The 57,671-nt window shown below is 64.1% G+C and carries 48 protein-coding genes and 2 tRNA genes (1 of these 50 cut by a window edge); 35 read left to right on the top strand and 15 right to left on the bottom strand.

Translation table 11 applies throughout. The features are described 5' to 3' along the window. The 4 genes from eda to modB form a co-directional block, all read left to right on the top strand. Window positions 1-48 carry the 3' portion of a bifunctional 4-hydroxy-2-oxoglutarate aldolase/2-dehydro-3-deoxy-phosphogluconate aldolase gene (eda, locus tag BUA69_RS01805; protein ID WP_046134466.1) on the top strand. 588 nt of this gene lie to the left of the window's left edge, so the window shows 48 of its 636 coding nt (coding positions 589-636); the start codon falls outside the window, past its left edge; it ends in the stop codon at window positions 46-48. Between the two features lies 1 nt (window position 49). Next, window positions 50-409 carry a winged helix-turn-helix domain-containing protein gene (locus BUA69_RS01800; RefSeq protein ID WP_046134467.1) on the top strand — a complete coding sequence of 120 codons (360 nt, stop codon included), beginning with the start codon at window positions 50-52 and terminating at the stop codon, window positions 407-409. A gap of 75 nt (window positions 410-484) precedes the next feature. Then, window positions 485-1,216, top strand: coding sequence for a molybdate ABC transporter substrate-binding protein (gene modA / locus BUA69_RS01795; protein ID WP_046134468.1), 732 nt, complete (start codon window positions 485-487; stop codon window positions 1,214-1,216). A 7-nt stretch (window positions 1,217-1,223) separates the two neighbouring features. Next, the gene (gene modB, locus BUA69_RS01790) at window positions 1,224-1,913 is read left to right on the top strand and encodes a molybdate ABC transporter permease subunit (RefSeq protein ID WP_046134469.1); all 690 of its coding nucleotides are present in this window, start codon (window positions 1,224-1,226) and stop codon (window positions 1,911-1,913) included. Here modB and ligD read toward each other — a convergent pair. Then, entirely contained in the window at window positions 1,910-2,839 is a 930-nt protein-coding gene (gene ligD, locus BUA69_RS01785) for a non-homologous end-joining DNA ligase (protein ID WP_046134470.1), read from the bottom strand. The genes modB and ligD overlap by 4 nt on opposite strands. 136 nt (window positions 2,840-2,975) lie before the next feature. Between ligD and BUA69_RS01780 the strand changes: the two genes are divergently transcribed. From BUA69_RS01780 to BUA69_RS01770, 3 genes are all read left to right on the top strand, one after another. Further along, window positions 2,976-3,962 carry an SPFH domain-containing protein gene (locus tag BUA69_RS01780; RefSeq protein WP_046134471.1) on the top strand — a complete coding sequence of 329 codons (987 nt, stop codon included), beginning with the start codon at window positions 2,976-2,978 and terminating at the stop codon, window positions 3,960-3,962. Window positions 3,963-3,971: 9 nt separating this feature from the next. Then, window positions 3,972-4,448 (top strand): NfeD family protein, encoded by a 477-nt coding sequence (locus tag BUA69_RS01775; protein ID WP_046134472.1) that lies wholly within the window; start codon window positions 3,972-3,974, stop codon window positions 4,446-4,448. A gap of 157 nt (window positions 4,449-4,605) precedes the next feature. After that, window positions 4,606-5,841 carry an outer membrane beta-barrel protein gene (locus BUA69_RS01770; RefSeq protein ID WP_046134473.1) on the top strand — a complete coding sequence of 412 codons (1,236 nt, stop codon included), beginning with the start codon at window positions 4,606-4,608 and terminating at the stop codon, window positions 5,839-5,841. A gap of 41 nt (window positions 5,842-5,882) precedes the next feature. On the opposite strand, the gene galU is transcribed toward BUA69_RS01770, so the two are convergent. Next, on the bottom strand, window positions 5,883-6,767 hold the full coding sequence (gene galU, locus BUA69_RS01765) for a UTP--glucose-1-phosphate uridylyltransferase GalU (protein ID WP_046134474.1): 885 nt from the start codon (window positions 6,765-6,767) through the stop codon (window positions 5,883-5,885). Between the two features lie 100 nt (window positions 6,768-6,867). On the opposite strand from galU, the gene galE reads away from it, so the two are divergent. From galE to BUA69_RS01750, 3 genes are all read left to right on the top strand, one after another. After that, on the top strand, window positions 6,868-7,854 hold the full coding sequence (gene galE / locus BUA69_RS01760) for a UDP-glucose 4-epimerase GalE (RefSeq protein WP_046134475.1): 987 nt from the start codon (window positions 6,868-6,870) through the stop codon (window positions 7,852-7,854). A 1-nt stretch (window position 7,855) separates the two neighbouring features. Further along, window positions 7,856-9,064, top strand: a complete 1,209-nt coding sequence (locus BUA69_RS01755) for a lytic murein transglycosylase (RefSeq protein WP_052950429.1) — start codon at window positions 7,856-7,858, stop codon at window positions 9,062-9,064. A 72-nt stretch (window positions 9,065-9,136) separates the two neighbouring features. Next, on the top strand, window positions 9,137-10,300 hold the full coding sequence (locus tag BUA69_RS01750; protein WP_046134476.1) for an SGNH/GDSL hydrolase family protein: 1,164 nt from the start codon (window positions 9,137-9,139) through the stop codon (window positions 10,298-10,300). Window positions 10,301-10,480: 180 nt separating this feature from the next. Here the strand turns inward: BUA69_RS01750 and hpt are convergent, their stop codons facing one another. From hpt to BUA69_RS01725, 5 genes are all read right to left on the bottom strand, one after another. Then, window positions 10,481-11,017, bottom strand: coding sequence for a hypoxanthine phosphoribosyltransferase (gene hpt, locus BUA69_RS01745; protein ID WP_046134477.1), 537 nt, complete (start codon window positions 11,015-11,017; stop codon window positions 10,481-10,483). Window positions 11,018-11,202: 185 nt separating this feature from the next. Then, window positions 11,203-12,630, bottom strand: a complete 1,428-nt coding sequence (locus tag BUA69_RS01740) for a glutamate synthase subunit beta (protein ID WP_046136529.1) — start codon at window positions 12,628-12,630, stop codon at window positions 11,203-11,205. A gap of 165 nt (window positions 12,631-12,795) precedes the next feature. Further along, window positions 12,796-17,508, bottom strand: coding sequence for a glutamate synthase large subunit (gene gltB, locus BUA69_RS01735; RefSeq protein ID WP_046136528.1), 4,713 nt, complete (start codon window positions 17,506-17,508; stop codon window positions 12,796-12,798). A gap of 468 nt (window positions 17,509-17,976) precedes the next feature. After that, entirely contained in the window at window positions 17,977-18,450 is a 474-nt protein-coding gene (gene dps / locus BUA69_RS01730; protein ID WP_046136527.1) for a DNA starvation/stationary phase protection protein Dps, read from the bottom strand. A 183-nt stretch (window positions 18,451-18,633) separates the two neighbouring features. Beyond that, complete coding sequence (locus BUA69_RS01725) at window positions 18,634-19,089, bottom strand: Hsp20 family protein (protein WP_046136530.1); 456 nt, start codon at window positions 19,087-19,089, stop codon at window positions 18,634-18,636. Between the two features lie 560 nt (window positions 19,090-19,649). Here BUA69_RS01725 and BUA69_RS01715 point away from each other — a divergent pair. Next, window positions 19,650-20,624, top strand: coding sequence for an alpha/beta fold hydrolase (locus BUA69_RS01715; protein WP_046133339.1), 975 nt, complete (start codon window positions 19,650-19,652; stop codon window positions 20,622-20,624). Between the two features lie 124 nt (window positions 20,625-20,748). Here BUA69_RS01715 and BUA69_RS01710 read toward each other — a convergent pair whose 3' ends face one another. Together BUA69_RS01710 and BUA69_RS01705 are read right to left on the bottom strand one after the other, a co-directional pair. Further along, on the bottom strand, window positions 20,749-21,579 hold the full coding sequence (locus BUA69_RS01710) for an inositol monophosphatase family protein (protein WP_082093644.1): 831 nt from the start codon (window positions 21,577-21,579) through the stop codon (window positions 20,749-20,751). A gap of 324 nt (window positions 21,580-21,903) precedes the next feature. Continuing rightward, a complete protein-coding gene (locus tag BUA69_RS01705; RefSeq protein ID WP_046133337.1) occupies window positions 21,904-22,797 on the bottom strand; it encodes an N-formylglutamate amidohydrolase in 894 nt (297 codons plus the stop codon). Window positions 22,798-22,995: 198 nt separating this feature from the next. On the opposite strand from BUA69_RS01705, the gene cpdR reads away from it, so the two are divergent. The 3 genes from cpdR (at window position 22,996) to BUA69_RS01690 (ending at window position 23,638) form a co-directional block, all read left to right on the top strand. Beyond that, a complete protein-coding gene (gene cpdR / locus BUA69_RS01700) occupies window positions 22,996-23,355 on the top strand; it encodes a cell cycle two-component system response regulator CpdR (RefSeq protein ID WP_046133338.1) in 360 nt (119 codons plus the stop codon). A gap of 105 nt (window positions 23,356-23,460) precedes the next feature. Continuing rightward, window positions 23,461-23,535: transfer RNA gene (locus BUA69_RS01695), tRNA-Val, on the top strand. 28 nt (window positions 23,536-23,563) lie between these two features. After that, window positions 23,564-23,638, top strand: a tRNA-Val gene (locus BUA69_RS01690). Between the two features lie 500 nt (window positions 23,639-24,138). On the opposite strand, the gene BUA69_RS01685 is transcribed toward BUA69_RS01690, so the two are convergent. Beyond that, complete coding sequence (locus tag BUA69_RS01685) at window positions 24,139-24,753, bottom strand: pyridoxamine 5'-phosphate oxidase family protein (protein ID WP_072866439.1); 615 nt, start codon at window positions 24,751-24,753, stop codon at window positions 24,139-24,141. Between the two features lie 182 nt (window positions 24,754-24,935). Here BUA69_RS01685 and msrB point away from each other — a divergent pair, with 182 nt between their 5' ends. Both msrB and otnI read left to right on the top strand, forming a co-directional pair. Next, window positions 24,936-25,346, top strand: a complete 411-nt coding sequence (gene msrB / locus BUA69_RS01680; protein ID WP_046136341.1) for a peptide-methionine (R)-S-oxide reductase MsrB — start codon at window positions 24,936-24,938, stop codon at window positions 25,344-25,346. Then, a complete protein-coding gene (gene otnI / locus BUA69_RS01675) occupies window positions 25,343-26,113 on the top strand; it encodes a 2-oxo-tetronate isomerase (protein ID WP_342021117.1) in 771 nt (256 codons plus the stop codon). The genes msrB and otnI overlap by 4 nt, the downstream gene beginning before the upstream one ends. 350 nt (window positions 26,114-26,463) lie before the next feature. Here the strand turns inward: otnI and hrpB are convergent, their stop codons facing one another. Next, complete coding sequence (gene hrpB, locus BUA69_RS01670) at window positions 26,464-28,944, bottom strand: ATP-dependent helicase HrpB (protein WP_072866438.1); 2,481 nt, start codon at window positions 28,942-28,944, stop codon at window positions 26,464-26,466. 184 nt (window positions 28,945-29,128) lie between these two features. On the opposite strand from hrpB, the gene BUA69_RS01665 reads away from it, so the two are divergent. Continuing rightward, window positions 29,129-29,992, top strand: a complete 864-nt coding sequence (locus BUA69_RS01665) for an aldose 1-epimerase family protein (protein ID WP_072866452.1) — start codon at window positions 29,129-29,131, stop codon at window positions 29,990-29,992. A gap of 19 nt (window positions 29,993-30,011) precedes the next feature. Here BUA69_RS01665 and BUA69_RS01660 read toward each other — a convergent pair whose 3' ends face one another. Next, window positions 30,012-31,523: an ATP-binding protein gene (locus BUA69_RS01660; protein ID WP_046136300.1), complete on the bottom strand. Its 1,512-nt coding sequence runs from the start codon at window positions 31,521-31,523 to the stop codon at window positions 30,012-30,014. Between the two features lie 242 nt (window positions 31,524-31,765). On the opposite strand from BUA69_RS01660, the gene BUA69_RS01655 reads away from it, so the two are divergent. The 7 genes from BUA69_RS01655 (at window position 31,766) to BUA69_RS01625 (ending at window position 41,363) form a co-directional block, all read left to right on the top strand. Then, the gene (locus BUA69_RS01655) at window positions 31,766-33,073 is read left to right on the top strand and encodes a Gfo/Idh/MocA family protein (RefSeq protein WP_046136299.1); all 1,308 of its coding nucleotides are present in this window, start codon (window positions 31,766-31,768) and stop codon (window positions 33,071-33,073) included. 75 nt (window positions 33,074-33,148) lie between these two features. Continuing rightward, window positions 33,149-33,844, top strand: a complete 696-nt coding sequence (locus BUA69_RS01650; protein WP_052950683.1) for a GntR family transcriptional regulator — start codon at window positions 33,149-33,151, stop codon at window positions 33,842-33,844. A 291-nt stretch (window positions 33,845-34,135) separates the two neighbouring features. After that, window positions 34,136-35,110: an aldo/keto reductase gene (locus BUA69_RS01645; RefSeq protein ID WP_046136297.1), complete on the top strand. Its 975-nt coding sequence runs from the start codon at window positions 34,136-34,138 to the stop codon at window positions 35,108-35,110. Window positions 35,111-35,210: 100 nt separating this feature from the next. Further along, entirely contained in the window at window positions 35,211-38,120 is a 2,910-nt protein-coding gene (locus BUA69_RS01640; RefSeq protein ID WP_046136296.1) for an insulinase family protein, read from the top strand. 136 nt (window positions 38,121-38,256) lie between these two features. Further along, window positions 38,257-39,261 carry a ligase-associated DNA damage response exonuclease gene (locus tag BUA69_RS01635; protein WP_046136295.1) on the top strand — a complete coding sequence of 335 codons (1,005 nt, stop codon included), beginning with the start codon at window positions 38,257-38,259 and terminating at the stop codon, window positions 39,259-39,261. Next, window positions 39,258-40,835, top strand: coding sequence for a cisplatin damage response ATP-dependent DNA ligase (locus BUA69_RS01630; protein ID WP_046136294.1), 1,578 nt, complete (start codon window positions 39,258-39,260; stop codon window positions 40,833-40,835). The genes BUA69_RS01635 and BUA69_RS01630 overlap by 4 nt, the downstream gene beginning before the upstream one ends. A 237-nt stretch (window positions 40,836-41,072) precedes the next feature. Further along, entirely contained in the window at window positions 41,073-41,363 is a 291-nt protein-coding gene (locus tag BUA69_RS01625; protein WP_046136293.1) for a UvrB/UvrC motif-containing protein, read from the top strand. A gap of 146 nt (window positions 41,364-41,509) precedes the next feature. Here the strand turns inward: BUA69_RS01625 and BUA69_RS01620 are convergent, their stop codons facing one another. Both BUA69_RS01620 and BUA69_RS01615 read right to left on the bottom strand, forming a co-directional pair. Then, a complete protein-coding gene (locus tag BUA69_RS01620; RefSeq protein ID WP_046136292.1) occupies window positions 41,510-41,899 on the bottom strand; it encodes a MerR family DNA-binding protein in 390 nt (129 codons plus the stop codon). Further along, the gene (locus tag BUA69_RS01615; protein WP_046136291.1) at window positions 41,896-43,608 is read right to left on the bottom strand and encodes a long-chain-fatty-acid--CoA ligase; all 1,713 of its coding nucleotides are present in this window, start codon (window positions 43,606-43,608) and stop codon (window positions 41,896-41,898) included. Before BUA69_RS01615 ends, BUA69_RS01620 begins: the two co-directional genes overlap by 4 nt. A 367-nt stretch (window positions 43,609-43,975) precedes the next feature. Between BUA69_RS01615 and BUA69_RS01610 the strand changes: the two genes are divergently transcribed. The 11 genes from BUA69_RS01610 to BUA69_RS01560 all read left to right on the top strand — a co-directional run bounded on the left by BUA69_RS01610 (window position 43,976) and on the right by BUA69_RS01560 (window position 57,071). Then, window positions 43,976-46,444, top strand: a complete 2,469-nt coding sequence (locus BUA69_RS01610; RefSeq protein ID WP_046136290.1) for an acyl-CoA dehydrogenase — start codon at window positions 43,976-43,978, stop codon at window positions 46,442-46,444. A gap of 78 nt (window positions 46,445-46,522) precedes the next feature. Continuing rightward, the gene (locus BUA69_RS01605; protein WP_046136289.1) at window positions 46,523-48,484 is read left to right on the top strand and encodes a 3-hydroxyacyl-CoA dehydrogenase NAD-binding domain-containing protein; all 1,962 of its coding nucleotides are present in this window, start codon (window positions 46,523-46,525) and stop codon (window positions 48,482-48,484) included. A 247-nt stretch (window positions 48,485-48,731) separates the two neighbouring features. Beyond that, window positions 48,732-50,015, top strand: coding sequence for an acetyl-CoA C-acetyltransferase (locus tag BUA69_RS01600; RefSeq protein WP_046136517.1), 1,284 nt, complete (start codon window positions 48,732-48,734; stop codon window positions 50,013-50,015). Beyond that, complete coding sequence (locus BUA69_RS20880) at window positions 50,012-50,170, top strand: hypothetical protein (RefSeq protein ID WP_160300152.1); 159 nt, start codon at window positions 50,012-50,014, stop codon at window positions 50,168-50,170. Before BUA69_RS01600 ends, BUA69_RS20880 begins: the two co-directional genes overlap by 4 nt. A gap of 307 nt (window positions 50,171-50,477) precedes the next feature. Then, window positions 50,478-52,094, top strand: coding sequence for a peptide ABC transporter substrate-binding protein (locus BUA69_RS01595; protein WP_052950709.1), 1,617 nt, complete (start codon window positions 50,478-50,480; stop codon window positions 52,092-52,094). A 100-nt stretch (window positions 52,095-52,194) separates the two neighbouring features. Continuing rightward, window positions 52,195-53,118, top strand: a complete 924-nt coding sequence (locus BUA69_RS01590) for an ABC transporter permease (protein WP_046136518.1) — start codon at window positions 52,195-52,197, stop codon at window positions 53,116-53,118. Beyond that, window positions 53,118-54,038, top strand: a complete 921-nt coding sequence (locus BUA69_RS01585) for an ABC transporter permease (RefSeq protein WP_046136519.1) — start codon at window positions 53,118-53,120, stop codon at window positions 54,036-54,038. The genes BUA69_RS01590 and BUA69_RS01585 overlap by 1 nt, the downstream gene beginning before the upstream one ends. Before the next feature lie 2 nt (window positions 54,039-54,040). Beyond that, window positions 54,041-55,024 carry an ABC transporter ATP-binding protein gene (locus BUA69_RS01580; RefSeq protein ID WP_046136520.1) on the top strand — a complete coding sequence of 328 codons (984 nt, stop codon included), beginning with the start codon at window positions 54,041-54,043 and terminating at the stop codon, window positions 55,022-55,024. Then, entirely contained in the window at window positions 55,024-56,061 is a 1,038-nt protein-coding gene (locus BUA69_RS01575) for an ABC transporter ATP-binding protein (RefSeq protein ID WP_046136521.1), read from the top strand. The genes BUA69_RS01580 and BUA69_RS01575 overlap by 1 nt, the downstream gene beginning before the upstream one ends. A 396-nt stretch (window positions 56,062-56,457) precedes the next feature. Then, on the top strand, window positions 56,458-56,583 hold the full coding sequence (ykgO, locus tag BUA69_RS01565) for a type B 50S ribosomal protein L36 (RefSeq protein ID WP_046136523.1): 126 nt from the start codon (window positions 56,458-56,460) through the stop codon (window positions 56,581-56,583). A gap of 83 nt (window positions 56,584-56,666) precedes the next feature. After that, the gene (locus tag BUA69_RS01560; RefSeq protein WP_046136524.1) at window positions 56,667-57,071 is read left to right on the top strand and encodes a hypothetical protein; all 405 of its coding nucleotides are present in this window, start codon (window positions 56,667-56,669) and stop codon (window positions 57,069-57,071) included. 168 nt (window positions 57,072-57,239) lie between these two features. Here the strand turns inward: BUA69_RS01560 and BUA69_RS01555 are convergent. Then, the coding region (locus BUA69_RS01555) for a pyruvate kinase alpha/beta domain-containing protein (protein WP_280174290.1) at window positions 57,240-57,671 on the bottom strand (432 nt) is incomplete at its 5' end.

Here is a 57,671-nt window from a genome sequence, read left to right as displayed (position 1 = left end):
GCGCGCATCGAAGCGCTGGCCCGTGAAGCCGCAGCACTGCGCGGCTGACATGGCCAATGTCCCGCCCGACGGATTGTCCCATCTGCGGGTGACGCTCAGCGAAACGGCCTATCTCGGGCCCGGCCGGGCCGATTTGATGGAGCTGATCGACAAGACCGGCTCCATCTCCGCCGCCGGCAAGGCGATGGGCATGAGCTACAAGCGGGCCTGGAGCCTGGTGCAGGCCCTCAATGAGGGCTTCGGCCAGGCACTGGTCGAGACCAGCCGGGGCGGCTCGGCCCAAGGCGGGGCGCATCTGAGCGCAGCGGGGCAGGCGGTACTGGCCCATTACCGTGCCATGCAGAACAAGACCCGTACCGCCATCGCCGAGGACGTCGCGGCACTCCGCCGAATTATCGATATGTCGTGACGGAAATAACGCTTGCCGGATGACGCCTTGTTTGTCAGAACCGATGTGGCTTTGGATGCATATCGGAGATTTGCCATGGAACGTGCAGTGTTGGCCAGCGTGCTGCTTGGATTGCTGCTGGTGCAGCAGGCTCATGCCGGCAGCGCCAGCGTGGCGGTGGCCGCCAATTTCACCGCAGTCGCCGAAGAGCTGGCGCCGCTGTTCAAGGCCGAGACCGGCCATGACGTGACCTATAGCTTTGGCGCCACCGGCCAGCTTTATGCCCAGATCAGCCAGGGCGCGCCATTTGAGGTGTTCCTGGCGGCCGATGACGAGCGTCCGCCCAAGGCGGTCGCCGATGGTTTTGGCGTTGATGGCACCGTCTTCACCTATGCAATTGGCGCGCTGGCGCTTTACAGCACCGTGCTCGAGGTGACCGACGGCAAGGCCGCGCTTGAAGGCCCGTTCGACAAGATCGCCATCGCCGATCCGGCGACCGCGCCCTATGGCCGTGCCGCCGTCGAAGCGCTGGCGGCGATGGGCCTGCATGAGGCGATCACGCCCAAGCTGGTGACCGGCGAAAATATCTCGCAGACCCTGCAATTCGTCGAGAGCGGCAATGCCGAACTCGGTTTCGTCGCTGCCAGCCAGGTGATCGGCAAGGACAGCGTCTGGATCGTGCCGGCCGATCTCTATGAGCCCATCCGCCAGGATGCGGTGTTGCTCAGGACCGGTGCCGAAAACCCGGTCGCACTGTCCTATGTCGAATTCCTCAAGGGCGACAAAGCCCGGGCCGTGATCACAGCGGCCGGCTACGTCGTGGAGTAAGGCCGGCATGACGATGAGCGAACTCGGCGAGTTGTGGGCGCCAATCAGCCTGACGCTGACCCTGGCTTCGATAACCATGCTGATCCTGCTCGTCGTCGGCACGCCGATCGCCTGGTGGCTGGCGCGCAGCCGCTGGGCGGGCAAGGAAATGGTGGGCGCCATCGTGGCGCTGCCATTGGTCCTGCCGCCAACGGTGCTGGGCTTCTATCTGCTGCTGGCGCTCGGCCCCAATGGTCCGGGCGGCTGGCTCGCCGGGTTCTGGGGCGCGCGCACCCTGGCATTTTCGTTTCCGGGGCTGGTGATCGGCTCGATCATCTATTCCCTGCCCTTCATGGTGCAGCCGCTGCGCAATGGCTTCCAGGCGATTGGCGACGAACCGCTGGAAGCGGCGGCAAGCCTGGGCGCCAGCAATTGGCAGCGCTTCATCAGGGTGGCGCTGCCACTGGCACGGCCCGGCTATGTGACCGGCGCGGTGCTGAGCTTCGCCCATACGGTGGGTGAATTCGGCGTGGTGCTGATGATCGGCGGCAATATTCCGGGCCAGACCAAGGTGCTGTCGATTGCGATCTATGACTATGTCGAGCGGCTGCAATGGGAAAAGGCGCATGTGCTGGCGCTGGGCATGGTGATCTTTGCCTTTGTCGTCATCGCCGTCACCATGACCATTGACCGCCGTTCTTCGGTGCCGATCGGCTAGGTTTTCGGGCCATCGACGGCGCTCCACATCGCCTTGGTGATCGACTGGGTGGTGGAGAAGTAATCCCGCCACGGATTGGGCTTGCTGGCCCGGACGATGGCATCAGCCAGGCCGAACTGATTGGCGGATTTGACCTTGTGCAGCTCGTCCCAGGTGAGGGGAACCGCAACCGGCGCACCTGGGCGCGCGCGGGGCGACCAGGGGGCAATGGCGGTCGCGCCGCGTTCATTGCGCAGATAATCGATGAACAGCTTTCCCGCGCGCTTGGCCTTGGACATGGTGGCGGTGAAGCGTTCGGGCTCGCGATCGGCTAGGCGCTGCGCAAAGGTCTTGCAGAAGCCCTTGACCTCGGGCCATTCGGTGGTCGGCAGGAGCGGGGCAATGACGTGGATGCCCTTGCCGCCGGTGATCATCGGATAGCTTTCCAGCCCCCAGGCGCCCAGTTCCTTGCCGATATCGAGAGCGGCGGTCCGCACCTTGGCGAAGTCCAGGCCTTCATCGGGGTCGATATCGAAGACGACGCGTTCGGGCTTTTCGATATCGCCGATCCGCGAGCCCCAGAGATGCCATTCGAGCACGTTCATCTGGGTGCCGGCGATCAGCCCGGCGCGGTCATCGATATAGAAGTAGCTTTCGATGTCGCCATCCTTTTCGGCGATCCGCATGGTCTTCATATTGTCGGGAAAGCCGCCGGTATCGTGCTTCTGGAAAAAGCAGGGCGCGGCCTGGCCCTGCGGGCAGCGCAGCAGGCTGAGGGGGCGGTTGGCGATGACGGGCAGCATCTGCTCGGCGACAGCGGCGTAGTAGGCGACGAGCTCGGCCTTGGTGAGGCCCTGGCCGGGATAGACGACGCGGCTGGGACTGGTCAGATGCACGCCGGCGGCTTGGGCGGCGCTGATACCGGCGTCATCGCTGAGCGCGTCCATGGCAGCTCTCCTGCGGCGTGGAATCGCGTTGTTAACGTGGGCATAGCGGGCTTCGTTCCATCGGCAATGGATTGCGCGGCGTTCGCCGCATCCATAGACTCCAGCGCAATGTGAAGTCGTAGAATCGGGGATGGGAATGTTTGAGCAATTTGGTCTGGACGGGCTCAGCCTGACATTGATCGGCCTGGGCGTATTGGCGCTGCTGGTGCTGTTTGCCGGCGCCAAGACCATCCCGCAGGGCTATAACTTCACTGTCGAGCGCTTCGGCAAATATACCCGGACGCTCAAGCCTGGCCTCAACGTCATCGTGCCGTTCATCGATGGCATCGGCAAGAAGATCAACGTCATGGAGCAGGTGCTCGACGTACCCCACCAGGAAGTGATCACGCGCGATAACGCCTCGATCACCGCCAATGGCGTGACCTTTTACCAGATCCTCGATGCGGCGGCAGCGGCCTATGAAGTCTCCGATCTCGAACACGCCATCCTCAACCTGACCATGACCAATATCCGCACTGTCATGGGCTCGATGGACCTTGATGAGCTGCTGTCCAATCGCGACGAGATCAACCAGCGCCTGCTGCGCGTGGTCGATACCGCCGTGTCGCCCTGGGGCGTCAAGATTACCCGTATCGAGATCAAGGACATCGATCCGCCCAAGGATCTGGTGGATTCGATGGGCCGGCAGATGAAGGCGGAGCGCGAGAAGCGCGCCGCCATTCTGGAAGCCGAAGGCCGCCGTCAGTCAGCGATCCTGCAGGCCGAGGGTGCCAAGCAGGCGCAGGTGCTGGAAGCCGAGGGCCGCCGCGAAGCTGCGTTCCGTGACGCCGAGGCGCGTGAACGTTCGGCCGAGGCTGAGGCCAAGGCAACGCAGATGGTCAGCGACGCCATTTCCTCGGGCAATGTGCAGGCCATCAACTATTTCGTGGCCAATAATTATATCAAGGCTTTGGAAGCGATCGCGACCTCGCCCAACCAGAAGATCCTGATGCTGCCGGTGGAAGCCTCCAGCGTCATTGGTGCGATCGGCGGCATAGCCGAGATCGCCAAGGAGACTTTTGGTGGCGGGGCTCCGGCGCCAGCCCGCTCCAGCCGTCCGCCCGCTGCCGGTCCGCAGCAATAGGGAACACCGATGCAGGTTATTGAATTCATCGCCAGCTATGGCCCCTGGGCCTGGATCGTCGCTGGCATCATCCTGCTGGCGCTCGAACTGGTAGCGCCGGGTGGCTATCTGCTGTGGATGGGTGTCGCGGCTGTTATTACCGGGCTGTTTTCGTTGTTTCAGCCGCTGGATTGGCCGATCGAATGGCTGATCTTCGGCGTGTTGTCGCTGGTGACGATCACGGCCTGGGTTCGCTTCAACCGCAACCGGCCATCCCAGACCGATCGGCCTTATCTCAATCGCCGTGCCGACCGCTTTGTTGGCCACGAGGCCGAGTTGGAGCAGGCGATCCATGATGGTTTCGGCCGCATGGTGCTGGGCGATACGGTCTGGCGGGTTTCCGGCCCAGACCTCCCCGCCGGAAGGCGGGTGCGCGTCATCGGCCATGATGGCGCTGTGCTGCAGGTGGAGCCCATCGAGGGCTCGGCTTCGGAAAGACTTCGTTAACCATAAGCTGCAACGATGCGACAGGAGTCTTCGGCCCGTGCGCACGGGCCGGGCAGGCTCGTCCAGGTTATCCCAGGCGCATACGGAGCAGGTTTTGGCCGTGCGGTCTTGTCGGCATTATTTACAGCCCGCGCTGGTCCTGTTGTGCGCTGTCGCCATGGTTGCACCGGTCCTGGCTGACCCGCAGCTGGAGCCGGGCGATGGTTCGGGCACGGACAATCCTCGGCTGTTGCCGGGCCTCTATCCCGCTTCGCCACAAGATCTCGTCGCGCTGAGCAGTCCGCCCGATCTGCGCGAACCGTTTGATCCGCTGTTCAATGTCGATTGGTCGGTGGCGCTGCGCGGGGCCTATACCAAGAATACCGATGGCGAGCGCTTTGACGTGCTGCTGGTGCCCAGCGTATCGCTCGAGCAGGTCGGCAGCCGCATGCGCCTGCAATTGGATGGCGAAGCCGAAGTGGCGCAGCCGGTTAATGGCCAGATCAACGTTAGTGCCCTGCGGCTGGGTCTCGATGGCGGCTATCGGCTCGACCGTGAGACGACGCTGACCGGGCTGCTCGATCTCGCTCTGACGCAGGACATGCCCGGCGCGCCGGGTGTGGCCAGCACCGTGGCGGTGCCGCCCAAGACGCTTTCCGGTTCGGTGGAGCTTGGGGTGGAGCGCACGTTCGGGCTGTTCAATGTCGAAGTGACGGGTGCCGCCGGTCGCACCGCTTATGGCACGACCACACTCAATGACGGCACAGTGACCGACAATAGCGAGCGCAATCTGTGGTCGCTGGATAGTGGCCTGCGCGTTGGCTACCAGCTTACACCGGTGTTTGAGGTGTTCGGCCGGGCGGGTGTTGGTCGCGATATGTTCGATCAGCCCTCGACGAGCATGCTGGTGCGCATGGATGCCACCGAAACCAGCCTGCGCGGCGGTGTTTCGGCGAACTGGAGCGATGTGCTGACGGCCGAAGCGTCGGTTGGTGTTGGCCTGCGCCGGTTTGATGCGGCAAGCCTGGGCGAAGTGGTGTCGCAGCTCTATGACGCAAGCGTCACTTTTGCGCCCAGCCGGACCTGGGAATTTACTGCGGGGCTGACGACCAATATCGCGCCTCCGGGCCCCGATGCCGGCGGGACGGCGCGGCTGGAATATGTCGTGAATGGCCGGGCGACCTATCGGGTGAATTCTTGGCTGGCACTGCGCGCGCTGGCTGATTGGCGCAGCGCGACCTTTGCCGGTTCGGCCCAGACCGAGCGGGGCTATGGCTTCGGCTTTGGCGCCGATTACCTGGTCAATGCGCATACGGCGCTGACCGCCGACTATGGCTATAGCTATGCCGAGACGACGGCGTCGGGAATCCGCGACAGTCAGCGCGTGGCGGTCGGGATTACCATGTCGCGATAAAAGGCAGCCAGCACCACCTGCGGCGATGCTGGCGGCACTGGCTAGAACTGGACGCCCAGATCGAGCTTCTTGAGTTCGGCGATGAAGCCGTCGCGGATATCGGGACGGTCGAGCGCGTAGACGACGTTGGCGGTCAAAAAGCCGATCTTGGAGCCGCAATCGAACGACTGGCCCTCATATTTCACGCCGGTAAACGGCTGCATATGCATCAGCTTCTGCATGGCGTCGGTGATCTGGATTTCACCGCCGGCGCCCTTGGTCTGTTCAGCCAGAAGAGTGAAGACCTCAGGCTGCAGGATGTAGCGACCCGAAATGATCAGGTTGGACGGGGCTTCCTCGCGCTTGGGCTTTTCCACCATATTGGTGATGGCAAAGCCATTGTCGGGGCCCGAGCCACGGGCGATGACGCCATAGGACGAGACATCGGCGGGCGGGACTTCCTCGACGGCGATGATATTGCCGCCGGTTTCCTCATAGGCGTCCATCATCTGCTTGAGCACGCCGGGCTGGCCCTTGAACAGCATGTCGGGCAGCAGTAGCGCGAAGGGCTGGTTGCCGACGATATCGCGGGCGCACCAGACGGCGTGACCGAGGCCGAGCGGCTCCTGCTGGCGGGTAAAGCTGGTGCGGCCGGCCGAGGGCAGGTCCTTGCGCAATTCCTCGAGCGCGGCGGTCTTGCCGCGCAGTTCGAGCGTGGTTTCCAGCTCGAACTGGCGGTCGAAATGGTCTTCGATAACGCCCTTGTTGCGGCCGGTGACGAAGACGAAATGTTCGATTCCGGCCTCGCGGGCCTCATCGACGGCATATTGGATCAGTGGACGATCCACCACCGTCAACATTTCCTTGGGCAGGGCTTTGGTGGCGGGCAGGAATCTGGTTCCCAGGCCCGCTACCGGAAAGACCGCCGTCCTGACACGCTTGTGCACTCGCTAACTCCCAGTTCTCGGTTTGGCCGTAAATCTATCTCAACATCTGAACATTAACATCGCGGCAAAATAGCGTTTCACCGATTGGAGTTAACCCCAGATGGCGGTCTTGGTTACAGGCGGAGCCGGTTATATCGGCAGCCACATGGTGCTTAACCTCACGGATGCCGGCGAAACCGTGGTGGTGTTGGATAACCTCGTTACCGGTTTTGACTGGGCGATCAATGAGCGCGCCACGTTTGTCGAGGGCTCGGCCGCCGATATCGAACTGGTACAGCGGATCGTCCAGCAATACCACATTACCGAGATCGTGCATTTTGCCGGCTCGATCGTGGTTCCCGAGTCGGTCATCGACCCGCTCAAATACTATGGCAACAACACTGCGACGTCGCGCAACCTGATCGAGGCGGCCGTCAAAAGCGGGGTCAAGCACTTTGTTTTCTCTTCTACTGCAGCAGTTTACGGGATGACCGGGCTGGCACCCGTGGTCGAGGAGACACCGCTTCATCCGATGTCGCCCTATGGGCGGAGCAAGCTGATGACGGAGTGGATGCTTGCCGATGTGGCGGCGGCGCATCCGATTACCTTTGGCGTGCTGCGCTATTTCAACGTCGCCGGGGCCGATCCGCAGGGGCGTTCGGGGCAGTCGACGCCGATGGCGACGCATCTGATCAAGGTAGCGTGCCAGGCAGCGCTGGGGCAGCGTCCAAAGATGGATATCTTTGGCACCGATTACGAAACGCCCGACGGAACGTGCGTGCGCGACTACATCCATGTCACCGACCTGATCGCGGCACATGCCTTGTTGCTCAAGCACTTACGCGGTGGCGGGGCCAGCACGACGCTCAATTGCGCCTATGGGCAGGGCTATTCGGTGCGCCAGGTGGTGGAGACGGTCAAGGCGGTCTCGGGCGTGGATTTCCGCGTCGATGAAGGCCCGCGCCGGCCCGGCGATCCGGCCTCGATCACCGCAACGGGGGAGAAGGTGCGCAATCTTCTGGGCTGGGTGCCCCAGCATGACGAGCTCACTGAAATCGTCAAATCGGCCTATGACTGGGAGCGGCATCTGATGGTGCGGAACCGCTAGAATGCGGCTCAAACTTGCCAGCATGCTGGTTTTCTTGCTGGTTGTGCCGGTTGCGGCGCAGCCGGTGGAAAGCTTCGAGGCGTTCATCGCCAATTTCGCCGGCAAGGCGATCGCAGCCGGGGTGAGCCGGGAGACCTATCAGGCGGCAATGGTGGGGCTGACGCCCGATCCGCGCGTGCCCGACCTGGTGACGACGCAGCCCGAATTCACCACCCCGATCTGGGACTATATCGAGGGGCGCGTGACTGCCGGGCGGATCGAGCGCGGCAAGGCGGCAATGTCCCGCAATGGCGATTTGTTTACTGCCACCGGGCAGCGCTATGGGGTCGATCCATACCTCCTGGGCGCCATCTGGGGCATGGAAACCGATTACGGCGCGGTGCTGGGCAATAAGGGGCTGATCCGGCCGATCGTGCGCAGTCTGGCGACGCTGGTGCATCAACGCCGCTCGCGGCTGGTCGAGGATGAGGCGGATCTGATCGCGGCGTTGCAGCTGGTGCAGCGCGGGCCGCTCAATGCCCAGCAATTGGTTGGTTCCTGGGCCGGGGCAATCGGGCATTTGCAGGTCAATCCGAGCAATGTGGTGGCCCATGGCACCGATGGCGACGGCGATGGGCGGGTGGACCTGCACAATTCGCTGGCCGATGCGTTGGCGACCAGCGCCAAGTTCCTGCGATCATTGGGCTATCAGCCGGGTGTCGATTGGGGCTTCGAGGTCTCGGTGCCGGCAGGGTTCGATTATCTGCTGGCGGATCGTGCGCAGATGCGGCCGATATCGTTCTTTGCCGAGCAGGGCATTGCGCGGGTCAGCGGGCGCCCGTTTGCCGATGCAAACCTTGGGGTCTTTCTCTATGTGCCGGCAGGCAAGGATGGCCCCAAATTCCTGATGACGCAGAACTATCTGGTGCTCAAGGGCTATAATTTCTCCGACAGCTACGCTCTCTCGGTGGCGCATATGACCGACCGGCTCAAGGGCGGCGGGGCGTTCAAGGATGACTGGCCGCGGGGCACGGCGCTGCCCAATCTGGCGCAGCGGCAGGCCATCCAGCAGGCGCTCAAGCAGCTGGGCTTCTATGACGGGGCGGTGGATGGCCGGATCGGGCCGATCAGCCAGGCGGCCTATGCGCGATTCCAGGCGGCCCGCGGCGAGGTTGCCGATGGATTCATCACCCGCGCATCCCATGACGTGCTGGCAGCTGCTGGGCGGTAACAAGGGCGGGACCGCGATGGTTTTGCCGGAGCCGGTTTGGTATGACAGGGTCTGGTTTGAAATAGGGCCGACATGATCCGGGTTCTCGTTGCTATCGTTATGGCCTGCTTCGTGCTTGTCGACGTGGCGCCGGCGTTTGCCCAGAGCCAGGACACGATTGTCGTCGCCCAGCAGCAGAAGCGGCGAACGCTGTTCGACCTGTTGTTTGGTGACGAGCCGAAGGCGCCGCCACCCGTCGAACAGCCGCGGCGCCAGCAACAGCAACCCAAGCCGACCGCGGCGCTGCCGCCCCCCAAGCCGACCATCGAGAAGGCCCCGGGGGCGACGCGGCTGGCGGTGTTTGGCGATAGTCTGGCGGTCGATCTCAGCAAGGCGCTGGAGCGGTTTTATGCCGAGGATCCCAACCTGGTGGTGATCAACCAGGGTGTCGGATCATCGGGTTTCGTGCGCAACGACTATTTTGACTGGGACGCAGCGGTGGCCCAGCAGATCGCGGCCAACAGCTTTGACGTCGCCGTGGTTATCGTGGGCATCAACGACCGGCAGGAAATCCGCGAGAACGCCAGCAGCTATCCGCCGCTGAGCGAGCGCTGGAGCGCCATCTACCAGGCGCGGATCGCCGCCTTTCTCGACAAGCTGCGGCTGGCCGGCAAGCCAACGGTCTGGGTGGGGCTGCCGCCCATGTCCAAGAGCGAATATTCGGCGGCGATCAGCCAGATCAGCGCCATCCAGCGGCTGGCGGCGTTTTCGAGCGGCGCGGAATTCCTCGATATCTATGAGCGGTTCCTGGGCGAGGATGGCAAGTATTCCTCCCACGGCCCCGATGTCAGCGGGCAGAATGCGCGCATGCGCAAGGATGACGGCATCCACTTCTCCTCGGCCGGCTCGGACAAACTGGCGTTTTATCTGAGCCAAAGCATTCGCAACTTCTATCGCGGGGGCGGGGTGAGCATCGAAGTGGCCGATCCGCTGCTGGGTACCGATGCCGGAGCCATGGTGCGGCTGCCCTATCAGGGGCTGGGGCAGATCCGGCTGCTGGAAGTGGCCGGCGCGGTCATTCCGCTATCGCGCTCGCCCAATCGGGCCGGCGATTTGCTGACCGCGGCCAGCGTGCCGGCGGCAGGCCCGGCGTTTACGCTGGAGCAATTGATGACGGCGCCAATCGGCCGCGTCGATGCGTTTGGCGTGGGGATCGACCCCAATGCCGTGCCGGTCGAGAATGCCGGCGGGCGCTGAAGACAGCAGTCTCCGAACGCAGACGAACGGCGTCTGACGGGAATATGACCCGGGGCGGAGGCGGCGGCGTCTGGGAGAAGGAGATTCCCGCCTGCGTGGGAATGACACCGTGGCGAGGTGGATGGCTCCCTTGTGGGGGAGAGGCTCCGGGTTGGTGGCTGAAGCCGGGTGGGCGACTGCCTATTCCAGGAAGCGGACGGCGCCGATATGGGGCAGGTTGCGGTTGCGCTGGCCGTAGTCGATGCCGTAGCCGACGACGAACTTGTCCGGGATATCGAAGCCGACCCATTTGGCCTGCACATCGGTTTCGCGGCGGCTGGGCTTGTTGAGCAGGGCGCAGACTTCCATGCGGCGGGGATGGCGGGTCTCGAGGATTTCCAGCACGTGCTTGAGCGTGTAGCCGGTATCGACAATGTCTTCCACGACCAGCACGTCGCGGCCGCCGATTTCGCCCCGCAAATCCTTGAGGATGCGCACTTCGCGGCTCGATTCCATGGCATTGCCATAGGACGAGGCTTCGAGGAAATCGACTTCCACCGGCAGGTCGAGTTCACGCACGAGATCGGCGATGAAGATGAACGAGCCGCGCAGCAAGCCGACAACGACCAGCTTGTCGGTATCGGCAAAGTGGGTGGAGATTTCCTTGGCCAGGGCCTCGACGCGCGCGGCGATGGCTTTGGCGGAGATCAGTTCGTCGACGGTATAGGGCTTGGTCATGAGGCGATTCCCGGTGGCGCTAACGTCTAGCGCGCATTGGGACGGGATTCCAGTGTGTGGAGGCCGATCAATCACCGCAGACCAAGGCCCACGCGTAGCACCCCCACCCTGGCCCTCCCCCTCGAGGGGGAGGGGACGATGACTGGGGGTGCGGTGGTGGGGGCACTGGCATTGGCCCCAGGGCCTCAGCGCGGCAGGTCGGTTTTGCCCATCAGGTCGATGTCGATGGCGCGGGCGGCCTGACGGCCTTCGCGGATGGCCCAGACGACGAGGGACTGGCCGCGGCGCATGTCGCCGGCGGCGTAGACCTTGTCGACCGAGGTCTTGTAGCTGAACGTGTCGGCGAAGAGATTGCCGCGCTTGTCGAGCTGGGCACCCAGTTCGGCCAGCATGCCCTCATGGATGGGGTGGGCGAAGCCGATGGCCAGCAGCACCAGGTCCGCCTTGATGACGAATTCGGTGCCGGGGATCGGCTGGCGCTTGCGATCAACCCTGGCGCATTCGACGCCGGTGACTTCACCCCTGGCATTGCCAATGATCTTCATGGTGCCAGCGGCGAATTCGCGGATGGCGCCTTCGGCCTGCGAGGACGAGGTGCGCATCTTGACCGCCCAATTGGGCCAGTTGGTCAGCTTGTTTTCCAGCTCGGGCGGCATCGGGCGCACGTCGAGCTGGGTGACGGCAATGGCGCCCTGACGGAAGCTGGTGCCGACGCAGTCGCTGGCGGTATCACCGCCACCGACGACAACGACATGCTTGCCGGCGGCGGTCAGCTGGACCTCGTTGGAGACGTCCTCGCCGCCGAGGCGACGGTTCTGCTGCACGAGGAAGGGCATGGCGAAGTCAACGCCATTGAGGGTGACGCCTTCGGCATCGACCTCGCGCGGCTTTTCCGAACCGCCGGCCAGCAGCACCGCGTCGTGACGCGATTGCAGGTCGGACAGGGGCCGGGTCACACCGATATTCTCGCCATAGTGGAAGGTGACGCCTTCGGCTTCCATCTGGGTGACGCGGAAGTCGATATGGTCCTTTTCCATCTTGAAGTCGGGAATGCCATAGCGCATCAGGCCACCGGCCTTGGGTTCACGCTCATAGAGGTGAACGTCATGGCCGGCGCGGGCCAGCTGCTGGGCTGCGGCCATGCCGGCAGGGCCGGAGCCGACAATGGCGACCGACTTGCCGGTCTTGCTGGCATTGACCTGCGGCTTGACCCAGCCATTGCGAATGGCGCGATCGGCGATGGCCTGTTCGACGGTCTTGATGGCGACCGGGCTGTCCTCGAGGTTCAGCGTGCAGGCCTCCTCGCAGGGAGCGGGGCAGATGCGGCCGGTGAATTCGGGGAAGTTATTGGTCGAATGCAGGTTGCGCGCCGCTTCTTCCCAGTCGCCGTTGAACACCAGATCATTCCAGTCGGGGATCTGGTTGTGCACCGGGCAGCCGGTATCGCCATGGCAGAACGGAATGCCGCAATCCATGCAGCGCGCCGCCTGATCGACGATGCGCCCTTCCGACATCGGAATGGTGAACTCGCCGAAATGGCGAATGCGATCCGAGGCCGGCTCATAGCGGGGCTCTTCGCGCTCGATTTCGAGAAAGCCTGTTACCTTACCCATGGCTTTGCTCCTTGGATTGGATGTCGTTGGTGCGGTGCGCGTAGCCCCACCCCCACCTAGCCTCCCCCTCGAAGGGGGAGGAATGGCGCGGTGAATGGGGCTGGATCGTGCCAGCAGAGTGGGGGAGGCAGGCGACGGGGCCGCCAGCATGGTGGTTTTGCATCATCATTCAGCTGCCACCCCCAGGGCGGAGGCGCGCTTCTTTTCCATTTCGAGGATGGCGCGGCGGTATTCGACCGGCATGACCTTGACGAATTTGGGACGCATCTCGACCCAGTTGTCGAGGATGAAGCGGGCCCGGGTCGAGCCGGTATAGTGCAGGTGGTTGGAGATGAGCTGATGCAGGCGCTCATCGTCGTGGCGGGTCATGTCGCCGGAAATGTCGACGCGGCCATGCCATTCGAGATCCCCACCGTGATGGTGGAGCTTCTGCATCAGTTCTTCTTCTTCCTGCACCGGTTCGAGATCGACCATGGCCAGGTTGCAACGCGACCGGAAGGTTTCGTCCTCGTCCAGCACATAGGCGACGCCGCCGGACATGCCGGCCGCGAAATTGCGCCCGGTCTGGCCGATGACGACGACAACGCCGCCGGTCATATATTCGCAACCGTGATCGCCGGTGCCCTCGACCACGGCGATGGCGCCCGAATTGCGGACGGCGAAGCGTTCGCCGGCAACGCCGCGGAAATAGCACTCCCCGGCAATGGCGCCGTAGAGCACGGTATTGCCGACAATGATCGAGTTTTCCGGGGCGAAGCTGACCTTGTCGGAGGGGCGCACCACGATGCGGCCACCCGACAGGCCCTTGCCGACATAGTCATTGGCGTCGCCCACCATGTCGATGGAGATGCCGCGGGCCAGGAAGGCGCCGAAGGCCTGGCCGGCAGTGCCGGTCAGCTTGATCGAGATGGTGTCCTCGGGCAGGCCTTCGTGACCGTATTTGCGCGCGACGGCACCCGACAGCATGGCGCCGGCCGAGCGGTCGCGGCTGCGGATCGGCAGGTCGATCTGCACCGGGGTGCCGTTATCGAGGGCTGGCTGGGCCAGTTCGATCAGCTGGCGATCCAGCACGGCTTCCAGGTGATGGTTCTGCAGTTCGGAATGATAGAGCGTATCGCCGCCGATGGGCTCGGGCTTGTAGATCAGCTTGGTGAAGTCGATGCCTTCGGCCTTCCAGTGATCATGCAACTGCTTTTGGTCGAGCAGGTCCGAGCGGCCGATCAGGTCGCGCAGGGTGCGGGCACCCATGGCGGCCATCAGGCCACGCAATTCCTCGGCGATGAAGAAGAAGTAGTTGATGACGTGCTCGGGCGTGCCCTTGAAGCGCTTGCGCAGCACCGGGTCCTGGGTGGCGACGCCAACCGGGCAGGTGTTGAGGTGGCACTTGCGCATCATGATGCAGCCGGCCGCGATCAGGGGCGCGGTCGAGAAGCCGAATTCGTCGGCACCGAGCAGGGCGCCGATGAGCACGTCCCGGCCGGTCTTGAGACCGCCATCGACCTGCAGGACGACGCGGCTGCGCAGGCGGTTGAGCACCAGGGTCTGGTGGGTTTCGGCCAGGCCGATTTCCCAGGGACCGCCAGCATGCTTGAGCGAGGTCAGGGGCGACGCACCGGTGCCGCCATCATAGCCGGAGACGGTGATGTGATCGGCGCGCGCCTTGGCAACGCCAGCCGCAACCGTGCCGACGCCGACTTCGGACACCAGCTTGACCGAGATATCGGCGGCTTCATTGACGTTCTTGAGGTCGTAGATCAGCTGGGCCAGATCTTCGATCGAATAGATGTCGTGGTGCGGCGGCGGGCTGATGAGGCCGACCCCGGGGGTGGAGTGACGGGTCTTAGCGACGATCCAGTCGACCTTGTGGCCGGGCAGCTGGCCGCCTTCGCCGGGCTTGGCGCCCTGGGCGACCTTGATCTGGAGGGCATCGGCATTGACCAGATATTCGGTGGTGACGCCGAAGCGGCCCGAGGCGATCTGCTTGATGGCCGAGCGGAGCGGGTTGCGGCTGCCATCGGGCAGGGGCTTGTAGCGATCGGGCTCCTCGCCGCCTTCGCCCGTATTGGACTTGCCGCCAATGCGGTTCATCGCCTGGGCCAGGGTGGTGTGGGCCTCGCGGCTGATCGAGCCGAAGGACATGGCGCCGGTGACGAAGCGCTTGACGATGTCGACGGCCGGTTCGACTTCATCGAGCGGCACTGCGGCGCCGAGCGGCTTGATGTCGAGCAGGTTGCGAATGGCCAGATAGCCGTTTTCGCCCGAGTTCACGCGTTCGGCGAAGCTGTTGTAGCGATCCTGCGCGGTCTCGGGGCTATCGTCCTTGGTCCGCACGGCATGCTGCAGGTCGGCGACGACGTCGGGCGACCAGGCGTGCTTTTCGCCGCGGATGCGGTAGGCATATTCGCCGCCGACATCGAGCGACTTGCGCAGCACAGCGTCATCGCCAAAGGCCAGGCTATGGCGCAGCACGGTTTCGGCCGCAACTTCCTTGAGGCCGACGCCTTCGATGGAGGTGGCGGTGCCGAAGAAGTACTTGTTGACGAATTCGGTGCTGAGGCCGACGGCGTCGAAAATCTGGGCGCCGCAATAGGACTGGTAGGTGGAAATGCCCATCTTGGACATGACCTTGAGCAGGCCCTTACCCACCGACTTGATGTAGCGGTAGACGACTTCGTCGGCCGAGACTTCCTCGGGGTAATTGCCCTCGGCATGCAGGGCCTGGAGAGCTTCAAACGCCAGATAGGGGTTGATGGCTTCGGCACCGTAGCCGGCCAGCATGGCGAAGTGGTGGATTTCGCGGGCTTCGCCGGTTTCGACCACAAGGCCGGTCGAGGTGCGCAGACCCTTGCGGATCAGGTGGTGATGCACGGCGGCGAGCGCCAGCAGCGTCGGGATATCCAGCCGGTCGGCCGCGATGTGCCGGTCCGACAGGATGATGATGTTGTATTCGCCCCGGACGGCGGCCTCGGCCTCTTCGCAGATGGCCGCGATAGCCGCTTCCATGCCCACCGCGCCCTTGTCGGCGGGGTAGGTGATGTCGATGGTCCGGGTCTTGAACTGGTTGGTCTCGATATCGCCGATGCCGCGGATCTTTTCGAGATCCTCATTGGTCAGGATCGGCTGACGTACTTCGAGGCGCTTGACCTTGGACAGGCCTTCCAGATCGAACAGGTTCGGCCGCGGCCCGATGAAGGAGACCAGGCTCATCACCGATTCCTCGCGGATCGGATCGATCGGCGGGTTGGTGACCTGGGCGAAGTTCTGCTTGAAATAGGTATAGAGGAGCTTGGGCATGCTCGACAGCGCCGAGAGCGGCGTATCGGTGCCCATCGAGCCAACGGCTTCCTGGCCGGTGGTGGCCATGGGCGCCATCAGCAGCTTGATGTCTTCCTGGGTGTACCCAAAAGCCTGCAGGCGATCGAGCAGCGCCTCGGTCGGCTGGGGGGCCTTGGGCGGCACGGCGGGCAGGTCTTCGAGCACGATCTGGGTGCGGGCCAGCCAATCGGCATAGGGATTGGCAGTGGCGAGGGTCGACTTGATCTCGTCGTCCGAGATGATGCGGCCCTGTTCCAGATCGATCAGCAGCATGCGGCCGGGCTGCAGGCGCCAGCGCTCGACAATGTCCTCATCGGGAATGGTCAGCACGCCCGACTCGGATGCCAGGACGACATGGCCTTCCTTGGTGACGAGATAGCGGGCGGGGCGCAGGCCATTGCGGTCGAGGGTGGCGACGACATAGCGGCCATCGCTGAGCGACATGGCGGCCGGACCGTCCCATGGCTCCATCAGGGAGGCATGGTACTGGTAGAATGCCCGGCGCTTTTCATCCATCAGCGGATTGCCGGCCCAGGCTTCGGGGATCAGCATCATCGCCGCGTGGGGCAGCGGATAGCCGCCGCGCACGAGGAATTCGAGCGCGTTGTCGAAGCAGGCGGTGTCGGACTGGCCCTCATAGGAAATCGGCCAGAGCTTGGCGATATCCTCGCCGAAATAGCGCGAATGCACCGAGGCCTGGCGCGCGGCCATCCAGTTGACGTTGCCACGGATGGTGTTGATTTCACCATTATGGGTAGTCATGCGGTAGGGGTGAGCCAGCTTCCAGGAGGGGAAGGTATTGGTGGAAAAGCGCTGGTGCACCAGCGCAATGGCGCTTTCGAAATCGGAGTCGGAGAGATCGGGATAGAAGGCGCCGAGCTGGTAGGCCAGGAACATGCCCTTGTAGACAATGGTACGGGCCGACATGGAGACGACATAGAAGCCATTGTCGCCATTGCTCTCGGGCACGGCGGCATAGACGGTGTTGGAGATGACCTTGCGGGCGATGAGGAGCTTGCGCTCGAACTCATCCAGCGTCAGGTCTTCGGGGCGGGCAATCACCATCTGCTCGATGATCGGCTGGGTGGCGATGACGCCTTCGCTCAGCCGGGAATTATCGAAAGGGACGACGCGCTCGCCGAGCAGCGTCAGCCCCTCATCGGCCAGGCAGGCGCGCACGGCGGCGGCGCACTGGTCGCGCAGGGCGGCGATATTGGGGTAAAACAGCATGGCCACGGCGTAGTGGTGCTTCTCGGGAAGCGGGAAGCCCATGACTTTGCTGAAGAAATTGTGGGGGGTCTGCACCAGGATGCCGGCGCCGTCACCCATCAGCGGGTCGGCACCCACGGCACCACGGTGTTCGAGGTTCTCGAGAATTTCGAGACCCTTTTCGACCACTTCGTGGCTGGGCTGGTTCTTGATATTGGCGATCATGCCGATGCCGCAGGCATCGTGTTCGTTTTTGGGGTCGTACAATCCTTGAGCCGCCGGCCGTCCACTGTGTGGCACGGCGGCGTCTGAACGTGTTGGGGTTTGGCACGATCCCACCTGGCTGATCACCATGGTCTGTTATCCTTGAGCTGTGGCGAGCGAAGTCGCCGAATTTATACCATTGCCGGCGGCTGCCGACCCGAATTTGCGGACACATCGCCAGATCGGGTCGCACAGAGTACGGCTCGGGCAGTGGCAATGTCTATTCCGTGGGGAGCGGCACTGCATCCAAATGGCCGCTCGTTCGGGCTCGTATCAGCCCCGCCCCTCCGTTTCCGCTCACAAAAAGCGGGCCAGCCGGATCGGGCGCGCGGGCTGGCCGGGGAGACCGGGGCGCCGCGATCAGATAGGACAGTTGTGCTGCCCTATCGCGGTCACATTTGCATAATTCCAAACGGGGAGCAAGCGGATTTGCCGCAATTTCGGCAGGCAATGTAGGAAATGTCCAACTTTGCTGTAGGAAATCGTAGGAAAGCGACGGCAAAAATGCAGAAAGGCGCCCGATGGGAGCGCCTTTCCGGACCAGGTGGTCAAAATTGCCTATTCGAGATGGGACTTGAGGAACCACAGGTCCTTATCGAGCTCGCGCGAAAAGGCGGTGAGAATATCGGCGCTATCGGCGTCGCCGGCTTCGTCGGTGGTATCGATATCCTCGCGCACCTGATTGCCCAGAGCGGCATAGCGCTCGGCCAGCGCCGCGACATGGTCGGGAACCTTGCGGATATCGGTGGGATAGGCTTCGAGCTTGCTGGACTTGGCGACATTCTGGGTGGTGCCCAGGGCAATGCCATCGAGCTGGGCGACGCGCTCGGCAATGGTGTCGGTGTGGACATCGAGCTGGGCGCGGAAGCCGTCGAGCATTTCATGGACGGCGATGAATTGCGGGCCCTTGAGGTTCCAGTGCGCCTGCTTGGTGGCGAGCGACAGATCGATGGCATCGGCCAGGCGCGCATTGAGCACGGCGATGACAGTGGACTTGGTGTTGGACTTGAGCGCGATCGATGGGGTCTTCATGACGGATCCTTTGACGCTTGGGTCGCGGCCGGGGCGCGCTGTGGTGCCGCTGCCGGCCGTACCGGGGAGAGGTGTGAGAGGAACCGCCAAAGGCGCTCAGAGTTCCATGCGCGATTGCGCCGACGCGAATCAAAAGGGCGCAGTCCTTGCGAACTGCGCCCCCGTCTCTGGCTCAGTCAGTCCCTAGTTGACCGACTGATCCTCTATCGACTTGGCACCGCCATTGATGGCGATCTGGCGCGGCTTCTTGCTTTCGGGCAATTCGCGCTTCAGCTCGAGGTGCAATAGTCCGTTTTCCAGCGAAGCCCCGCTCACCTCGACATAGTCGGCAAGCTGGAAACGCAGCTCGAAAGCGCGCTCGGCAATGCCGCGATGGAGGAATTCACGGGCCTTATCGCCGGTTTCGGCTGATTTGGCACCCTTGACCACGAGGTTGTTCTCCTTGGTCTCAATAGCGATATCGCCATTGGAGAAGCCAGCGACGGCAATCGAGATGCGGTAGGCATCATCGCCGGTGCGCTCGATATTGTAGGGCGGGTAGGTCTTGGCTTCCTGACCCACAAGGGTATCGAGCCGGTTGAACAGGCGGTCAAAGCCGACGGTCGAACGATAGAAGGGGGAAAAGTCGATGGTCTGCATGGTCACATTCTCCTTGAGCAACGTGTGATCCCGTCTCTCGCTCTGCGCTCCCAACATTAGGCAAGCGGTCAGTTGGGCGAGGCCGGGGCTCCCGGCAATGCCGGCGAACGCATGAAATGTAGGTGGGGGATTTTGGGGTTCAAGGGGGAGCGGACGACGACTGGGCGGGCGGTGCTTGGGGGCGAACACACACCGGGCGTCACCCCGGCGAAAGCCGGGGCCAGTTTTTGGGGGGCGTGGGGCGCAGCAGGAAACTGGATCCCGGCTTTCGCCGGGATGACGACTGATGGGGTGGTGATGGCGGATGGGGTTGGGGGGATGGGCGGGGGCCGCGGCACATGAACCGAAAATGAACGGCGCTGTCCGGTCGAGTTCAGGGTGGGGGCGCTAGAACGGGGCATGTGCCGAGGGACATCCCGCGGCACGACGACAAGGCGGTCCCGTCACCCGCCCCCCGCACGGGCCGCAAACAGGGAAGCCAGCACCTCGCAAGAGATGCTGGTTTTCTTTTTTAAGCGCTTTTGCTCTATGTCTGGGCCGGTAGCCAGAGAAAGCGCGTCATGACCGCCATCGCCGATCCCGAGGGGGCCAGCCTCGTCGATATTCCGTCCAATCGCGTGCCGGCGGGAGCACGGGTGGCCCACTTCATGACCAGCGACAAGGTGCGGTTGCGCTATGCGATCTGGCCGAAATCGGCGGGGGCGCATCGCGGCACCATCTGCCTGGTGCAGGGGCGCGGCGAATTCATTGAGAAGTATTTCGAGACCATCGCGGATTTCCGCGCGCGCGGCTTCGCCGTGGCGACATTCGACTGGCGCGGGCAGGGCGGATCGGAGCGGCTGATCGGCAATCGCCAGCTGGGCTATGTCGACAGGTTCAGTGATTACTGGCTGGACCTGCAGAGTTTTCACGGCCAGATCCTGCTGCCCGACTGCCCACCGCCCTTCTATCTCGTCGGCCATTCGATGGGCGGGCTGGTGGCGCTGCATGCGGGGGCGGCGGACCGGCTGATGTTTGACCGGATCTTCCTGTCATCGCCAATGATCGGGCTGGGGGGCATGCCGGCCAGTCCGGGGGTGATGGCCAAGGTGGCCGAGACGCTGAGCTTTTTCGGGCTGGGGGAATTGCCGGTGCCGCGCCGTCGCGACGGGCCGGCCATGGAGATGAGATTCGCCGACAATGTGCTGACCAGCGATCTCGGGCGGTTCACGCGGATGATCGATGTGCTCAAGGCCAGGCCCGCGCTCGATACCGGCAAGCCGACGATCCGCTGGATCGCGGCGGCGATGGCGGGGATGGCGGCGGCGGCCGAGGATCGTTTTCCCGGCAGGATCCGGGTGCCGGTGCTGATCCTGGCGGCGGCCTGCGACCGGGTGGTGGCGACGGCGGCGACCGAAGAGTTCGGGCTGCGGATGCGGACCGGGCGGCACATGGTGGTGGCCGGGGCGCGGCACGAATTGTTCATGGAAAACGACGCGGTGCGCGGGCAGGTGCTGGCGGCGTTTGACGCGTTCATTACCGATCAGAGTGTGTAGATCAGGTGTGGGGCTGTTGTCGCTGTTGGCGGCAGCGGGGAGGAGATTCCCGCCTGCGCGGGAATGACACTGTGGGAAGCGGGAACGAATTTGTGGTCTTAACCGTGCCGGCGGGGCGTCGCGCCTAGCTGGCGTTGACCAGGATCAGGGCCTTTTCCAGCAGAGCAGGGGTGGCGGCGGCGATGACGTTGCCGCCGGGGGTGGGGTCGGTGCCGTCCCAGCAGGCAATGGCGCCGCCGGCTTCGCGGATGATCGGTACCAGGGCGGCGATGTCATAAGTGTTGAGGGCGGGCTCGATCACCAGATCGGCATGGCCGGCGGCCAAGAGCGCATAGCCATAGCAATCCATGCCGAAGCGCTGCAGACGCGTCGCGGCCTCGATGGCCTGCCATTTGGGGGCCAGCTCGGGCGCGCGGAACAGCGCCGGCGTGGTGGTGAAGACGCGGGCGGCGGCGAGGTCGACGAGGCCGCTGGTGCAATTGGCCTGGGCGGCGCCGCCGTCGCGGCGATAGGTCGAGCGTCCGGGCACGGCGAGGAAGGTTTCGCCGATAAAGGGCTGGCTCATCAGCCCGGCAATGGCGACGCCCTCGTAAGCAAAGCCGATCAGCGTGCCCCAGACGGGGGCGCCGGAAATGAAGGCGCGGGTGCCATCGACGGGGTCGATGATCCAGGTGAAGGGGCTGTCGCCGGACGAACCCCATTCCTCGCCGATGATGGCGTGGTCGGGGAAATGCTCGGCGATGACAGCGCGGATGGCGGTTTCGGCGCCGCGATCGGCCTCGGTGACGGGGTCAAAGCCAATGGTGTATTTGTTGTCGACGGCAAGGGTGGTGCGGAACAGCGGCAGGGTCATCGCCGCCGCCGCTGCCGCCGCCTGGAGCAGGGTTGCTTCCACCCTGGCGAGGTCGAGCGAGGCGGGCAGGGCTGCGGTCTCAATGGGGAACTGGACGGTCATGGGCGATCACCGGATTGTCGTGCTGGAGCTGTGCTTAGCAGGGTCGGGGGGGAGCGGGCAGGGAAAAATACGCAGATTTCCGCTGATTCATTTATGCAACAACGCCGGGGCAAGCACGGCGCCGCAGCAATGGTTGCTTGAACATGACCGAAAATGGGTTCATTTTTGAGGGGCATGATGAATGCGCGGGTAAGCTTTGCGGCATGTCACCCTTCGACAATCGCGCGTTCGGCATCGTTCCTCCCTTGACTTGGGCCGCCACGGCGGCCCAGTTTTTGTCGCGGAAGCGATCGGCGGAACCAGCCCAATCTCTCGGAAATGATTTTATTCGGCGGCCTTTTGCGCGGGGGCGGGGTTGCCGACCAGCGTCATCACGTCGAGCCCGATCATGGCAAAGATCAGCCGTTCGATCAGCAGCCGCACGGCATCGAAGTTCTCGTTTTTGTTGAGCGTCGCCTCGTTCATATAGAGATGGCGGCTGATTTCGATCTGCAGGGCATGCACGCCGTGCTGGGGGCGTCCATAGGTGCGGGTGGCAAAGCCGCCGGCATAGGGGCGATTGCGCGCCACGCGCAGCCCGGCGCTGGTGAAAATGGTTTCGACCAGATCGACCAGCATGGGGGCACAGGTGGTGCCATAGCGATCGCCCAGCACGATATCGGGCCCGAGCCGGTCACCGCTGCGCGCAATGCGCGGCATGGAGTGACAATCAATGAGCAGGGCGACGCCGAAGGCCGACATGGCTTCGCTGAGCAGGCCCTGCAGCGCCGCATGATAGGGGTGGTAGATGCCCTCGATGCGCATGCGGGCATCATCCAGCGTCAGGCGCTCGCGATAGATCGGCTTGTTCTCGGCGACGACGCGGGCCAGCGTGCCCAGCCCGGCGGCAACGCGCGGCGAAGTGGTGTTGAAGCGATCCGACAGCGGTTCGACGAACATGGTGGGATCGAGCTCCCAGGGTTCGCGGTTGACGTCGAGATAGGCACGGGGGAAATGCGCCCGCAGCATCGGCGCACCCAGATGGGGCGCCCGCGCGAACAGCTCATCCACCCAGGCGTCCTCGGACTGGCGAATCGACAAATGGTCGAGCCGGGTCATGGCGAGAAAGCGCTCGGGATAGACCCGGCCGGAATGGGCCGAGTTGAAGACGACCGGTGCGACCAGGCGGCGGGGCCGGATGGTCTCGAATGCTGGCTGATCCCAATAGTCGGATCGCACGCTGCCTCCCCAAGGGCTCGCCCCCGTTGCGAGGGCAATGCAGTTGATTTGTCTGCGAGTTTGGCGCGCGGCGACGTTCTTGTCCAGTTTATCGCAAAAAAGGGACCAGAAACCCGCTAGCGGTTGCACGCACGCAAAACTCGCTTAAACATCCCGCGCTAGAATGCGACTCAATGCCAGAATGGCTGGAGAGGTTTGATGAAGCGAATTCTGCTCGCTGAAGACGATAACGACATGCGCCAGTTCCTGACCCGCGCACTCAAGAACGCGGGTTATGAGGTGGTGGCATTCGATAACGGCCTCTCGGCCTATGAGCGGCTGCGCGAGGAGCCCTTCGCCCTGCTGCTCAGCGATATCGTGATGCCGGAAATGGACGGAATCGAATTGGCGCGCCGCGCCACCGAGCTCGATCCCGACCTCAAGGTGATGTTCATCACCGGCTTTGCCGCTGTTGCGCTCAACCCCGACAGCGATGCGCCCAAGGATGCATCGGTGCTGAGCAAGCCGTTTCACCTCAAGGACCTGGTCAACGAAGTGGAGCGTCTTCTGGCCGCCTGAGAAAAGGATATCCACAAAGCGCGATTGGCCTCTTGACCCCTCGGGGGGTTCCATGGTTTATCCGCGCCACTGGCAGGGCTTAGCGCCCTTCCTTCCCGGAGAGATGGGCGTATAGCTCAGCGGGAGAGCACCTCGTTGACATCGAGGGGGTCACAAGTTCGATCCTTGTTACGCCCACCATCTCTCTAAGACTTTCGCCTTTGGCGACGGGAGTATAGCTCAGCGGGAGAGCATTCGCTTCACACGCGAAGGGTCACAAGTTCAATCCTTGTTACTCCCACCATTTGCCTTCCATCCCGGTGAAGGCGGTCTGCAAACACCCATTCCCTCCGCTTCCGGTGCTCACGTGCCGAGCGCACGCTCCGCTCCGGTTCTCGGCAACGGACGTTTTCGTCTCGCCTTGACCGGTTGGAAGACAAATGGTGCGCGATTGCGGGCGGTGTTTCCTATTTGCATTGATCGTCACCCGTCATTGCCTGGCTTGTCCGGGCAATCCATCTCCTCGGGCAGCAAGGATGGATCACCCGGACAAGCCGGGTGATGACGGTGCTGGGATAACCGATTGTAAAGTCGATTTGCAGCACTTGAGGCACAATCCATCCCCCCGCGCAGGCGGGAATCCATTCCTGGGGGTGTGGGGCCGGGAAGAGTGGATTCCCGCCTGCGCGGGAATGACCCGGTGGGGGAGGAAGGTGGCCGGTGGTGTGGCTGGCTGCGGTCAACGCAGTCACCAGCCGACAATGACCGTGGGGGGTAGTTCGGACTGCCACCCCAACCAACGAATCACCACATTGTCTGTTTGGCGCGTTCGGGCCAGGCGTCGTCATAGGCGCGGCCGCCGACCTGGTTATTGGTCATGGCGGCGAGCATCTGGCCGGGGGTGGGCAGGGTCCGGGGATCGATGTGGCGCGCCGGGTTCCACAATTCGGAGCGGATGATGGCGCGGGCGCACTGGAAATAGAGCTCTTCGATCTCCAGCACGATGACGGTGCGCGGGGCTTTTTCCTCGACGGCGAAGCTTTCCAGCAATTGGGGATCGGCGCTGAGATGGGCGCGGCCATTGGCGCGGAAAGTGGTGCCCGAGCCCGGCAGCAGGAACAGGAAGGCGCAGCGCGGGTCGCGCACGATATTGCGCAGCGAATCGATGCGGTTATTGCCGCGCCGGTCCGGCATCATCAGCGTGGTATCATCATGGATGCGCACAAAGCCGGGCTGATCACCGCGCGGCGAGCAGTCGAGACCCTCGGGGCCGACCGTAGCCAGGGCCACGAAGGGCGAGGCTTCGACCAGGCGCCGATATTCGGGCGTCATCGCCGGCGCGACCTTGACCGTGGAGGCGGCGACGGGGGCGGGGCTATAAAGGGCTTCGAGTTCGGCGAGGCTGGTAATGGTGGTCATGGAGCGCCTTGTGGATTGGTCACATGGTCTTGAGGCGCCACGGCGCGGCGCGGGGTGTTGGACGGCAGGTCAGCGTACTATATCTAGGCGGTGTTTGAGATTGCAGTGATGGCGTGCCCGCACGACAATCTCAAGACGACATTAGGCCAAGTTCAATTTCTGGAAAAAGACGGGAGATGCCGATGGACACTCATGCCTATCGCGTGACGCGCACCGATGCTGAATGGAAAGCGCTGCTGACGCCCGAGCAATACCAGGTGATGCGCGGCCACGGCACCGAACGGCCGGGCAGCTGTGCGCTGCTGCATGAAACCCGCGCCGGCACCTTCAGCTGCGCCGGCTGCGACCAGCCATTGTTCGAATCCAAGCTCAAATTCGAGAGCGGTACCGGCTGGCCGAGCTTTAACGATCCGGTACCCGGATCGGTCGAGACCACGACCGACCGCAGCTTTGGCATGGTGCGCACGGAATGCCATTGCGCCAGTTGCGGCAGCCATCTGGGCCATGTGTTCCCCGATGGTCCGCCCCCGACCGGGCTACGCTATTGCATCAATGGCGTGGCGCTGAATTTCACCCCCGATACCGGGGCGTGAAGTTTTCGGCCAATCTGTCCATGCTCTATCCAGAGCATGGATTTTTCGACCGGTTTGGCGCCGCGGCAGCTGATGGCTTCCGCGGCGTTGAATATGTCTCGCCCTATGAATATGAGCCGACGGCGATTGCTGAGCTCCTGGTGCGGCACGGGCTGAGCCAGGCGCTGTTCAATATGCCGGCCGGTGACTGGGCGGCGGGGGAGCGCGGACTGGCCTGCCTGCCGGGGCGGCAGGACGAATTTGCGGCGGGGGTCGACACCGTGATCGCCTATGCGCGGGCGCTGGATTGTCGGCAGGTCAATTGCCTGGCGGGGATCATTCCAACGGGCGCCGGGCGGGCCGAATGCGAGGCGGTGCTGGTGCGCAATCTGGCGCTGGCGGCGGAGCGGCTGGGGGCCGCGGGGATCCGGGTGTTGCTGGAGCCGATCAACCAGCGGGACATGCCGGGCTATGCGGTGTCGACGACTGACCAAGCCGAGGCGATATTGGCGCAGGTCGGTTCGGACAATCTCTGGCTGCAATATGACTTTTATCACCTGCAGATCATGCAGGGGGATTTGCTGACCAATTTCGAGCGGCTGCAGGGGCGGATTGCCCATGTGCAGGTGGCCGATGTGCCGGGGCGGCATGAGCCGGGAACGGGCGAGATCAATTATATCCGGGTGTTCGAGGCGCTGGAGCGGCTGGGCTATGATGGCTGGGTTGGCGCGGAATATCGGCCGGCGGCGGGGACGAGCGCGGGTCTGGGGTGGATGCGCGGGCGGTGAGGTGAGGCTGCGGTGTGTGTGGGAGCATACCCCCACCCTTGATCCCTTCCCGCAAGGGGAGGGTGGACGACTGAGGGATCGGGATCGCCTCACAGGTCAGCACCGGGATGGGTGGAGCAACTGAAACCTGAGTAGCCGCATACGCTGCGTCATCCCGGCTTTCGCCGGGATGACGGCGGTGGGGGCTGGGATCGCTGGATTGTTCTGGCACCTGCGACACGCACTGCGCTTCCCTCAGGCTTGACCCGAGGGCCACTCACACCAACCACCGGTTGCGCAGCACCCCCACCCTGGCCCTCCCCTCAAGGGGGAGGGGACGCAAGGCTGCGGGCTTTCGGGCTGGGGCGGGCTTAGGTGCCGCGCGGTTTGGCTCTTGCGGTGGGGGCGGCGTTGATGGGGTCTTCGGGCCAGAAGTGGCGGGGGTAGCGGCCCTTGAGGTCTTTGGCGACGTCTTTCCAGGAGCCGCGCCAGAAGCCGGGGAGGTCGCGCGTGGTCTGGATCGGGCGGTGGGCGGGGGAGAGCAGGACCAGCAGCAGCGGGATTTTGCCATTGGCGATGGCGGGGTGACGGTCGAGGCCGAACAGCTCCTGCACGCGGATTTCGAGCGCCGGGCCGTTTTCGGCGGCGTAGTCGATGGGCAGGTGATTGCCGGTGGGCGCGGCAAAGTGGCTGGGGAGCAGCTTGTCGATTTCGCTGCGTTGCGCCCAGGGTAAAAGATTATCGAGCCCCTGGCCGAGATGATCGGCGGAGATGGCCGAAAGGCGGGTGACGCCGAACAGGGCGGGCGCGAGCCAATCGGTTGCATTGGCGGCCAGAGCGGCTTCGGAGAGATCGGGCCAGGCCTCGCCCAGCGATTGGCGCAGATAGGTGGCGCGGGCGCGCAAGGCCTTCTGGTCGCGGCTCCAGGGGAGGCTATCGATGCCGCGGCGGGCGGCGGCATCGGCGAGCAGGAGCGCGGCGCGTTCGAGATCATCGACGGCGACCGGCTCATCGGCCAGGCGCAGGGCGCCGAGGCGGCGGACACGGCGGGCGCGGACGCTGCCGGAGGCGTCATCGAAGTTCAGCACGGTTTCATTGGCGGTTTTTGCCGCGAAAATGGCTTCGATTTCGGCGCGGTCGATGGCGGCAGCGGCGCGAATGCGGCCGCTGGCGGCGGCGCCGGTCATATCGGTGACGACAAGGAAGGGCGCTGCGGCGAGGGCGTCGGTGTCGTCGAGGCTACCCTGGCGGCCATTGGCGAGGCGGAAGCGGCCGCGCGCCCCGGCGGCCTGGGCGACACGGTCTGGATAGGAACGGGCGAGATGTTCGCCGGGTGAGAGTTCGCCGTTCTTGGGTCGCGCCCGAGGGTGACGATCGGCTGGATTGGCAAGGCTGGCCCAGCGTTTGGCGAGGCTGCGGGCGTCATTGGCACGGGGGCTGCGGTCGCTGCGAAAGCGGGCGAGGCGGTGGGCGAGGTCGGTGCCATCGCCGCCCAGGCCGCGTTCGCCAATCAGGACGGCCAGTTCGGCCGCAGTCTGGGCATCGCCGGCTGCGGCGCCTGATACCACCATATGGGCGAGGCGCGGATGCAGTGGCAGGCGGGCCAGGGCCTTGCCTTCGCTGGTCAGGCGGCCATTGGCATCGAGCGCGTCGAGGCTTTGCAGCAGCGCCGTGGCTTCGGCCCAGGCAGGGGCGGGCGGGGGATCGAGGAAGGCCATTGCCGCAGGATCGGTGACCCCCCAGGCGGCCAGATCGAGCGCCAGGCCGGCGAGATCGGCGGCAAGGATTTCGGGGGTATCGAAGGGGTCGAGCGCTGCGGTCTGGCCTTCGTTCCACAGGCGGATGGCGACGCCGGGTGCGGTGCGGCCGGCACGGCCACGGCGCTGATCGGCCCCGGCGCGGGAGACGCGGCGGGTTTCGAGCGTGGTCAGGCCCGTGGCCGGCTCATAGGCGGGCACGCGGCGGAAGCCGCTATCGATAACGATGCGGACGCCCTCGATGGTCAGCGAGGTTTCGGCGATCGAGGTGGCCAGTACCACCTTGCGGCGGCCGGGCGCGGCAGGGCGGATGGCGCGGTCCTGCTCGGCGGGGGTAAGCTGGCCATAGAGCGGGGCAATATCGGTATTGGCGGGCACGCGGGTGGCGAGGCGTTCGGCGACGCGGGTAATTTCGCCCTGGCCGGGCAGGAACACCAGCGCCGAGCCGGTGTGGTCGCGCAGGGCGGCGAGGGTGGCGGCGGTGACCTGATCGTCGAGGCGCTGCAGCGGATCGGGCTCGAGATAGAGGGTTTCGACCGGGAAGGCGCGGCCCTGGCTTTCGATCACCGGGGCATTGTCGAGCAGTCTGGCGACGCGGGCGCCATCGATGGTGGCCGACATGACGAGGACGCGCAGATCGGGGCGGAGCGCAGCGGCATCGAGCGCCAAAGCGAGGCCCAGATCGCCATCGAGGCTGCGCTCGTGGAATTCGTCGAACAGCACGGCGGCGATGCCGGTGAGTTCGGGATCGTCGAGCAGCATGCGGGTGAAGACGCCTTCGGTGACGACTTCGACGCGGGTGTTCCTGGTGACCTTGGCGTCCATGCGGACGCGATAGCCGATGGTCTGGCCGACCTCTTCGCCGAGCAGCCCCGCCATGTGGCGGGCGGCGGCGCGGGCGGCGAGGCGGCGCGGCTCCAGCATGATGATGCTGAGATCGGCGCGCCAGGGAGCGGCGAGCAAAGCCAGGGGCACGCGCGTGGTCTTGCCGGCGCCGGGCGGGGCAACGAGGACGGCATAGGGATTGTTCGCCAGCGCCGTCAGGAGCGCGGGCAGGGCGTCGTCGATAGGCAGCGGGGGCAGGGGCGCGGGCATGACTGGTGTGTGGCTGATGTGTGGGGTGGTGGCAAGGGGGCGGGTTGAGGTGAGGCGGTGGGGTGCGGGAATGACCCGGTGGGGGGTGTAGGTTGGTGGTTACGGAGGCACCTACCCTTCCATCACGGTGCGGGTTGTTCGGTGGTGGGGGATGGGTATGGTTGGGCTGATCGAGGAGACACGCATGGCACTGACCGGCATTGGCAATGAGTATCTGAGTGTCGAGGTGTCGTCCCTTGGCGCGGAGATGCAGGGGATCAGGACGGCGGATGGGCGGTCGTGGTTGTGGGAGGGGGATGCGAAATGGTGGGGTGGGCGTTCGCCGGTGCTGTTTCCGATGGTGGGACGGGCGCCGGGGGACCGGGTCAGCATCGAGGGCGTGCACTATGGCATGGGGCAGCATGGCTTTGCGCGCCGAAGTGAATTTGAGCTGGTCGAGGCGAGCGGGACGTCGTGCCGCTATGAGTTGGCAAGTTCAGAGGAGACGGGGGCCTATCCGTTTGAATTCTTGCTGGCGGTGACCCATGCAGTCGAAGGGCGGGCGGTAACGGTGACGGCGGCGGTGAGCAATCGCGATACCAGGCCAATGCCGTTCGGGCTGGGGTTTCACCCGGCCTTTGTCTGGCCGCTGCCGGGGGCGGCGGGCAAGGCGCATAGCGTGACGCTGGACAATGGGGCGGAGCCGGCGCTGGTGCGGCTGGCGGGCGGACTGGTGATGAAGGAAAGGCTGGCATCGCCGTTCCGGGCGGGGCGGCTGGTGCTGGAGCCGGAATTGTTTGCGGCGGATGCGATGGTCTTTCCCGAGGGGGCGGGGTCCGGGCTGACCTATGCGGCCGAAGGTGGGCCGGCAATCCACCTGCGCTGGGAGAACCTGCCGAACCTGGCACTGTGGTCCAAGCCGGGGGCGCCTTTTGTGTGCCTCGAGCCCTGGCATGGGACGGCGGCGGAACAGGGCGGGTCCGACGAGCTGGCGGCGCGGCCCTATAGCGTGGTGCTGGCGCCGGGGGCGGAGGCGCGGTTCGCGTTCACGGCGGAGGTTTTGGGGTAAGCCGGGTTCAGTCGGCGAGCTATTCGGCGGCGGGGCGGAGGTCGACCATGGTGTCGGGGCCGTTGGGGTCGCCGGGGGTGGTTTCGCAGCCGAGGTCGGGGAAGGCGACAACGCGGTTGTTGCGGAAATCGAGGCGGACGACGAGAAGGCCGCGCTCCTCGAACCAGGTCAAGAGGCGCCGGGCGCGGCTGGCGGAATGGGTGCCGTAGAGGCGCGCCAGCGTGGCGTCGGAGGGGCAGGGGGCCGCGGTGACAGCGGCCTGCGCCAGCACCAGGAAGACGCCCTGCACGTCATCGGTCAGCGCTTCGGACATGGTCAGCGCCTGCTGCCAGGCGTCGCTGCCGGCGGTTTCGCTATCGGGCGCGACGCGGGCAACGGCTAGCTTGCGCTTGAAGCTGCTGAGTGTCGGAGCTTCCCCGGGCACGCGGCGAATGCGGCAGCGCACCAGGAAATCCTGATAGAGCACGGCGACGGTGCGGAACGAGGCGTCGGGATCCTCGAGCAGCTCGGCCATGATAGCGTCGATGATGGCGTCGCGTTCGGCCTGATCGATCTCGGGGAACAGCGTCGGCGGGGGGCCTTCGACCTCCGGCCGCTGGCGCGCCAGCTGGGCCAGCAATTCATTGGTCGAGGGCGGCGGTGGCGGCGCGGGACGGCGCACTACGGGGCGGGTGGCTTCCTCGGCGGTGGCGGTAAAGATCAGCTCGGCGGCATCGACGGGCGCATCGGGCAGTGGCGTCAGCTTGGGGCTGGTCGAGCGGGCCGCGGTTTCGACATTGCCGATGGTGATGGGCAGCGGACGGCGCGAAATGGCAGGGCCCAGGGCAACGAAATGGCCACGGGCCAGATCGCGGAACTGCTCGGCCTGGCGCTTTTCCATGCCCAGAAGGTCGGCGGCGCGGGCCATGTCGATATCGAGGAAGGTGCGGCCCATGAGAAAGTTGGACGCCTCGGCGGCGACGTTCTTGGCCAGCTTGGCGAGGCGCTGGGTGGCGATGACGCCGGCCAGGCCGCGTTTGCGGCCGCGGCACATCAGGTTGGTCATGGCGGCAAGCGAGAGCTTGCGCGCCTCATCGGCGACTTCGCCGGCGGCGGCGGGCGCGAACAGCTGGGCTTCATCGACGACGACGAGGACCGGGTACCAATAGTCGCGATCCGCATCGAACATGCCGCCCAGGAATGCGGCGGCGGCGCGCATCTGCTGTTCGACGTCGAGGCCTTCCAGATTGAGCACGACGGAGACGCGGTGCTGGCGCACGCGGGCGGCGATGCGGGTCAGCTCGGCTTCGGTGCGGGTGGCGTCAACGACGAGATGGCCGAACTTTTCCGACAGGGTGGTGAAATCGCCCTCGGGATCGATGATGCATTGCTGCACCCAGGGCGCGCTCTGTTCGAGCAGGCGCCGCAACAGGTGCGACTTGCCGGAGCCGGAATTGCCCTGGACGAGCAGACGCGTCGCCAGCAACTCCTCGAGATCGAGCAGGGCAGGCGCAGATCCTGTCGTCGCGCCCATGTCGATTCCGACCTTCATCGTCACTCCCGGCTGGCCATGAAAATCCCGCAGGGAGACTCACGCATGGCAATTGATGTTTCCTCCCCTTAGCACCTCAAAGGCGGCGACGGGAAGGATGGCTGCGCCGGTCCCACAAGAGAGCGGGGTCACGATTGCGCGGGGGCGGAAAGCCCGATTGACAGCAGGGGGCAGATGTTCAATCTTGTATGGTAGATGTAACCGGCTGGTTCGCGGCCGGTGTCCCTTGATAAGATGTGACCATGAAATACGCTATCGTCGGCACGGGCGGCCGTCACCAGATGTTCCGTGACGCGGTCGCCATCACGCATGCCGATACGGCCGAGCTGGTGGCGCTGTGCGATGTCAATCAGAGCCGGCTGGCGCTGAGCGCCAGCAAGGTGCCCGATCCCGGCGGCAATGGCGTGGCCACCTATCTGGCCGAAGATTTCGACAGGATGATTGCCGAGCAGCAGCCCGATACGGTGATCGTCACCACGCCGGACTTTCTGCATGACGACTATATCGTGCGGGCGCTGCGCGCCGGGCGCAATGTGATGACCGAAAAGCCGATGACCATCGACGTCAACAGGCTGAAGCGGATCCTCGATGCGCAGCGGGAAACCGGTAAATCGGTGACCGTCACCTTCAACTATCGCTATTCGCCGGCGCGCACCCAGCTCAAGGACCTGCTGATGAGCGGGGTAATCGGCGATATCACCGCGATCGACTTTCGCTGGTATCTCGACCGGGTGCATGGCGCCGACTATTTCCGCCGCTGGCACCGCTACAAGGACAAGTCGGGCGGGCTGCTGGTGCACAAATCCACCCACCATTTCGACCTCTTGAACTGGTGGGCCGCCTCGACGCCGAAAACCGTCACGGCGGTGGGCAAGCGCGATTTCTATACGCCGCAAATGGCGGTGAAGCTGGGGCTGGAAGGCCATGGGGAACGCTGCCATGCCTGTCCGGTGGCGGATCGCTGCGAGTTCCGCATGGACCTCGAGGCTGACGAAGCGCTCAAGGAACTCTATCTCGATGCCGAGGATGATGACGGCTACTGGCGCGACAAATGCGTGTTTGCCGATGACATCACCATCGAGGACACCATGCAGGTGCAGGCGCAATATGCCTCGGGCACCTCGCTGAACTATACGCTGGTCGCCTATTCGCCCTGGGAAGGGCTGGAGGTGAAGTTCCACGGCACCAAGGGCGAGCTGACGCACAAGCATATCGAAGTGCATGGGGTGTTTGCTGGCGGCGATCGCGACAAGACCGAGCGCGATAATGTGACGACCGAGCTGCATCTGGCCGGCAAGCTGCCGGAAAAGCTCGCCGTCTGGGAGGGGACGGGCAGCCATGGCGGCGCCGATCCGATCATGCTGGGCTATCTGTTCGACCCCCAGCATATGGAAGCGGATCGCTATGGGCGGGCCTCCGACCAGGTGGCGGGCGCCTGGTCGATCCTGACCGGGATCGCGGCCAACCAGTCGATTGCGCGCAATGGCGAGCGCATTTCGGTGGATGCGATGCTGGCGGAAGCGGGGATCGATCTCGGCGAAAAACGCTAGAAAGCTGTGGAGCGCGCGTTTTTGGCGAACCGTTCCGCCGATTTCCGGCTCATGTAAGGGAAAGGAATCAGCAAGGTGGCCGCCAGCGTGCTCGACGGAACCGAGGAAACCATATCCCTGCGCGTGGTAACGGCGCTGCGCGACGAGATCGTCAGCATGGCGCTCAAGCCGGGCGACGTCATCTCGGAGAGCGACATCGCCGCCCGCTATGGCGTCTCGCGCCAACCGGTGCGCGAGGCGTTCATTCGCCTGGCGCAGCAGGGGCTGCTGCTGATCCGGCCCAAACGGGCAACCGTGGTCAAGAAAATCTCGCCCGAAGGGGTACGCCAGTCGCGCTTCATCCGCGAGTCGATCGAGGTCGAGATCGTGCGCCGGGTTGCCGCGCATCCGGGTCGCGACGCCGCAGCGGTGCTGGGCGCGCTGATCGAGGACCAGGAAAAGGCCTCGGCCGCCAATGACAGCCGCAAATTCCATGCGCTCGATGAATTGTTTCACCGCAGCCTCGCCCGGCTGGCCGGTGTTGAATATGCCTGGCAACTGATCGACGATCACAAGATGCAGCTCGACCGGGTGCGCTTCCTGACGCTGGGCGTGTCGTCGGCGCAGCGGGCGATTGCCGAGCACAAGGCGATTGCGGCAGCGGTGGCCAAGGCCGATCCGGCGGCGGCGGAAGCGGCGATGCGGGCGCATCTGGCCCGCGCCGAAGTGCTGCTGGCGCAGACGATCACCGATTTCCCGGAATATTTTGAGGGGCCAGCGGGGGCGCCATAGGCATTCTGGCTTAGGCACGCTGCGTGTCAGGGCTCGCTGCTATCCTCACCCACGGAGTCATTCCCGCGTAGGCGGGGAATCTATTCTGCCTTGCTGCCTGCTGGAGCGGTAGCAAGAATGGATTCCCGCCTACGCGGGAATGACCCGGTGATATGAACGGGAACTGTCCGGTTGTAGAATCGGGGGCAGCCCTGGTCGGCCCAGGCGCATTTTCGCGGCGAGTTGCGCGTTGGGCCGGATCGGGTCACCATCATGGCATTATGCCCGCAGGGCAATCGAGGAGATGGACGCATGAAGCAGCGGCGCTTGGGCAAGACGGGGTACCAGGTTTCGGAAATCGGGCTGGGCTGCTGGCAGCTGGGCGGCGATTTCGGGCCGGTGGGCGACGAAACCGCCAATGCCATTCTTGACGCCGCCAATGCGGCGGGGGTCAATTTCTGGGACACGGCCGACGTTTATGGCGGCGGGTTGAGCGAGCGGCGCATCGGCAGCCATGCCAAGGCGGCCGGCGTGCGCGTGGCCACCAAGCTGGGGCGCTCGGGCGCGCTCTATCCCAATAATTACAGCCTCGACGGCGTGCGGCAGAGCCTCGTCGGTTCGGCAACGCGGCTGGGTGTGGAGACGCTGGACCTGGCGCAGCTGCACTGCGTGCCGCCCGAGCTCCTGCGCGATGGGGCGATCTTTGGCTGGATGGACCAGCTCAAGGCCGAGGGGCTGGTGCGCCATTGGGGCGCCAGCGTCGAGACCATCGAAGAGGGGCTGCTGTGCCTGGAGCAGGATGGCTGCGCGACGCTGCAGATCATTTTCAACCTGTTCCGCCAGGACGCCAGCGAAGTGCTGCTGCCGCGGGCGGCGGAGCGCGATGTCGGCATTATCGTGCGGCTGCCGCTGGCCAGCGGGCTGCTGAGCGGCAAATTCGACAAGAACACAAGGTTCGATGTCAGCGATCACCGCAATTACAACCGCGACGGGCAGGCCTTTTCGGTGGGCGAGACGTTTTCGGGCATTCCGTTCGAGCGCGGGGTGGAGCTGGTGCAGGAACTCAAGGGCCTGGCGCCCGAGAGCATGCCGCTCAGCCAGTTCGCGCTGCGCTGGATCCTTGACCATCCGCAGGTGTCCACCATCATTGCCGGGGTCAGCAAACCCGAACAGCTGGCCGACAATGTCGCCGCGAGCGAGCAGCGTTCGCTGTTTCCGGCGCTGATGGGGCAGCTGGCGAGCTGGTATCGCGATGAAGTGAAACCGGCGATCCGCGGCGAGGTCTAGGCGGGAGGGCTTGCGGGGCGCCGCGCGGCGCGGCGCCCCCCTAGCGGATCGGGCGGCGGGCACCTAGGTTACAGGGCCACAAGAACAACAGAGCCGGTCCATGTCCAATCACCCCGCCTTCGAACTCATCCGTGACGAACAGATCGCGGAGGTCAATTCGCAAGCCCGGCTCTACCGGCACAAGAAGACCGGGGCGGAAGTGCTGAGCCTCGTCAATGACGACGAGAACAAGGTGTTCGGCATTACCTTCAAGACGCCGCCCGAGGACTCGACCGGCATTGCCCATATCCTCGAGCATTCGGTGCTGTGCGGGAGCCGGAAATATCCGGTCAAGAAGCCGTTCGTGGAACTGCTGAAAGGAAGCCTCCACACCTTCCTCAATGCCATGACCTTTCCGGATAAGACCGCCTATCCGGTGGCCAGCCAGAATCTCAAGGATTTCTACAATCTCGTCGATGTGTATCTGGACGCGGTCTATTTCCCGCTGATTTCGGAGGACACGTTCCGGCAGGAAGGCTGGCATTACGAGCTGGAGGATGCCCAGGCGCCGCTGGTCTACAAGGGCGTGGTGTTCAACGAGATGAAGGGGGTGTTTTCCTCCCCCGATGCGGTGATGCGCGATGTGGCGCAGCGCTCGCTTTATCCCGACGTGACCTATGGCAAGAGCTCGGGCGGCGATCCCAAGGCGATCCCGGACCTGACCTATGCCCAGTTCAAGCGCTTCCACGAAAAATTCTATCACCCGTCCAATACGCGGGCGTTCTTCTCGGGTGATGACGATGCCGGCGAGCGGCTGAATATTCTCGATGCCTATTTCAGCCAGTTCGAGCGGGCCCCGGTGGATGCCGAAGTGGGGCTGCAGCCGCGCTTCAATGCGCCGCGCCAGATCGTGGCCACCTATGCCGGCACCAAGGATGAGGGCAAGGCGCGCGACGGCATGGTGTCGCTCAACTGGATGATCGATCCGCCGGAGGATCGCATGGAGGGGCTATCGCATGGCCTGCTGAGCTACATGCTGGCCGGCAATTCGGCGGCGCCGCTGCGCAAGGCACTGACCGATAGCGGTCTGGGCGAAGGCATGACCGGCGGCGGCATTGGCGCGGGCCTGCGCCAGCCCATGGCCAGCTTTGGCATGAAGGGGATCGACCCGGCCGATGCCGGCAAGGTCGAGGCGCTGATCCTGTCGACGCTGGAGCAGATCGCGACCGACGGCATCGACAAGCAGACCGTCGAGGCGGCGCTCAATACGTTTGAGTTTTCCTTGCGTGAAAACAATACCGGCTCGTTCCCTCGCGGTATTTCGATGATGTTCTCGGCGCTGTCGACCTGGCTGCATGGGGGCGATCCGCTGGCACCGTTGGCCTTCGAGGAAGCGCTGGCCGCGCTCAAGGCCAAGGCGGTCGAAGGGCATTTTGAACGCGAAATCCGTCGGTTGTTCCTCGACAATACGCATCGCACCACGGTGACGCTGAGCGCCGATCCCGAGCAGGGGGCGCGGGAAGTGGCCGAGGAAAAGGCGCGGCTGGCTGCAGTGCGCGCGACCATGGACGAGGCCGCTGTCGCGGCGACCATTGCCGAGACCGAAAAGCTGCGGGCTCTGCAGGAAGCGGTGGATGATCCGGCGCAGCTGGCCAAAATCCCGGCGCTGACGCTGGCTGACCTGCCGCGCGAAAGCCGCACGGTGCCGATCGAAATCGGTACGCTGGGTGATGTGACGCTGTTCTATCACGACCTGCCGACGCTGGGGATCATCTATACCGATCTCGGGTTCGATCTGCATGTGCTGGACAAGGCGCTGCTGCCCTATCTGCCGCTGTTCGGGCGGGCGCTGCTGCAGACGGGCACCAAGACCGAGGACTTCGTGTCGCTGACGCAGCGCATCGGGCGCTCCACCGGCGGCATTGCCCAGCACCGGGCGCTTTCGGCCAAGCAAAATTCGGAGGGGAGCGCCGCCTGGTTCTTCCTGTCGGGCAAGGCGGTGCCGGACAAGCATGGCGAAATGCTCGATATCATGGGCGATGTGCTGCTCGATGCGCGGCTGGATAATCGCGACCGTTTCAAGCAGATGGCGCTGGAAGAAAAGGCCGGGTTCGAAGCACGGCTGGTGCCGGCGGGCAATGCGATTGTCGATACCAGGCTCAAATCGGGCCTGACCGAGGCGAGCTGGATTGCCGAGCAGCTGGGTGGGGTCAGCTATCTGCAATTCCTGCGCGAGCTGGTGAAGCGGATCGATAGCGACTGGGCGGGTGTGCAGAGCGTGCTCGAGACCATCCGCGACCGGCTGTTCAATCGCGGGCACATGGTGGTCAATGTCACGGCTGATGCGGGGATCTGGGACGGCGCCAAAGGCGAGCTGGCGCAGTTCCTCGGGCGGCTGCCCAATGGGGTGGTCGAGCTGGCCGATTGGGGCGTGGATTTTGCGCCGCGGTCGGAGGGTCTGGTGATCCCGGCACAGGTCAATTATGTGGGCAAGGGTGCCAATCTCAAGGCGCTGGGGTTCGAGCTGACCGCGGCGTCGAGCGTGGCGCTGAAATTCCTCAATACCACCTATCTCTGGGACAAGGTGCGGGTGCAGGGCGGGGCCTATGGCGGCTCCAGCCGGTTCGACCTGACCTCGGGCAATTTCGCGTTCCTGTCCTATCGCGATCCCAATCTGCTCAAGACGCTGGATGCCTATGACGGGGCGGCCAAGGCGCTCAATGCCGGGATCGGCGAGGCGGATCTGACCCGCTCGATCATCGGGGTGATCGGGGATATCGACGGCTATCAATTCCCCGATGCCAAGGGCTATTCCTCGATGTGGCGGCAGCTGACCGGCACCACCGACGCGATCCGCCAGCAGCGGCGCGACGAGGTGCTGGGCGCATCCGGCGCCGACTTCAAGGCACTGGCGGCGGCGGTCGAGGCCGTGGCCAAGCACGGCCATGTCGTGGTGCTGGGCGGCGAGGCGGCCATCACGGCGGCCAACGATCAGCGCCCGGGGTTGCTGGATGTGACCAAGGTGATGTGAGGGCTTTGCCGAGCGAAGGTGGATTGCCCGGACGAGCCGGGCAATGACGGCGGGGTGGAGTTCTATTCGTCACCGCATGTGCCAGGCGCCTCATCTTCTGCTGAACCAGTTCGCGTGTGTTGCGTTACTGTGAGCCATGGCCAGCCAGATCCTCGATCGAAACCTGCATATCAAGGCGATTGACTGCTATATCGACCCGGCGGTGCCGCGGGCGCGGGCGATCATTACGCATGGGCATGCGGACCATGCGCGCAGCGGGCATGAGGCGGTGCTGGCGACGCCCGATACCATTGCGATCATGAAGACGCGTTATGGTGAGGATTGCGCCGGGCGCTTCGAGGCGCTGGATTTTGGCGTGCCGCTGGTGATCGATGATGTGACCGTCACGCTGTTTCCGGCCGGGCATATTCTGGGCAGTGCGCAGGTGCTGATCGAGCAGGGCGGGCAGCGGGTGGTGGTGACCGGCGACTACAAGCGCCTGCCGGACCGCACAGCGCAGCCGTTTGAGCTGGTGGAATGCGATCTGCTGGTCACCGAGGCGACGTTCGGGCTGCCGGTGTTTCAGCATCCGCGCCCGCAGGATGAGATCGCGCGCTTGCTGGCATCGGTATCCGCCAATCCGGAGCGGGCGCATCTGGTGGGGTGCTATGCGCTGGGCAAGGCGCAGCGGGTGATCGGGCTCTTACGCGATGCCGGGTGGGACCGGCCGATCTATCTGCATGGCGCCATGCTGCGGCTGTGTGCGCTCTATGAGGAGCTTGGTGTGCCGTTGGGCGATCTGCGCCCGGCGCTGGATGTGCCCAAGGCGGAACTGGCGGGGCAGATCGTCATTGCGCCGCCCTCGGCGATCCGCGACCGCTGGAGCCGGCGGTTTCCTGATCCGGTGACCTGCCAGGCCTCGGGCTGGATGAGCGTCAAGCAGCGGGCGCGGCAGGCGCTGGTGGAATTGCCGCTGGTGATTTCGGACCATTGCGACTGGGGCGAACTGCAGCAGACCATTCGCGAAACCGCGGCCGAAACCGTGTGGGTGACGCATGGGCGCGAGGATGCGCTGGTTTATTGGTGCCGCACACAGGGGCTCGATGCCGAGCCGCTCAATATCCAGGGTTTTGAGGACGATGGCGGGGAGGGCGAAGAATGAAGCGCTTTGCCCAATTGCTGGAACTACTGGCGCTGACGCCGTCGCGGACGCGCAAGCTGGCGGCGCTGACGCAGTATTTTCGCGCGGTGCCGGACCCTGACCGGGGCTATGCGCTGGCGGTACTGACCGGGGCGCTGACCTTTCGCAACGTCAAGCCGGCGCTGCTGAAAGACATCGTGCTGGCCGAGGTCGATCCGACGCTGTTTGCGATGAGTTATGACTATGTCGGCGATCTCGGCGAGACCATTGCGCTGATCTGGCCGCATCATGGCGAGCAGTCGGACCTGCCATCGCTGACCGAACTGATCGAGCTGTTCAACACCACATCCAAAAGCGAATTGCCCAAGCTGATCGCGGCGCTGCTGACGCGGGCGGGGATCAATGAGCGCTGGGCGCTGGTCAAGCTGGCGACCGGAGCGCTGCGCATCGGGGTTTCGGCGCGGCTGGCCAAGACGGCGCTGAGCGAAATGAGCGGGGTCGATCTGCAGGAGATCGAAGAGGTCTGGCACGGGTTGAAGTTACCCTATACCGAGCTGTTCGCCTGGCTCGATGGCAAGGCGGGGCGGCCCGATATCGATCAATCACAGCGGTTTCATCCGCTGATGCTGAGCAATCCGATCGACGAGGAAAAGGATCTCGCCAAGCTCGATCCAAAGGATTTTGCGGCGGAGTGGAAATGGGACGGGATCCGCGTGCAGCTGGTGCTGGGCGGGGGCAGTGTGTCGCTGTTTTCGCGGACTGGCGATGACATTGCGGCGGCGTTTCCTGACATTGTCGATAATGTGCAGGGGCTGGCGGTGCTCGATGGGGAGCTGCTGGTGGGGCGGGATTTCGAACCCGGCTCGTTCAACGACCTGCAGCAGCGGCTGAACAAGAAGGTAGCCTCCGCCAAACATCTCAAGGATAGCCCCGCCTTTATCCGCGTCTATGACATGCTGTTTGACGCCCGCGAGGATATCCGCCCGCTGGGCTGGAGCGAGCGGCGGGCACGGCTCGAGGCATGGTTCCAGGCCAATCCACAGACACGGCTGGACCTGTCCGAAGTGTTGCCCTTTGCCAATTGGGACGACCTGGCGCGGCAGCGCCGGCAGGGCGCGGACGAGCATGGCCATGAAGGCGTGATGGTGAAGCTGCGGACCGCGCCCTATGTGCCCGGGCGGCCCAAGGGGTTTTGGTACAAGTGGAAGCGCGATCCCAACGTGGTCGATGCGGTGCTGATGTATGCGCAGCGCGGGCATGGCAAGCGGTCGAGCTTTTACTCCGATTACACATTCGGGGTGTGGAAGGGCAATGAGATCGTGCCGATCGGCAAGGCCTATTTCGGCTTCACCGACGAGGAGCTGAAACTGCTGGATAAGTGGGTGCGGGCCAATACGATCCAGGCGTTCGGGCCGGTGCGCGAGGTGAAGAAGGAACTGGTATTCGAGGTGGCGTTCGACTCGGCGCAGGAGAGCACGCGGCACAAATCGGGGGTGGCGCTGCGGTTTCCGCGCATCAACCGGATCCGCTGGGACAAGCCGGCCAGTGAGGCAGCGACGTTGGAGGATATGGCTGTCTTCGTGGCGGCGAGTTGAAGTTTCAGTCGACACCCTCCCCCTTGCGGAGAGGATGAAGCAAGTGCAGATCGGGAAGATGGATTGCCCGGACGAGCCGGGCAATGAAGGTGAGGATCGATTGGGGGCGGCAGCACAAGTGGTGCATGTCGTGGGTCTGATTTTCCAGCCATCGTCACCACCGGGCTATCCCGCTTGCCTCCTCGCAAGGGGAGGGTGCCGCAAGCAAGTGGGGCAGCGGGCAAAAAGGAGAAGGCGATGTCATCGCGGTCAAATCATCAGAGGCTGGTGGCGCTGGAGCAGCAGATGGCGGCGGCGGCAGCGGCGATGGATTTTGAGGGCGCGGCAAAGCTGCGCAACGAGATTGCGCATCTGCGGGGCGAAATGCCGGAATTGCCGAAGGTGGATGAGGCGGGTGAATTGACCACCACCGTCAGCCAGCCGCCGCCGGGGTCGATGGGGCTGGGGACCAATGTGCCGGTGCGACAGCCGCCCAAGGGCTGGGTGAAGCCGAAAAAGCCCGATTTCATGACGAAGAGGAAGAAGTAGGACCCTCGGGTCGAGGCCGCGGGTGACGAGCGGTGGGGGGATCACGCAAAGCGTGTGCCGGGGGAGAGTGGCCCACGGATCAAGTCCGTGGGCAGCGCGGTGGCTGGGGAGGAAAGGGTGGCGCGTGGTGCGGTAGCGGGCGTGCCTCAGGCTTTTTCCAGGCGTTCGTCGGCGAGCTTCTTGATTTCGCGGAGTTCGGCGATGGTGGTTTGCAGGTCGCTGAGCTGGGCTTCGAGCGAGGCCAGGCGTTCCTCGACCTTGCCGGCAAGCAGGTGGACCTGCTGGGAGCGGTCGGCGTCGTAAAGGCTGAGATAATCGGAGATGTCGCGCAGCGAGAAGCCGAGGCGCTTGCCGCGCAGGATCAGGATCAGCCGGGCGCGGTCGCGGCGGCGGAAGACGCGGGTGACGCCGACGCGTTCGGGCGACAGCAGGCCCTTGGCTTCGTAGAAACGAATGGCGCGGGTGGAAATGCCGAACTCGCGGGCAAGATCGGCAATCGCGTAGAGATCACGGTTATCGGCTTCGGCGCGCGTCATTTGACGACCCTTGTCTGGGCATATTCCTCGCGCAATTCCTTCTTGGATAGCTTGCCGATGAGGGTTTTCGGCAGGGCATCCTTGAAGATGACCTCCCGGGGCATTTCGATCTTGTTGAGCTTTTCGGCGAGGAATTTCTTGAGTTCGGCTTCGCTGACCTGCGCGCCGGCCCTGAGCTTGACGAAGGCAATGGGGGCTTCGCCGCGATATTGGTCGGGCACCCCGATGACATTGGTTTCCTCGACCGCCGGATGCTCGGCCAGGGCCTCCTCGATGATACGGGGATAGACATTGAAGCCCGAGCAGATGATCAGGTCCTTGATGCGGTCGACCAGGAACACATAGCCGTCCTCGTCCATATGGCCGACATCGCCGGTGCGCAGCCAGCCATCCATGAAGGCGTCGCGCGTGGCTTCGGCATTGTTGTGGTAACCGACCATCACCTGTGGCCCCTTGACCTGCAATTCGCCATCCTCGCCGATGCCGACGACCTTGCCCGTGTCGATATCGACAAAGCGGATATCGGTGCCGGGCAGGGGCAGGCCGATGGACATCGGCTTTGAGGGCACGCGCAAGGCGGCGCAGCAGACCACCGGGGAGGCCTCGGTCAGGCCGTAGCCCTCGGCGAGCAAGGCCCTGGACTTGCCGGCAAACTCGGTGCGGATCTCATTGGACAGCGCGGCGCCGCCAGAAATGGCAACATCGAGCGGGGCCAGCTGTTCGGCGGTGGCGCTATCGGCGCGGGCAATGGCGGCCAGCAGCGTGGGCACGGCGGGCAGCACATTGGCGCGGGTGCGCATGAAGATGGAGAGCAGGGCCTTGAGCTCGAAACGCGGCAGCATCACCACCTGGGTGCCATTGCAGAGCGGCACGTTCATGCAGACCGTCATGGCGAAGATGTGAAAGAAGGGCAGCACCGCAATGACCTTGGAGGGCGGGTAGAACAGCCCGCAGCCCCATTTGTCGATCTGGCTCATATTGGCGGCGATATTGGCGTGGGTCAGCAGGGCGCCCTTGGGCACGCCGGTGGTGCCGCCGGTATATTGCTGGACTGCGATATCCTTCCTGGCATCGATGACCACGGCGTCCGGGGTCTCGTTGCGGGCGATCATGGCCTCGAAACGGGTGATGCGATTGGCAATTGGGGAGGCGCTGAGCCTGGCCAGGTCTTTGCGCTTGGCCACAGAATAAAGGATCTTCTTCATCAGGGGCAGCGCATCGGGGAAGTGGCAGACGATCAGCGACTTGACGTGACCGGCCTCGACCAGGGCCTCGGCCTTGGCAAAGATCTGAGTGAGATCGAGGGTGATCATCACATCGGCACCGGCATTGGCGGTGATGTGGCTCAGTTCATGAACTGTGTAGAGCGGGTTGCAATTGACCACGGTGCCGCCGGCGCGCAGCACGGCGTAATAGGCAATGGGGTAGAAGGGCGTATTGGGCAGCATCAGCGCGACGCGACTACCCTTCTTGACGCCATACTGGTGCTGCAGCGCCCCGGCAAAGGCGATGATCTTGCGGGCCAGTTCGCCGAAAGTGGTGGTGCCACCGAGGAAATCCAGCGCAATGGCGAAGGGGTTCCTGGCGCAGGCGGCCAGTACCTGCTCGTGGACGGGCAGGGTGTCGATCTCCACGTCCCAATCTATGCCATCGGGGTAGTGCGCGATCCAGGGACGCAGAATGGCGGGATTGTCGTTGGCCAAGTCCATTATCCGTTTCCTCCGAGGGCGTTGGGCCCGGCCGAGCTTAGGCCCGGCCCGGTTGCGCCGCGCCGGTGAGGCGGTCGCGGTCAATCGGTTCAGGAAACTAAACCACGGCTTTACGTTAGCGTCAAACAGGTGCCCGACCTTTTCAACGTTGACGCGTTTGCCGGTTGACACTTGTCCGCAGTGTAGACGTAATGGTCCCTTAGTTGACGTTTACGTAAAGCTGGATAAACTGGGTTCAACAGGAAGGCCGCTCCGGTCTATGGTCTGGCCTGGCGGGTTCTGGGACCGGCCAGCCGATTTGACGGTGGTCTGATAGTTTTTCGAACTGCGTCACGCCTTGGAGCGTGGTGCCGAGGAGGACAGTGCCGTGACCCTAGCGCTTATCGTGATCAGCCTTATTGCCTTTGGCGCCCTGGCCCTGCGGCAGTCGCCCCTGTGGCAATGGGGCGTGGCAGCGTTGGTGATCGGGCTGCTGAGCCGGCTGGATTTCACCGCGAGTGGCGTGACGGTGGCGACCGATCTCTTCGGTCTGGTCCTCGTGCTGCTGCCGGCCATCATCATGCTGGCGCTGAGTTGGGAGCCGCTGCGCAAGGCCGTATTCACCAAGCCGATCTATGGCGCGGTCAAATCCATCCTGCCGCGCGTCAGCCGCACCGAGCAGGAAGCGCTCGACGCCGGCACGGTTGGCTGGGATGCCGAGCTGTTTTCGGGGCGCCCGGACTGGACCAAGCTCAATTCAATCCGCCCGCTGACCCTGTCGGCGGAGGAGCAGGCGTTTCTCGATGGCCCGACCAATGTGGTCTGCGCCATGATCGATGACTGGGATACCCGCCACAACCGCGCCGATCTCAGCCCCGAAGTCTGGCAATATCTCAAGGACAATGGCTTTCTTGGCATGCTGATCGGCAAGGCGCATGGCGGGCTGGGCTTTGGCGCGCAGGCGCAGTCGATGATCGTTTCCAAGATCGCCAGCCGCTCGGTGGCGGCGGGGATCACGGTGATGGTGCCCAATTCGCTCGGACCGGGCGAGCTGCTGGAAAAATACGGCACGCACGAACAGAAGGAAAAATATCTGGGGCGGCTGGCCAAGGGGCTGGAAGTGCCGTGCTTTGCGCTGACCGGGGTGCATTCTGGCTCGGATGCCGGCGGCATGCGCGATATCGGCGTGGTCACCAAGGGCCTGTATCAGGGCAAGGAAGTGCTGGGCGTGAGGCTCAGCTGGGACAAGCGCTACATTACCCTGGCACCGGTGGCGACGCTGGTGGGGCTGGCCTTTATCCTGACCGATCCTGACAATCATTTGGGGCGCGGCGACAAGATCGGTATCACCCTGGCGCTGGTGCCGAGCGATCATCCCGGCGTCAAGATCGGTCGCCGGCATTTCCCCGCCGGGCAGGCGTTCATGAACGGCCCGACCTCGGGCACCGACGTATTCATCCCGATGGAATTCCTGATCGGTGGCACTGATTATGCCGGGCAGGGCTGGCGCATGCTGATGGAGTGCCTGTCGACTGGGCGCGCCATTTCGCTACCGGCGATCGGCTCGATTTCGATCAAGCAGGCGCTGCGCGTCAGCTCGGCCTATGCGCGGGTGCGCCGCCAGTTCGGCATTCCCGTGGGCCTGATGGAAGGGGTGGCCGAGCCGCTGGGGCGCATGGTCAAGAACGCCTATACATTCGAAGCGGCGCGGCGGCTGACGGCCTCGATGGTGGATGAAGGCCAGCGGCCGGCGGTGATTTCGGCGCTGCTGAAGTACCGCACCACCGAAGCAATGCGCGACAGTATCGACGATGCCTTCGACGTGCATGGCGGGCGCGCCATTCAGGACGGGCCGACCAATTACCTGTTTGGCGGCTATATGGCGACGCCGGTGGCGATCACGGTGGAAGGCGCCAATATCCTGACGCGGACGCTGATGACCTTTGCCCAGGGCGTGCTGCGGGCGCATCCGTTTCTCTACCGGGAAATCCAGGCGGCGCAGAACCCGGACCGCAAGGAAGGGCTCGACCAGTTCGACGTGGCCTTTGGCGGCCATACCAGCTTCATGCTGCGCAATATCGCGGCGAGCCTCGTGCATGGCGTGACCGGGGCGGCGTTTGCCTCAAGTCCGGTGGATGGCGAGATGGCGCATTGGTATCGCCAGCTGCATCGCTACAGCCAGGCCTTTGCGCTGACGGCCGACTGGACCACGGTGTTTCTGGGCGGACAGCTCAAGCGCAAGCAGGCGCTGTCGGGGCGGATGGCGGATCTGTTGAGCGATCTCTACCTGATGTCGGCGGTGCTCAAGCGCTTCGACGAGGAAGGGCGGATCGCCGAGGACAAGCCGCTGGTCGATGGGATCATGGCCGACCTGATTGCCTCGATGGAGCGCACATTCGGCGAAGTGTTCGCCAATTTCCCCAATGGGCTGATGGCCAATGCGATGCGGGTGCTGTGCTTCCCGCTGGGGCGGCATGCGCGGCCGGCGACTGACCGGGTCAATTACCGCTTCGTGCGCGCCGTGCTGCGGCCCGGCGCTTTCCGCGACCGGCTGACCACGGGCACCTATGTGTCGATGGACCCCGATGATGTGACCGGGGTGCTGGAAGATGCGCTGGTCAAGGTGACCGAAGCCGAGGAAATCGAGACCAAGTTCGTCAAGGCGGCACGCAAGGGCGTGATCGAGCGGCGGCTGGATCGCGATGCGATTGCCGATGCGGTGGCGGCCGGGGTGCTCAATGACAATGAAGCGGGCATCATGCGGGCGGCCGACGAAGCCACCGACCGGGTGGTGAAGGTGGACGATTTTGCGCCTGACGCACTGGCGATGGAGCCGGGGCAGAAGGCGGCGGAATAAATACACGGCGCTTGTAGCGAGCGTCCCTCCCCGCAAGGGGGAGGGGAGGATGAGAGCCGAGGACTTTGAGGAGATGTCATGATCGCGACACAGGCTACCGAGACCAGGCACTGGAGCTTTCACACCGATCTTGAGGGGCTGGGGTGGCTGACGATCAATACGCCGAACTCGCCGGTCAATACGCTCAGCCGCGAGGCGATCATGGAGCTGGAGACGCTGGTGGCGCGGTTCGAGGACCTGGCCAATACGCGCGAGCTCATTGGCGTGGTGCTGCTGAGCGGCAAGGATAGCGGCTTCATCGCCGGCGCCGATATCAGCGAATTCGATGCGATGAGCGATTTCTCGGTGCTGCCCGAAGCGCTGAAGCGCACCCATGCGCTGTTCCAGCGGATCGAAAATCTCAAGATTCCGATTGTTGCCGGCATTCATGGCTTTTGCCTGGGCGGTGGATTGGAGCTGGCTCTGGCCTGCCACTATCGGATCGCGGTCAATGACGACAAGACGCGGATCGGCTTTCCAGAGGTCAAGCTGGGGATCTTTCCGGGCTTTGGCGGCACCGGCCGCTCCATCCGGCAGGCGGGGCCAGTCGATGCCATGGGGATCATGCTGACCGGGCGGATGCTCAAGGCCGGCGCGGCGCGGGGCATGAACCTCGTCGACAAGCTGGTGCGCCATCGCGACATGCTGCGCTGGGAAGGCCGCAAGGCGGTGCTGCAGAAGCGCAAGTCCAGCCGGGCGCCCCTGAGTAAGCGGGTGATGGCGATGGGGCCATTGCGCGGCTATGTCAGCACCAAGATGCGTGAGGAAGCCAGCAAGAAGGCGCGGCCGGAACATTATCCGGCGCCGTTCGCGCTGATCGACCTGTTTGAAGAACACGGCAATGACTGGCAGGCGATGAGCCGGGGCGAAATCGACGGCTTCGTGCCGCTGATGGGCAATGAGACGGCGACCAATCTGCGGCGGGTGTTTTTCCTGTCCGAAGGGCTGAAGAAACAGGGGGCCAAGGGCGCCAAATTTGCCCGGGTGCATGTGATCGGGGCCGGGGTGATGGGCGGCGATATCGCGGCCTGGTGCGCGCTGCGCGGCATGAGCGTGACGCTGCAGGATCTCGACATGGCGCGGATCACGCCGGCGCTGGAGCGCGGCAAGAAGCTGTTCAGGAAGCGGCTGAAAAAGAAGCGCGAAGTCGATGCGGCGATGCTACGGCTGGAAGCCGATCCCGAGGGCAAGGGCGTCAGCCGGGCCGATGTGATCATCGAGGCCGTGGTGGAAAATCTCGAGATCAAGCGCAAGATCTTTGGCGGGCTGGAGGACCAGCTCAAGCCGGGCGCGATCCTCGCCACCAATACGTCTTCCATTGAACTGGAGCGGATTGCCGAGGGGCTCAAGGATCCGGCGCGGCTGATCGGGCTGCATTTCTTCAACCCGGTGGCGCAGCTGCCGCTGGTCGAGGTGATCCGGTCAACGTTCAACAGCGATGCCGAGATCGGCAAGGGCGCGGCCTTTGCGCTGGCCATCGGCAAGAGCCCGGTGGTGGTCAAATCGGCACCGGGCTTTTTGGTCAATCGCGTGCTGATGCCCTACATGCTGGGCGCGGTCGAGCGGGTGGAACGTGGCGAGAGCAAGGAATTGCTCGACGCTGCCGCCGTGGCCTTCGGCATGCCGATGGGGCCGATCGAATTGATGGATACGGTTGGCCTCGATGTCGGCAAATCGGTGGCGACCGAGCTGGGCCATTCTGTCCCGGAAGGCTCGAAATTTGCGGCGCTGGTGGCGGGCGGCAAGCTCGGGCGCAAGAGCGGGGAAGGCTTTTACAAATGGGTGGATGGCAAGGCGCAGAAGGGGCCGCCGCCGGAGCGAAGCGATCTGGCGGCGCTGGGGCGCGAGCTGGTCAAGCCGCTGGTGGATACGACCGAGATCGTCGTTGCCGAAGGCGTGGTGGCGAGTGCTGACCTGGCCGATATCGGGGTGATCATGGGAACGGGGTTCGCGCCGTTCCTGGGCGGGCCGATGCGGGCACGGCAGAATGGGAAAGCGTGATGGTTGGTGTGTTTGACACTGGTATCGGTACTGTCTCTCCCTCCCCCTTGCGGGGAGGGCCGGGGTGGGGGGGCTTGTGTGCCCAATACAGCGACCCCCTCCCTCTTGCCCTCCCCTCAGGGGGGAGGGAAGGGCAAGAGGGGCGATATCGTGGCCAATCGACCCCGCCCTTGATCCCTCCCGCACGGGGGCGGGTGTCGACTGATGGATATCTTGCAAAGCAACGAACTGGCCGGGGAACACTGACATGACTGAACTTCGCAAGGTTGCCATTGTCGGGTCGGCGCGCATTCCGTTTGCGCGGGGGCATACGGCCTATGCCGATGAGACCAATCTTTCCATGCTGGCGACCGCAATTGGCGGGCTGGCGGACAAATATGGTCTCAAGGGCGAGAAGATCGACGAGGTGATGGCCGGGGCGGTGATCGGGCATAGCCGCGATTTCAACCTGGCGCGCGAGGCGCTGCTGGATGCAGGACTGTCGCCGCGCACGCCGGGCACGACGATGCAGATTGCCTGCGGCACCAGCCTGCAGGCGGCGCTGACGCTGGGCGCCAAGATCGCGGCGGGCGAGATCGAGAGCGGCATTGCCGCCGGGTCCGATAGTGTCAGCGACAGCCCGGTGGTGTTCGGCACCAAGTTTGCGCACCGGATGATCGGCTTGTCCAAGGCGCGGTCGCTGGGCGAGCGGTTCAAAGCCTTCAAGGGCTTCTCGTTCGGGGAACTCAAGCCGGTGGCGCCCTCGACGCAGGAGCCGCGCACGGGGCTATCGATGGGGCAGCATTGCGAGCTGATGGCGCGCGAATGGGGCATTTCGCGCAAGGCGCAGGACGAGTTGGCGGTGGCCAGCCATCGCAATGCGGCGCGGGCCTATGACGAGGGCTTTCACGATGACCTGCTGGTGCCCTGCGCGGGCCTCGTACGGGACAATAATGTGCGGGCCGATGCCAATCTCGACAAGATGTCGACGCTGAAACCCGCCTTCGACAAGACCTCAGGCCATGGCACGCTGACGGCGGCCAATTCAACGCCGCTGACCGATGGCGCCTCGGCGGTGCTGCTGGCCAGTGAGGACTGGGCGCGGGCGCGAGGCCTGCCGGTGCTGGCCTATCTGACCATGGGGCGGGTGGCCGGCAATGACTTCGCTCATGGCGAAGGGCTGCTGATGGCGCCGACCATCGCGGTGTCCGAACTGCTGGCGCGGGCCGGGCTCGGCTTTGACGATATCGATTATTTCGAGCTGCATGAGGCCTTCGCGGCGCAGGTTTTGTGTACGCTGCGCGCCTGGAACGATGCACAATATTGCAAGGACGTGCTGGGGCGCGATAGCGTGCTGGGGCCGATCGATCCGGCCAAGATCAACGTCAAGGGCTCCAGCCTCGCCTATGGTCACCCCTTTGCGGCGACCGGAGCGCGCATTCTGGGGCTGACCGCCAAGCTGCTGTCGACGCAGCCGGGGAAACGGGCGCTGATCTCGGTCTGTACTGCGGGCGGCATGGGCGTCACAGCATTGGTAGAAAGCGCTGCATGAGCGACAACGTCGTCAAATTCCGCCGGATAGAAAAGAAACCGGAAGAGCCAAAGGGCCCTAAAAAGGAGCCCGGTGTTCCCGACTGGCTGCCCTGGATTGTCCTCGTGGCGGTTGCGGTCGTGCTCTATGGGCTGCAGCAAGCGCAGATCGTGTAGGGCCGGGCGCCAATGGCCATTGGCGGCCCTTGGCAGGTCATCAATTGTATGTCTTGAGAACGCTTTTGCGCATGGGAGCGCCACAGCGCAATTGCGTTCCGCCAGGGCCGCAATTGCCGCATGTCAATATTTGTTGCCGGCTTGACCTATTGGTCAATCTTTCGCTTGTCAGTGGACGGAATTGCGGGATACCGTCCACTCATCTTGGCCCCCTGGGTCAACCGAGGGGACACAGACGATCACCCTCTGCGGCGCAGATCGCAGAGGAAAAAAAGTTTCAGGAATTCCACTAGGAGATGGGACGACAATGAAATTTGCTCAAATTCTGAAGGCGACGGCCACGGCTGGCGTCATCGCAATGGCGATGACCGGTGGCGCTTCGGCGATCACGCTCAACATGATGAACGGCTCCGAGCCCGGCTCGATTGATCCGCACAAAGCATCGGGCGACTGGGAAAACCGCATTATCGGCGACTATATCGAAGGCCTGATGGCCGAAGACGCCAATGCCGATGCGATCCCCGGCCAGGCCGAGAGCTACACCGTTTCCGATGATGGCCTGGTCTATACCTTCAAGCTGCGCCCGGGCATCGTCTGGTCGGATGGCGTGCCGGTGACGGCTGGCGACTTCGTCTTCGCGTTCCAGCGCCTGTTCGATCCCAAGACCGCTTCCGACTATGCCTATCTGCAGTTCCCGATCCTCAATGGCTCGGAAATCTCGGATGGCTCGATCACCGATTTCAGCCAGCTCGGCGTCAAGGCCATCGACGATACCACCGTCGAAATCACGCTCGAGGGCCCGACCCCGTATTTCCTGCAGGCGCTGACCCATTACACCGCCTATCCGGTCCCCAAGCATGTGATCGACAAGGTCGGCGATGGCTGGACCAAGGTCGAGAACATCGTTTCCAACGGCCCCTACACGATCAAGGAATGGGTGCCCGGCAGCTACATCAAGTCGGTCAAGTCCGACACCTATTATGATGCCGCCAACGTCAATATCGACGAAGTGAACTACTTCGTGCAGGACGATCTGGCAGCGGCGCTGGCCCGTTACCGCGCCGGCGAATACGACATCCTGACCGATATCCCGTCCGACCAGGCCGAGTGGATCAAGACCAACCTGCCGGGCCAGGACTTCTTCGCCCCGTTCCTGGGCGTCTATTACTACGTCATCAACCAGGAAAAGGCGCCGTTCGACAATGCCGACCTGCGCAAGGCGCTGTCGATGACCATCAATCGCGACGTGATCGGGCCGGACGTGCTTGGCACGGGCGAGTTGCCGGCCTATGGCTGGGTGCCGGAAGGCACGGCCAATTATGAAGGCGTCGATCCCTACCAGCCGTCGTGGATCGGCCTCTCCTATGAAGAGCGCGTGGCCGAAGCCAAGGGCATCATGGAAGGCCTCGGCTATACCGCCGCGACCCCGCTGACCCTGCAGCTCAAGTACAATACCAATGACAACCACCAGCGCGTCGCCGTGGCTATCGCCTCCATGTGGGAGCAGATCGGCGTAAAGGCTGAGCTGTTCAACTCCGAAACCGCCGTGCACTACGACAGCCTGCGCGCCGGTGATTTCGAGGTTGGCCGTGCCGGCTGGCTGCTCGACTATTCGGACCCGTCCAACACGCTTGACCTGCTGACCACCGGCATCATGCAGGACGGAGCGATGAACTGGGGCAACAATTACGGCCGCTACTCCAATGACGAGTTCGACGGACTGATGAAGTCGGCCGCCAGCGAGAACGACCTGGCCGCCCGCGCCAAGATGCTTGGCGATGCCGAGAAGATCGCCATGGACGAAACCGGTGCGATCCCGATCTACTGGTACATCGCCCAGAACGTCGTCACGCCCACCATCACCGGGTTCCAGAACAACGCCAAGGACATCCACCGCACGCGCTGGCTGTCCAAGGCCGAGTAACAATCGGGCCGGCGCCGCTCGCTCCTGCGAGGGGGTGGCGCCGACCATCCGCCTGTGCGGCCCCCGGGCCTGACGCGGCGGTCAAGAAAGGTCCGTACCCATGTTTGGATACGCCATAAGGCGTGTGCTGTCGGCGCTGCCTGTCGTGCTGATTGCCGTTACCGCCTGCTTCTTCATTCTGCGCCTGGCCCCCGGTGGCCCGTTTGACGGCGAGCGGGCGCTGCCGCCCGAGACGCTGGCCAATCTGCGCGCCCACTACAATCTCGACCTGCCGCTGATCCAGCAATACGGCATTTATGTCGGCCGGCTGCTGCAGGGCGATTTCGGCCCCTCGATGGTCTATAACGATTTCACCGTCGCCCAGATGCTGTGGATCGGATTGCCCTTCACGTTGATGCTGGGCTTCACCGCCTTTGTCGTCGGCACGGTGGCCGGCCTCGTCGCCGGATCGCTGTCGGCGGTCAACCAGAACAAGCTGCCCGACTACGTTCTGGTCATGCTGGTGATGGTGGGGCTGGTGGTGCCCAATTTCCTGATGGCCTCGATCCTGCAACTGGTATTTGGGGTCTATCTCGACTGGTTCCCCGCCGGTGGCTGGAAGCCCGGATCGCTGCAGCACCTGGTGCTGCCGGTGATCGTGCTGGCGCTTCCCCATGCCGGCCGCACCGCGCGGCTGATGCGCGGCTCGATGATCGAAGTGCTGGGCACCAATTATGTGCGCACTGCCCGTTCCAAGGGGCTGGGCACCAGGCTGATCCTGGCCCGGCACGCGATCAAGCCGGCGCTGTTGCCGGTGGTTTCCTATCTCGGGCCGGGCCTGTCCTATCTGCTCACCGGCTCGCTGGTGGTGGAGCAGGTGTTCGCCCTGCCCGGAATCGGCAAATATTTTATTAGCGCGGCGCTCAATCGCGACTATGGCCTCGTGCTGGGAACAACCATTTTGTACATGCTCATCATTCTGGCGGTGAACCTGCTGGTCGACATCCTCTACGCCTGGCTCGACCCCAAGGTGAGGTACGACTGATGGCCGGGGTCACAGGTAAAGACGCGGTCCTGACCGCCTACGCGCAAAAACTGGAAACTCTCGACGCGCCCAAGGGCCGTTCGCTGACCCAGGACGCCATGCGGCGCCTGGTGCGCAACAAGGCGGCAGTGCTGTCGCTTTTCGTCGTCGGCTTCATCGTCGTCTTCGCATTTGTCGGGCCATATCTGCTGCCCTGGGCCTATGACAAGATCGACTGGTCGGCCATTCGCAAGCCGCCCAATTTCGAGGCCGGGCACTATGCCGGCACCGACCAGAATGGACGCGACATGCTGGCCCGCATCATGCAGGGCACGCAGATGAGCCTGATCGTGGCGCTGGTCGCCACCATGGTTTCGGTGTTCATCGGGGTGATCTATGGGGCAGTCGCCGGCTATTTCGGCGGCAAGGTCGACGCGGTGATGATGCGCTTTGTCGATATCATGTATGCGCTGCCCTATATCCTGTTCGTGATCATCCTGGTGGTGATCTTCGGGCGCAATCCGGTGCTGCTGTTTGTGGGCATCGGGTGCCTGGAATGGCTCACCATGGCCCGTATCGTGCGCGGGCAGACGCTGTCGATCAAGGAACGCGAATTCGTCGAGGCGGCCAAGGCGGGCGGGGCCAAGCCCTGGACCATCATCATCCGCCACATCGTGCCCAATCTGACGGGCCCGGTGGTGATCTATGCGACGCTGACCATTCCCGAAATCATCCTGACCGAGAGCTTCCTCAGCTATCTGGGGCTGGGCGTGCAGGAGCCGCAGACCTCGCTCGGCACGCTGATCAGTTTCGGTTCGCCCGTAGCGGAAACACTGCCCTGGATGCTGATCGGGCCGGCCGTGGTGCTGGTCTCGCTGCTGCTCTGTCTCACCTATATCGGGGACGGCCTGCGCGATGCGCTGGACCCCAAGGATCGCTGACCATGAAACAGGTACTTTCCGTCGAGGACATGTCGGTTACCTTCGCGCTGCATGAGAGCGAAGTGCATGCCGTTCGCGAAATGAACTTCACCCTGGCCGAAGGGGAAACCCTGGCCGTGGTGGGCGAGAGCGGTTCGGGTAAGAGCCAGGCCTTTCTCGCCATTATGGGCCTTTTGGCCAAGAACGGCACTGCCGGCGGCCGGGCGATGATGGGGGATATCAACCTCATCGGCATGGCCCCTAGCCAGCTGGATCTATATCGCGGCAAGGATATCGCGATGATCTTCCAGGATCCGATGACCTCGCTCAACCCCACGCTCAAGGTGAAAACCCAATTGGGCGAGGTGCTGGTCAAGCATCGCGGCTTCGACAAGCAGGCGGCGCTCAAGACGGCCATCGAGATGCTGGAGCGGGTCGGTATCCCCGAGCCGGTCAAGCGCGCCAACGCCTATCCGCACGAGCTGTCGGGCGGCATGCGGCAACGCGTGATGATCGCGATGGCGCTGCTGTGCCAGCCGAAAATCCTGATCGCGGACGAGCCGACCACGGCGCTCGACGTGACGGTGCAGGCGCAGATGCTGGACCTGTTCAAGACGCTGACCCAGGATTTCGGCACGTCGCTGGTGCTGATCACCCATGACCTGGGCGTGGTCGCGGGGGTAGCCGACCGGATGATGGTGATGTATGGCGGGCGCGCCGTGGAAAAGGGGCGTGTCGACGACCTGTTCTACGATCCGCGCCATCCCTATACGCTGGGCCTGCTGCATTCGACACCCCATATCGCCAAGCGGGCGGCGCGGCTCGATCCGATCCAGGGCCTGCCGCCCAGCCTCGAGCACCTGCCAAAGGGCTGCTCGTTCAATCCACGTTGTGCCTTTGCGTTCGACCGGTGTCTGGAGCAGCGGCCGCCGCTGACCGATGCCGGCGATGGCCGCCAGAAGGCGTGTTTCTATGAAGGCCCGATGGCCTATGGGCAGGTGGCGTGATGGAGCAAGGCGCAATCAAGCCGGCCCAGCCGGTGGATCTGCTGGAGATCAAGGATCTCAAGAAGACGTTCTCGATTTCGGGCGGGCTGTTCTCGCGGCGGCTGACGCTGACCGCGCTGGAGGACATCAACTTCACCATCCGCAGCGGAGAAACGCTGGGGATCGTGGGCGAGAGCGGCTGTGGCAAGTCCACGCTGGGCCGCTGCATCCTGCAATTGCTGCCGCCCGATGAGGGCCAGGTTTTGTGGCTGGGGCAGGACCTGACCCGGCTGCCGGCCGAGGAAATGCGCCAGCGCCGGCAGGACCTGCAAATCATCTTCCAGGACCCGCTGGCCTCGCTCAATCCGCGCATGACCGTCGGCGATATCATTGCCGACCCGCTGCGGACCTTGCGGCCGGAATTGAACAAGGACGAGCGGCGCGCTCGCGTGCTCAAGACCATGGAAGCGGTGGGGCTGCTGCCCGAGATGATCAACCGCTATCCACACGAGTTTTCGGGCGGGCAGGCGCAGCGCATCGGCATTGCCAGGGCGCTGATCACCGAGCCCAAGCTGATTGTCTGCGACGAACCGGTTTCTGCCCTCGACGTGTCGATCCAGGCGCAGATCCTCAACCTTCTGGCCGAGCTCAAGGACGAGTTCGGGCTGACGCTGATCTTCATCTCGCACAATCTGAGCGTGGTGCGGCATGTGTCGGATCGCATTCTGGTGCTCTATCTGGGGCGCATCGTCGAGCTGGCCACGGGCGATGAAATCTATGAGGACCCCAAGCACCCCTATACGCGGGCGCTGCTGACCGCCGTGCCGATTCCCGACCCAAAACTGGCGCGGCTGCGCAATATCGATGCGCTGAAGGGAGAAATCCCCTCGCCGATCAATCCGCCCTCCGGCTGTACTTTCCGCACCCGCTGCCGGTTAGCCCAGTCCTATTGTGCCGAGAAGCGGCCGCCGCTCGAGACCATCGAGGGCGGGCGGCTGGTCGCCTGCCATCGCTGGCGCGAGCTCGACGCGCCGCTTGAGGCCGTGCTGGGCGTCTAGGGCGCCGTGACAGCTTGTGACAAGTGGCCCGCGGGGAGATCCGCGGGCCACTTGCTATCGCGGGCCTGGCGCGCGCGCGGCGTCATCCCGGCCATGCCCGGATTGGCGGCCTGGCGTGCCCGCAAACTGATTTTCCGCTTGCGCCGGAATGACGCGGTGGTGGAAAATGAATGCGCCAGGACCCGATTCCCGCGGGCCAGCCGATAGCGGCGATCACCTTGGCGCCGTTGATTATTTTGGCCCGGCATGCCGGACGAATGGATTGCGGCAATAGCTGTGATAAAGCTGGGAAAACTATGGCTTTGGCGCGTTGACAGGGCCAAGCATTTTCCATATGTATGCCCCCAAGTTTCCGGGCGCCTAGGCGCCTCTTTTGTTTGACCTGAGGATAGACCGATGAAAGTCCGCAACTCGCTGAAGGCGCTGATGACTCGCCACCGCGCGAACAAGCTCGTCCGCCGTCGCGGCCGCGTTTACATCATCAACAAGGTAGACAAGCGCTACAAGGCCCGTCAGGGCTAAGCGTTTTTACCTTTCGTTAAGTTGACTTAAGCCCGCGAAAGCGGGCTTTTGTTTGGGCTGAGTTCACTGAGCCCGAGAGAGTAATGCGTCGCTCCCATACCATCACGCTGCAGATCGACTATGCATATGACCTAGCCTATCGATTCCTGATGGAGCCACGCAATTTTGCCGACTGGGCGGCGGTGGACAAGGAGAGCTATCGGCCGCTCGACAATGGCGACTGGGCCGGCGACCTGCCCTTTGGCTTTCGCCATTTCCGCTTTACCCCGGCCAATGACTTCGGGGTGCTGGACCATGCGATCTTCGTTCCGGGCGAGACGCCGTTCTATACATCGATGCGGCTGATGCCCAATGAGGCGGGGACCGAGCTGGTGTTCACCGTCTACCAGCGTCCGGGCACGGAGGACGCCCTGTTCGCTTCGGGCGTCGAATGGCTGCGTACCGATCTGCTGGCGCTCAAGAGCCTTCTGGAGGCGCGGGCACAATAGGCGGGGATCGCCGCCAGGTACGCATTGCCGGGGGAGGGCCCTGGCGCGGGCCGGGCGGGCTCTTCGCCGCGATGTGCCGGCAATGGCCGGTGGGCCTGCCAGCATCCAAAAAACAACCCCCGGGGCGGTGCCGCGGGGGTCGTGGATTTCAGCGCTACGCTACGCGGCTCAGCTGGAGCCGGCGCCGTCCTGGCGAACGAAGGCGATGCGCAGCATATTGGTGGCGCCTGGGGTGCCGAGCGGGATGCCGGCGGTGATGGCGATGCGGTCACCGGGGCGGGCGAAGCCTTCCTGATAGGCGATGACGCAGGCGCGATCGACCATGTCTTCCAGCGAGACGGCATCTTCGGTCTGCACGCAATGGACGCCCCAGACCACCGACATGCGGCGGATGGTGCGCTGGTTGGGCGAGAGCACGATGATGGGCTTGCTCGGCCGCTCGCGGGCGGCGCGGATGCCGGTCGAGCCCGACGAGGTATAGGTGACGATGGCAGCCAGATCGAGGGTTTCGGCAACCTGGCGGGTCGCTGCCGAGATGGCGTCGGCCGCTGTGGCTTCCGGCTCGGTCTGGGCGGCGCGGATGATGCCGCGATAATTGGC

The sequence above is a fragment of the Devosia limi DSM 17137 genome (genome assembly GCF_900128975.1).
Lineage (GTDB): Bacteria > Pseudomonadota > Alphaproteobacteria > Rhizobiales > Devosiaceae > Devosia > Devosia limi.
The sequence above is the reverse complement of the archived record's forward strand: the minus strand, read 5'-3'. Positions and strand labels throughout refer to the sequence as shown.

Bases quoted from the DNA above. Each gene is read 5' to 3' on its own strand.
- BUA69_RS01660 (WP_046136300.1), bottom strand. From the start codon at position 31,523: ATGAAGGTCGGAATCGACATGGGCGCGACGACAGGATCTGCGCCTGCC.
- BUA69_RS01595 (WP_052950709.1), top strand. From the start codon at position 50,478: ATGAAATTTGCTCAAATTCTGAAGGCGACGGCCACGGCTGGCGTCATC.
- BUA69_RS01575 (WP_046136521.1), top strand. From the start codon at position 55,024: ATGGAGCAAGGCGCAATCAAGCCGGCCCAGCCGGTGGATCTGCTGGAG.
- BUA69_RS20880 (WP_160300152.1), top strand. From the start codon at position 50,012: ATGAGCGACAACGTCGTCAAATTCCGCCGGATAGAAAAGAAACCGGAA.
- BUA69_RS01665 (WP_072866452.1), top strand. From the start codon at position 29,129: ATGGCACTGACCGGCATTGGCAATGAGTATCTGAGTGTCGAGGTGTCG.
- ligD (WP_046134470.1), bottom strand. From the start codon at position 2,839: ATGGACGCGCTCAGCGATGACGCCGGTATCAGCGCCGCCCAAGCCGCC.
- BUA69_RS01640 (WP_046136296.1), top strand. From the start codon at position 35,211: ATGTCCAATCACCCCGCCTTCGAACTCATCCGTGACGAACAGATCGCG.
- galE (WP_046134475.1), top strand. From the start codon at position 6,868: ATGGCGGTCTTGGTTACAGGCGGAGCCGGTTATATCGGCAGCCACATG.
- BUA69_RS01605 (WP_046136289.1), top strand. From the start codon at position 46,523: ATGATCGCGACACAGGCTACCGAGACCAGGCACTGGAGCTTTCACACC.
- BUA69_RS01655 (WP_046136299.1), top strand. From the start codon at position 31,766: ATGAAATACGCTATCGTCGGCACGGGCGGCCGTCACCAGATGTTCCGT.
- BUA69_RS01725 (WP_046136530.1), bottom strand. From the start codon at position 19,089: ATGCAGACCATCGACTTTTCCCCCTTCTATCGTTCGACCGTCGGCTTT.
- BUA69_RS01715 (WP_046133339.1), top strand. From the start codon at position 19,650: ATGACCGCCATCGCCGATCCCGAGGGGGCCAGCCTCGTCGATATTCCG.
- msrB (WP_046136341.1), top strand. From the start codon at position 24,936: ATGGACACTCATGCCTATCGCGTGACGCGCACCGATGCTGAATGGAAA.
- BUA69_RS01560 (WP_046136524.1), top strand. From the start codon at position 56,667: ATGCGTCGCTCCCATACCATCACGCTGCAGATCGACTATGCATATGAC.
- BUA69_RS01580 (WP_046136520.1), top strand. From the start codon at position 54,041: ATGAAACAGGTACTTTCCGTCGAGGACATGTCGGTTACCTTCGCGCTG.
- BUA69_RS01685 (WP_072866439.1), bottom strand. From the start codon at position 24,753: ATGACCACCATTACCAGCCTCGCCGAACTCGAAGCCCTTTATAGCCCC.
- BUA69_RS01740 (WP_046136529.1), bottom strand. From the start codon at position 12,630: ATGGGTAAGGTAACAGGCTTTCTCGAAATCGAGCGCGAAGAGCCCCGC.
- BUA69_RS01770 (WP_046134473.1), top strand. From the start codon at position 4,606: ATGGTTGCACCGGTCCTGGCTGACCCGCAGCTGGAGCCGGGCGATGGT.
- gltB (WP_046136528.1), bottom strand. From the start codon at position 17,508: ATGGTGATCAGCCAGGTGGGATCGTGCCAAACCCCAACACGTTCAGAC.
- hrpB (WP_072866438.1), bottom strand. From the start codon at position 28,944: ATGCCCGCGCCCCTGCCCCCGCTGCCTATCGACGACGCCCTGCCCGCG.
- ykgO (WP_046136523.1), top strand. From the start codon at position 56,458: ATGAAAGTCCGCAACTCGCTGAAGGCGCTGATGACTCGCCACCGCGCG.
- cpdR (WP_046133338.1), top strand. From the start codon at position 22,996: ATGAAGCGAATTCTGCTCGCTGAAGACGATAACGACATGCGCCAGTTC.
- BUA69_RS01800 (WP_046134467.1), top strand. From the start codon at position 50: ATGGCCAATGTCCCGCCCGACGGATTGTCCCATCTGCGGGTGACGCTC.
- hpt (WP_046134477.1), bottom strand. From the start codon at position 11,017: ATGACCAAGCCCTATACCGTCGACGAACTGATCTCCGCCAAAGCCATC.
- BUA69_RS01750 (WP_046134476.1), top strand. From the start codon at position 9,137: ATGATCCGGGTTCTCGTTGCTATCGTTATGGCCTGCTTCGTGCTTGTC.
- dps (WP_046136527.1), bottom strand. From the start codon at position 18,450: ATGAAGACCCCATCGATCGCGCTCAAGTCCAACACCAAGTCCACTGTC.
- BUA69_RS01625 (WP_046136293.1), top strand. From the start codon at position 41,073: ATGTCATCGCGGTCAAATCATCAGAGGCTGGTGGCGCTGGAGCAGCAG.
- BUA69_RS01775 (WP_046134472.1), top strand. From the start codon at position 3,972: ATGCAGGTTATTGAATTCATCGCCAGCTATGGCCCCTGGGCCTGGATC.
- BUA69_RS01615 (WP_046136291.1), bottom strand. From the start codon at position 43,608: ATGGACTTGGCCAACGACAATCCCGCCATTCTGCGTCCCTGGATCGCG.
- modB (WP_046134469.1), top strand. From the start codon at position 1,224: ATGACGATGAGCGAACTCGGCGAGTTGTGGGCGCCAATCAGCCTGACG.
- BUA69_RS01710 (WP_082093644.1), bottom strand. From the start codon at position 21,579: ATGACCGTCCAGTTCCCCATTGAGACCGCAGCCCTGCCCGCCTCGCTC.
- BUA69_RS01585 (WP_046136519.1), top strand. From the start codon at position 53,118: ATGGCCGGGGTCACAGGTAAAGACGCGGTCCTGACCGCCTACGCGCAA.
- BUA69_RS01635 (WP_046136295.1), top strand. From the start codon at position 38,257: ATGGCCAGCCAGATCCTCGATCGAAACCTGCATATCAAGGCGATTGAC.
- BUA69_RS01780 (WP_046134471.1), top strand. From the start codon at position 2,976: ATGTTTGAGCAATTTGGTCTGGACGGGCTCAGCCTGACATTGATCGGC.
- BUA69_RS01600 (WP_046136517.1), top strand. From the start codon at position 48,732: ATGACTGAACTTCGCAAGGTTGCCATTGTCGGGTCGGCGCGCATTCCG.
- BUA69_RS01645 (WP_046136297.1), top strand. From the start codon at position 34,136: ATGAAGCAGCGGCGCTTGGGCAAGACGGGGTACCAGGTTTCGGAAATC.
- BUA69_RS01630 (WP_046136294.1), top strand. From the start codon at position 39,258: ATGAAGCGCTTTGCCCAATTGCTGGAACTACTGGCGCTGACGCCGTCG.
- BUA69_RS01755 (WP_052950429.1), top strand. From the start codon at position 7,856: ATGCGGCTCAAACTTGCCAGCATGCTGGTTTTCTTGCTGGTTGTGCCG.
- BUA69_RS01590 (WP_046136518.1), top strand. From the start codon at position 52,195: ATGTTTGGATACGCCATAAGGCGTGTGCTGTCGGCGCTGCCTGTCGTG.
- modA (WP_046134468.1), top strand. From the start codon at position 485: ATGGAACGTGCAGTGTTGGCCAGCGTGCTGCTTGGATTGCTGCTGGTG.
- BUA69_RS01620 (WP_046136292.1), bottom strand. From the start codon at position 41,899: ATGACGCGCGCCGAAGCCGATAACCGTGATCTCTACGCGATTGCCGAT.